Source organism: Streptomyces sp. NPDC093085 (assembly GCF_040683935.1).
Lineage (GTDB): Bacteria > Actinomycetota > Actinomycetes > Streptomycetales > Streptomycetaceae > Streptomyces.
The window spans coordinates 1-57671 of record NZ_JBFBFB010000016.1 but is presented as its reverse complement, the minus strand read 5'-3'; the positions used below and the strand labels follow the sequence as shown (position 1 = coordinate 57671).

Below are 57671 nucleotides of genomic sequence, written 5' to 3'. Positions count from 1 at the left end.
CTCCCACTCCAGCAGCCGCCGGTGCTCGGCCTCGGCGTCCGCCGGGTCGACGTACGAGAACATCTCGACCTTGTCGAACTGGTGGACCCGGAAGATGCCCCGGGTGTCCTTGCCGTACGTACCGGCCTCGCGGCGGAAGCACGGCGAGAAGCCCGCGTACCGCAGCGGCAGCTTGTCGGCCTCGATGATCTCGTCCATGTGGTACGCGGCGAGCGGCACCTCGGACGTGCCCACCAGGTAGTAGTCGTCCTTCTCCAGGTGGTACACGTTCTCGGCGGCCTGGCCGAGGAAGCCCGTGCCCTCCATGGCGCGGGGGCGGACCAGCGCCGGGGTGAGCATCGGGGTGAAGCCGGCCTCGGTGGCCTGCGCGATCGCCGCGTTGACCAGCGCCAGCTCCAGCAGCGCGCCGACCCCGGTCAGGTAGTAGAAGCGCGAGCCCGACACCTTGGCGCCGCGCTCGACGTCGATGGCGCCCAGCGCCTCGCCCAGCTCCAGGTGGTCCTTGGGGGCGAAGCCCTCCGCCTCGAAGTCGCGGATCGCGCCGTGCGTCTCCAGGACGGTGAAGTCCTCCTCGCCGCCCACCGGGACGTCGGGGTGGACCACATTGCCGAGCCGGAGGAGGAGCCGCTTGGCCTCCTCGTCCGCCTCGTGCTGCTCCGCGTCGGCGGCCTTCACGTCCGCCTTGAGCTGCTCCGCCTTCTGGAGCAGCTCGGCGCGCTCCTCGGGGGACGCCTTGGGGATCAGCTTGCCGAGCGACTTCTGCTCGGAGCGCAGCTCGTCGAAGCGCACGCCGGACGACCTGCGCCGCTCGTCGGCGGAGAGCAGGGCGTCGACCAGGTCGACGTCCTCTCCACGGGCGCGCTGGGAGGCGCGAACACGGTCGGGGTCCTCACGAAGCAGGCGAAGGTCAATCACCCCACCAGGCTACCGGTGCGCGCCGACAACACCCCACTCGTTTGCCGGGCCGCCCCGCCCCGTGCCCGTAATGCCGGATTTGTTAAAACTGTCGAGACTGTCGGGAAATCCCTTACGGGTCTTCTGTTGTTCGTCAATAAAAGGGATTGAATTCCTCAGAACGAGGCATTCGGTGGGGCCGCATTGACTCTTGTCGGCTCTCGCTCGCCTTGTGGGCGGAGGGACTTGGGAGCGGCGTGAGGGCCTGGTGGCGGGGGTCGGGCCGGGTGTTGTCCACAGAAAAGCGGCCGTCCCGAAAGTTATCCACAGGCTGTGCGGGAGTTCTGTGGATCCAGGAATGGGCTTCTCCGAAAGCCGGGCGGGGAGTGCGGAAAACGCCTCTTAAACCCACTTCACACACTCATTCGGGTGGGAATTGCTCGCTCTAACGAGTTGATCACGGGAATGAAGGTGACATCCGGGGGTGGCGGGCCTGTGGACGAAAGGAGGGCGACTGCGGAGATATATCGACAGCGCCCGGTCCCCGTTGTCGACTTGTCCCCAGGGCTCACCCCTCGCCTGTGGATAACTCGGCTACTTGTCCACAGGTGAGGCTGTGCACGTACGGATACGGCTGTCCACAGGGAGCGGGCCCGGCCCTCCCCGTATGTCTCAGGCCCGGCCGTCCTGGCTGCGGGCCAGCCAGTCCGCCGCCGCGATGAACGCGGCGTCCGACGTACCGGGGCGTGGCGGCCGTACATCCGCCGGCGACACCCCCGCACGCGGGTACGAGCCGAGGAACCGTACCTTCGGGGACATCCGCTTCAGCCCCATCAGGGCCTCCCCCACCCGGCGGTCCGCGATATGCCCCTCGGCGTCGACGGCGAAGCAGTAGTTGCCGATGCCCGCGCCGGTCGGCCGCGACTGGATCAGCATCAGGTTGACCCCGTGCACCGCGAACTCCTGGAGCAGCTCCAGCAGCGCCCCCGGGTGGTCCTCGCCCAGCCAGATGACCACCGAGGTCTTGTCCGCGCCCGTCGGCGCCGCCGGGCGCGCGGGCCGGCCCACCAGGACGAAGCGGGTCTCCGCGTTCTGCGCGTCGTGGATCTCGCCGACCAGCGGTTCGAGGCCGTACGTCGCCGCCGCGAACTCACCCGCGAAGGCCCCGTCGAACCGGCCCTCCTGCACCAGCCGCGCCCCGTCCGCGTTCGACGCGGCCGACTCCCACACCGCGTCCGGCAGGTGGGCCCGCAGCCAGTTGCGCACCTGCGGCTGGGCCACCGGGTGCCCGGTCACCGTCTTGACGTCGGAGAGCTTCGTCCCCGGCCGGACGAGCAGTGCGAAGGCGATCGGCAGCAGCACCTCGCGGTAGATCATCAGCGGCTCGCCGGTGGCCAGTTCGTCGAGGGTCGCGGTGACCCCGCCCTCCACCGAGTTCTCGATCGGTACGAGGGCCGCGGCGGCCTCTCCGCTCCGTACGGCGTCGAGCGCCGCCGGGACCGACACCATCGGGATCAGTTCCCGGGTGGCGGCTTCGGGGAGGGTACGGAGGGCCGCTTCCGTGAAGGTGCCCTCGGGGCCGAGATACGTATAGCGCGTGGCCGACATATGGTCACCCTAGTGGCCCGGTCGGCCCCCTGCGTCCGTCCCCGGACAATTCATCCCCCCGTACCCGGATATCCGGCCGCGCATGTGGGTAGGAGGGCACCTCAGGATTCCAGGAGGCGCTGCCCCACGTACTCGCCCTTCCGCGCGCCGCCCGGGACCGCGAAGAGACCGCTCGACTCGTGCCGGATGAAGGCCGACAGCGCGTCCCCCCGGTCGAGCTTGCGCTGCACCGGAACGAACCCCTTGAGCGGGTCGGCCTGCCAGCAGATGAAGAGCAGCCCGGCGTCCGGGGTGCCGTCGGAGTCGATGCCGTCGTGGAAGGAGAAGGGGCGGCGCAGCATGGCCGCCCCGCCGTTGGTATCCGGCCGGGTGATCCGGGCATGCGCGTTGACGGGGATCACCGGCTTGCCGTCGGGTCCCAGCTTGTCGAGGTCGGGCTCGGTGGTCTCCGTACCGCCGGAGAGGGGGGCTCCGTCGGACTTGCGGCGCCCGATGACCTGCTCCTGCCGGGCGACAGAGAGCCGCTCCCAGTCGTCCAGGAGCATCCGGATCCGCCGTACGACGGCGTAGGAGCCGTCGGCCATCCACTCCGGAGTACCGGCCGGCACCTTCGCCGGTACGAAGATCCGCTGATCGAAGTCGGGGTCGGCGGGCTTGGGGTTACGGGTGCCGTCGACCTGGCCCATGAGGTTGCGGGCGGTCATGGGCTGGTCGGTGGCGCCGGGGGAGCGGTTGAACCCGTTCATCTGCCAGCGCACCCGGGCCGCCGCTCCCGCCTCCTTCTGGAGCGTACGGAGGGCGTGGAAGGCGACCAGCGCGTCGTCGGCGCCGATCTGGATCCACAGGTCGCCCTCGCCGCGCGCGGCGTCGAGGCGGTCGGACGAGAAAGCGGGGAGCGGGTCGAGGGCGGCGGGGCGGTGCGCGGTGAGCTTCGTACGGTCGAAGAAGCTGTGGCCGAATCCGAAGGTCACGGTGAGCGAGGAAGGGCCGGCGTCCAGGGAGATCCCGGTGTCGTGGCCGCCGGTGGCCGGGGTTCCGGTACCGCCCTCCGCCCCGGTACGGGCGTTCACGGGCTCCCCGGCCATCAGCGCCTCCGCCGCGGCCGACCAGCGGCGCAGCAGCGCGGCTGCCTCGGTACGGCCCGCCCCGGGGACGAGGTCGAAGGCGACCAGATGGCCCCGGGCGTGCGCCGGGGTGGTGATACCGGGCTGGCGCGCCCCGTGGAAGGGGACGGCGTCGGTGCCGACGGTGGTGAGCGCGGTGACCGGGGCCGGGCGGCGTGCGGTGGTGTACGCGGCGGCTCCGGCGGCGCCGAGCGCGAGCCCGGCGGCCCCGGCGGCGCCCGCCGTGGAGAGCAGCCGCCTCCTGGTGACGGTGGCGGCCGCCGGTCCTTCCGGTTCCGCCGTGGTGACGGTGGCGGCGGGGCGGTCCGGCGGGGGCGGAGTGCCGGGGGCGGTCGGGTTCTGCCGGGTATCACTCACGGTGGGTCAGCCGATCTTCACGTTCTTGTCGACGGTGATCTGGTCGATGTCCGAGGTCCGCACGGTGACCTCCAGCTTCCAGTCGCCGGGCATGGGGAGCAGGACGGGGTCCGCGGTCCATTTTCCGTCGCCCGCGCGCTCCGGGACGACCGGCAGCGGGCCGATCTTCTTGGCGGTGAGGGTGAAGGCGAACTTCAGCTCGGCCACGTTCATGGCCCTGCCCTCGGAGTCGTCGACGTAGATGTCGGCGACATTGGGGCCGGGGCCCGCCGGGTCGAGGCTGAACCTGATGGTGCCCCGGCCGTCCTTGCCGCCGGTGTCGAAGGGCAGGGTGACCATGGCGGGACCGGCCGGCTCGGCGGTGGCCGCCGAGCCGGCCCGCTCGGCCTCCTGCTCGGCGGTACGGCCGGGCTCGGTGGAGGTCAGCACGGTCGTGACGGCGAGGAGTACGACGGCCACGCCCGCCTCGGCGAGAACGGAGCGGCGTAGTCCGGTCCGCTGCGGGTCACCGTCACGGATGAGTTTCTGGCGTGTGCTCGCCATTGCGGCTTCCTGGCGCTTGAGCTGGGTAGCTCTCTCCGCGTCACCGACGACGGTGGTCACCGCGGCGGACTCGGGCTCACTCCCGGTCCCCGGCTCCGCCGCGGCTTCGGCCTTCGCCGCCGCCTTCGCCGCCGCCTTCGGTGTTGCCGTTGCCGTTGCCGTTGCCGTTGCCGTTGCTGTTGCCGCTGTCTCTGTCTCTGTCTCTGTCTCTGCGTCAGCTCCCTTTTCCTCCTCCGCGCGGGCCACGGTCCGCTCCGCGAGCCGCCCGGTCCAGCGGCGGGAGAACCAGGCGAGGACGACCATGACGGCCACCAGCCCGACCTTGACCAGAAGGAGTCGCCCGTATGACGTTCCCCCGAGCGCCGACCACGTGCCCACCTGCCGCCACGACTGGTACAGCCCGGTCACGGTGACGAGGACGACGCTGCCGAAGGCGATGCGCGAGAAGCGCCGGATCGCCGCGGTCTCCATGAGGGGCGCCTTGTAGAGAGCGACGAGCAGCGCCGCCAGCCCGCCGAGCCATACGGCCACGCCCAGCAGGTGCAGGACGTCCACGGGCATGGCGATGCCGGGCTGGATCCCGGTCGAGGCGTGCTCGGCGAGCGCCCAGGTAGCGGCGATTCCGGCGGCGATGACGATGCCGCCTATCCCGAGTCCGAACGCGAGGTCGTTCTTGGCGGGCGTCTCGGGAGCCTCGGGAGGCGTGGATGCCGCGGGCTTCTCGCCGCCCTCGGTCTCCTCGGCCTGGTCCGTTCCCTCGGCACCCTCCGCCCGCTCCGTCTTCTCCGGCTGCTCGCGTTGGGCGTACGCGCCGAAGAGCACGGCGATGAAGAGAGCGGCGGCGCCGAGCAGCAGGAGGCGGGAGACCAGGGCCGCGCCGGTCTTGGTGGTCAGGACGTCCTGGAGCCCGGCGAGGTCGAACGCGTCGGTCAGCGGGCCCGCCGCGGTGTACGGGGTGCGCAGGAGCAGCATGGCGAGCGTGGCGGCGGTGAGGGTGAGCCAGCTCCGGACGATCAGCCGCTGGAGGGAGCGTACGGAGGCGCCGCGCTGCCAGCAGATGAGGATGAAGGCCGTGCCGCCCACGAGCAGGATGAACCCGGCGTACGAGAGGTAGCGGGTGATGTCGTAGAGGGCGCCCACGAGCCCGCCGCCGGCCTTCTGTTCGGGGACGGTGGCGGTGGTCGGGGAGGGCGCTCCGATGGAGAAGGTGAAGGCGCCGGAGATGGGGTGGCTGTCGGCGGAGACCACGCGCCAGGCGACGGTGTAGGTGCCGTCGGCCAGGCCGGGCTTGAGCCCGACGGCGTACTTCACGGTGGAGCCGGTGCTCAGGTTGTCGATCTTGCCGGCGTCGACGCGCTTGCTGTCCGGATCGAGTACGCGGATCGAGTCGTTCCCCAGGGCGACCTGTTCCGAGAAGGTGAGGGCGATGTTCGGAGGGGCGGTGGCGACCACCGACCCGTCCTCGGGGCTGCTCCCGGTGAGTGCTGCGTGCGCCGATGCCGTGCCGGAGAACACGGTGAGTACGGTGCCGAAGAGCACCGTGGTGACGAGAAGCAGCCGCACCAGGGATACGGCTCCGAAGCGCGGGGCGATGGCTGTCATAGGTCTCTCAGTCCCTCGGTCTGGGGTCCCGGCCGGCGGGGGCGCGTCCCCGGAGGTGGCGGGCGCGGCCCCGCCGGCCGGCGGCGGAGGAGCGTGCTCAGTGGTGGGCGGGGTTGTAGTTGGTCTCCTTCACGGGAAGCTCGGCCTTGATCGGGTCGGCCTTCTCGAAGTGCAGTTCGATGGAGATCTTCTGGCCCTGCTCGGGGCGGGACTTGAGGTTCATGAACATCAGATGGTTTCCGCCCCGGCCGAGGTCGAGTTCGCCGCCGGCCGGGATGTCGAGGGACTTCACCTCCCGCATCGTCTGCCGGTCGGTCCGGTGGATGGTGATGTCGTCGGAGATGTCACTGGTGACGGAGGTGAGCTTGTCGTCGGTGTCACCGCTGTTGGTGACGGTCAGGAAGCCCGCGCCGAGATCGTTGACGGGGCGGGGCATATAGCCGCCGCTGACGGTGAGTTCGGGGGCGTCGGGGGAGGAGGAACAGGCGGTCAGTGCGGTCAGTGTCAGAGCGAGGGTGATTCCGGCGGTGAGTACGGGGGAGATGGCGCGCCGGTTCACGGGGTCTCGCCCTTGACGATCTTGGGGAGGTCCTTGGCGTAATCGTCCGAGGTGGCGTCCTCGCCGTACAGCACGTATCCGGCATCCGTCTTCGGGGAGAAGGCGATGACCTGGGTGCCGTGCATGGAGACGGTGGTGCCGTCCTTCTCCTTCTTCGGGGCGTCGATACCGATACCGAGCTGCCGCGCGCCCGCCTGGATGGTCGGGAAGTCGCCGGTCAGCCCGGTGAAGGACGGGTCGCCCGCGCTGGGCAGCCACTTGGCCAGCTCGGCGGAGGTGTCCCGCTCGGGGTCGGTGGTGACGAAGACGACCTGGAGCTTCTCCCGGTCCGCCGCGCTGAGCGACTTCCTGGCGATGGCGATGTTGCTCATCGTCAGCGGGCAGGCGTCCGGGCAGTTGGTGTAGCCGAAGTAGATCAGCGTCGGCTTGCCCTTGGTCTCCTCGCGGAGGTCGTACTCCTTGCCGTGGGTGTCCTTGAGGACGAGGTCCGGCTTCTTGAAGGGCTGGTCGAGTACGGTCGCGGCCTTGGTCTTCGCCTGGGTCGAGACATCGGCGACCGGCTTCGCCGAGTCGTCGCCGCTGCCGCAGGCGGTGAGGGTGAGGGCGGCCACGGCCGCGAGGGCCGCCGTGGTGGTCACGGTCTTGAGGGTCTTCGGGGTGCGGTTGCGCATGGGGCTGGTTCCTGGTGGTGAGTGGGGTGGCGGCCCCGGACGGGCGGGACGGGACCGGGAAGTCCCAGCCTCGCCCGCCGTGGCCGCGTCGTGCGGGGTGCGAGGGGTACGGCGTGTCCGGCCGGCGCCGTACCCCGGGGCGGCGGCCGGTCAGCCGGTGGTACGGCGCCGGCCGGCCAGGACGCCGAAGGCCACCCCGGCGCCGCCGACGAGGATCCCGACGACGCCGAGGACGCGGGCGGTGGTGTCGCTGCCGCCGGCCGAGGCGGTCTCGGTGGCGGTGTCGTGGGCCGAGGACGTGGTGCTGGTCTTCGCGGCGTCGGCGCCGTCACCGCCACCGCCGTGTCCGTCCCCGGTGGCCGCGGTGAGCTTCAGCACGGGTGCGGGGGACTCGGGCTCCTCCTCGCCGTCCTTGGGCACCTCGATCCACCGGACGACCTCCTTGTCGTCGTACGTCTGGAGGGCCTTGAAGACGAGCTGGTCGGTGTCCTCGGGGAGCTGCCCGACGGAGAGCGGGAACTGCTGGAACTGACCGGGGCCGATCTTGCCGTCCTCGGCGGTCCAGGTGACCTTGGAGACGGCCTCGTTGACGGTGTTGCCGTGCATGGTCAGCGGCTTGGCCAGCTTCTCCTTCGTGACGTCGACCTTCCAGCCGGGCACGGGCTGCGGCATCACCGAGGCCAGCGGGTGGTCGGTGGGGAAGTTCACCTCGACCTTGACGGTGGAGGCGTTGTCCTTCTCGTTGGGCACCTTGAAGTTGATGACGGCGTAGCCGCCCTTGGCGGCCTCCCCCTGCGGCTGCACGCTGACATGCGCGGAAGCGGGCCCGGCCACCAGGAGGAGCGCGGAGGCGGCGACCCCGCCCACGACGGCGAGCCGGGCGGCGGCGGAGGCGCCGGAAGTGCCGGAGCCACGCCTGGGGCGCGAGGGAAGTGAGGGGAACGAGGGGAGCGAAGAGAAAGAGGGGAACACGGAGTACTCCAGGGAAGAAGGAAGAGGCGATCGGTCGATGGGCCTGCCGACGGCTCACCCGGCCAGGACCGGCCACGGCGCGTACCCGCGCCGCGTACCCGGGGATACGTACGTACGGGCTCCGTCCGGTACTACGGCGCCACGGCCACGGGGCCACAGGGCTGGGAGGTTCCGTACGTACGGGAGGTACGCGAGCGGGACGGCGCGCGGCGGCACTCCCCCGGCGGGTCCCGGTGCGGAGGTGTGTCCTCCGGTACGGCGGCGGGTCCCCGGCAGGGCGGCGGGTCCCCCGGCTACGGAGGAAGCCGCCGTGCCGGGCAGGTCCGCCGTGCCGGGAAGGCGCGCGGGGCCGGGGAGGCCCCTGGGCGGGTCCGGGGAGGCCGGTCAGGCCGCGAGAGCGCAGTCGGCCGGCGGGCCGCGCCTGATCACCGTGTGCTGGAGCGCTTCCCCGCCCGGCACCGGGGGGACGCCGTACGAGGCGGCGTACGCGGCGCGCGGCCCGGGCCCCGGCACGCCGGGGAGACCGGCGCACAGGGCCCGTACCAGCGCGAAGGCGGCGCGCAGGGCGCGCAGCGGCGCGCTCTCCGTGACCTCGCCGATGCCCTCCGCCGAGAGTCTGCCGAGCCGCAGCAGCGCCAGGTCGCCACGGCGCAGCAGCCAGCCGGCGGCGAGGGCGGCCAGCAGGTGCGCGAGCATCATCGGTACGGAGGGCAGCAGCCCTTCGCCCGTACCGGCGCCCGATGCGGAGAGCGCGTCGGTGGCGGCGGTGCCGACCGCCGCCATGTGGTGATGGGCGGCGCCTGCCACGGCGTCCGCCGAGCCCACGGCTCCCACGGCCCCCGAGGACCCCGGTGCGGAGACGCCCGCCTCGGCGAGTATCCGCTGTGCGTCGACCGGGCTCAGCGAGGCGGCGCCCGCCCCGCAGACGAAGCGCGCGGCCATCCGGATCAGCAGGTCCTCGTGGCCGGCCGGGACCGCGATCCGGTGCTGGCCGATCCCGAACACCGTGTGCAGCCCGAGCTGGCCGCCGGTCAGCGCGATGACGATGGAGGGGGTGGAACGGACGCGTCCGGCCAGCGGCGCGGCGGCCGCGAAGACCCCCAGGAACCCGACGAGCAGCGTCCACCAGGGGACCGGCGCGCAGGCCGCCATGGCGTGTCCCGTCGCCGACAGCACGACGCAGACCGCGGTGAAGACCGCGGCCCTCAGCAGCCGGGGCGCGGCTCCGGCTCGGATGCGGACGGGGCGACAGGACATGGCCGGGTCATCATCGCACTGCGGTACGGGGCTCCGTAGGGCAGGTCCGGAAGGTCAGCCTCTGTCCCGGCTCCGCCCTCTTCGCGCTCTATACACGGAGCGAGTCGCCCTCGCATCCGCCGAACGAGGGCCAACACGTCAAACGTGTGCTTACGGAGGGGCGGCCGGGGCAATACGTATCGGTATGTCGAGCCGCGGGAGCCGCAGATGCGGCCGTGGCCGGAAACGAGCGGCAGCCTGAACAGCCGCGGCCAGGAGGCTGACGCATGAGCATCTGGTGGTCCCTCCACTTGCGGCGCGACGCCGCGAGTGTTCCGCTCGCCCGGCGCCTGCTGCTCGACGCCATGCGCACCGAGGGCGTCGATCCGGACATTTCCTTCGATCTGTCGGTCGCCCTCACGGAGGCGTGCGCCAACGCCGTCGAGCATGGCGGGGCCGTACGCGGCCCGGGGGAGGCGCCCGGGGCGTACCGGGTGACCGCGTATCTCGACGGCGCGCGCTGCCGTATCGAAGTGGCCGATTCCGGCCCCGGGTTCCCGGCCCGGCGGCTGCTGCGGCGGCGGGCCACGGCGGCGGCCGCGACCGCCGCCGCGACCGCCGAGAGCGGGCGCGGGCTCCGCATGATCGAGCAGCTCGCGGACCATGTGCATGTCCGCAGCCGGCCGGGGCGGGGCGCCGTCGTCAGCTTCGACAAGATCCTGAAGCGGCGCGAGGACGCCCTGCTGAGCTTGGGCTGAGGCCGGAAGGGAAGCCGAGCCGGATCCGGAACCGGAACCGGAACCGGAGCGGTCAGGCCTGCTTGAGCGCCGCCATCCACGCCTCGACCTCGTCGGCCCGGCGCGGCAGCGCCGCCGAGAGGTTCCGGTTGCCGTCCGCGGTGACGAGGATGTCGTCCTCGATCCGGACACCGATCCCCCGGTACTCCTCCGGCACGGTCAGGTCGTCGGTCTGGAAGTAGAGCCCCGGCTCGACGGTCAGGCACATCCCCGGCTCCAGCGTCCCGTCCACGTACGCCTCCCGCCGCGCCGCGGCGCAGTCGTGGACGTCGAGGCCGAGCATGTGGCCGGTGCCGTGCAGGGTCCAGCGGCGCTGGAGCCCCAGTTCGAGAACGCGCTCGACCGGGCCCTCCAGCAGCCCCCACGCGACCAGCCGCTCGGCGAGCACACGCTGCGCCGCGTCGTGGAAGTCGCGGTACTTCGCGCCCGGGCGGACCGCGGCGATGCCGGCCTCCTGGGCGTCGTACACCGCGTCGTAGATCTTCCGCTGGAGCTCGCTGTAGCGCCCGTTGACCGGCAACGTACGGGTGACGTCGGCGGTGTACAGGGTGTGCGTCTCCACCCCGGCGTCGAGGAGCAGCAGGTCACCGGAGCGTACGTCGCCGTCGTTGCGCACCCAGTGCAGGGTGGTGGCGTGCGGGCCCGCCGCGCAGATCGAGCCGTAGCCGATGTCGTTGCCCTCGACACGGGCGCGCAGGAAGAAGGTGCCTTCGATGTAGCGCTCGCTGGTGGCCTCGGCCTTGTCGAGGACCCGCACGACGTCCTCGAAGCCCCGCACGGTCGAGTCGACGGCCTTCTGCAACTCGCCGATCTCGAAGTCGTCCTTCACGGCGCGCGCCTCGGAGAGGTACACGCGCAGCTCCTCGTCGCGCTCGGCCGTCACCTTGTCGGCCAGGGCCGCCTCGACACCGGCGTCGTGGCCCCGTACGGCGCGGACGGGGCCGGTGGCCTCCGCGAGCGCCTTGGGCAGCTCCCGCACGTCCGACGCGGGCAGGCCGAGGAGCTGTCGCGCCTCGTCGAGGGAGTGCCGGCGGCCGACCCACAGCTCGCCCTGGCCGTCCAGCCAGAACTCGCCGTTCTCGCGGTTGGAGCGCGGCAGCAGGTGGATGGTGGCCCGGTGCCCCTCGGCGGTGGGCTCCAGCACGAGCACGCCGTCCTGGGTCTGGTCACCGGTGAGGTACGTGTACTCCGTGGACGCCCGGAACGGGTACTCGGTGTCGTTGGAGCGGGTCTTCAGGTTCCCGGCGGGGACCACCAGGCGCTCGCCGGGGAAGCGCGCGGAGAGCGCGGCGCGGCGGGCGGCGGTCTCGGCGGCCTGGGGGATGGGGGCCAGACCGTGCAGGGCGGTGTCGGCCCAGCCGGTCTTCATGTTCTCGGTGAGTTCGTCGGACACGGCCGCGTACAGTCCGTTCTTCCGCTGCTTGATCGGTTCTTCCGCCGTCTCCGGGGTCTCCGGGGTCGCCGGTTCCGGTTCGGGGGTCTCCGGGGTCGCCGGGGTTTCCGGGATGCGCTCCTCGGCCACGTCATCTCCTTGTGCGAAAGACCGTTTTTTCCATCGTATGCGCGGAGGGAAGAGGGGCCGGAGGTCCGGCGGCCGGCGGCCCGGCGCCGTCCGTCGGCCGAGCCCGGCGCTCCCTGTCAGTCGAAGCGGGCGGCGAGCAGCACGATGTCCCCGTCCCCCGGTGTGCCCCCCGGTCCGTCACTCGGTCCGTCCTCCTCCGGGCAGAGGGTGCGCAGCACATGGTCCGCGATCCTGCCGGGGTCATGGCGCGCGGCGGCCGGGACGCTCGCGGCCGCCGTATGGAGGCGAGCGAAGGCGCGGTCCATAGGGGCGCCGGTACGGTGCAGCAGCCCATCTGTGTAGAACAGCAACGTTTCGCCCGGCGCGAGCCACAGATCCACGCTCGGCGCCTGCCAGCAGGAGAGCATTCCGAGCGGCGCCGAGACGGCCGTCTCGGCGAATTCGGTGCGCCGCGCCCCGACGATCAGCGGGGGCGCGTGGCCCGCCCCGGCGAGCACGATCTTGCGCGGGCCCGGCTCGGCGTACGCGAAGAGCGCGGTGGAGGTACGGGCCGGTTCGGTGATCCGGAGCAGCAGTTCCAGGTCGGAGAGGACGGCGACGGGGTCCTCGCCCTCCATCACGGCGTACGCGCGCAGGGCGGCGCGGAGCCGGGCCGCGGCGGCGAGCGCGCCGGGCCCCGAGCCGCTGACGGAGCCGACGGCGAGGCTCAGGGCGCCGTCGGGGAGCGGCAGGGCGTCGTACCAGCCGTCGCCGCCGCGCAGCTCCGCGTACGCGTCCGGGGCGCCGGTGTCCTCGGGCGGGCCGGGGTACGGGGCGCGGGCGGCGCGTGGGGCGGGGCGGTGGCGCGCGGCCAGCCGTACGCCGGGGAGCCGGGGGAGCCGGGCTGGCCGCAGCTCCTCGGCGAGGGCGGCGGCGCGGGCCCGGGTCCGCGCCTGCTCCAGCAGCCGGTCCAGATGGGCGGCGGCATGGCGGGCGTAGAGGCCGACGAGATGGCGCCGCCGCTCGGCGGGCTCCCCGGGCTCGTCGTAGAGCCAGACCGCCACCCCGAGTTGCCGCCGTCCCGGCCCGGCGGCCGCTTCCGTACGCAGGGGTACGGCGTAACTCGCCCCGCACCCCAGCCGGGCTGCGACCTCCCGGTGGCGCGGGTCGACGGCGGGGTCGCCGAAGAGATCGGGCTCCGCGACCCCGTCGCCGGAAGCGGAACTGGAGCCGGAAGTGGAACCCGTCCCCGTCCCCGCATCCGCACCCGCACCCGCACCCGTATCCGCATCCGTACCCGCATCCGTACCCGAAGCGCCGCCGAGCAGCAGCCGGCCGTACGCGCTCGCGTGGCGCGGCACCGTTTCGAGGTGGCCGATATCCGCACGGGAGAGGCCGAGTCCGACCGTGGTGGCGGGGCCGGGCCCGTCGGCCGGTTCCAGGATCACCACCCCGCGCGGCGCGCCGGTCAGGGCGGCTCCGGCGCGCAGGAGTTCATCGAGCGCGGCGTCCGGGGTACGGGTTCTCGACAGGCGTTCCACCAGCTCGTGGAGGGTGGTCAGATCCGAGACCCAGGCGGCCAGCCGGTCCTGGATCAGCGCGCCAGGGGGCGCCGGGATGACCTCACGCGGCGCGGGAGTCTGCGGGGGAGCGGTCACCGCTGAATCGATTCCAGCCACTTTCGGCGAGTTAGGGGCGGTCATCGCGGTCGCTTCCCAGTGGGTGCGTATCGCTCCATACCATCGCAAACCCCCATGTCATTCCGCGCGGCTGGCAATGCATCCACATGTACACGCACAGCAGATGCAATGTCCAGCATTGTCCTGGTGCACCGGTGGATTTCTGTGGGATCCTGAACTTGGCCGAAAAACGACCCCCGTGACCATGTTTTGCGGTCGACTGAGTGCGTTCAACAGGGGATCTGCCAGGGCTGGTTTCCATAACAACCCTGGTGGAGCGTCATAGAGCGTCATTCCGAACGCGAGCGTCATTCCGTATCTGATGGGTACGTAAACGGTGACGGACAGGGGCAGTTGGGACCGCCCCGGAACCTGGCGGGCGGCCATGGCGTCTTAACCGCCACAAGCCACACCCCATCCCCCGGAGTGGCGAGAAAAGCACAGCGGGACAGCGGGAAATCAAGCGCGACACCACGTCGCGGCACGCGACAGCGACAAGCGACAGCGGAACAGCAAGCGCCACGCGCACGCCACCCTCGCCACACACGTTCCACCCTGTTCCACCCGTTCCACAGACCCGGCGCGGCGACGACGGACCGACTGTCCACGCCTCGGGCAGCCCGGGCAGGGGGCGGCCGAGCGCTGGAAGTACGCACGGTGAAGTGATGCACGCACATGCACACGCAGGGTGTCAGTGTCATGTGGACCCTCGGCGTTCAACGGAAAGGAACGAGCGCTCATGCGCGAGATCCTCGGAAGGCGACGCAGGCTCCGGCTCCGGCGCAAGGGGAGCAAGAAGAGTCCTGCCCAGCTCGACGCGGCGCTCATCTGCGCCTCGGAATGGGGGTGGCCCGTGCTCCCCGGAGTCGGCCTCAAGTCGGCCGGCGGACGGGGGACCCGTGGCCGGGGCTGTGCCTGCCCGGACCCCGAATGCGTCGTACCCGGCGCTCACCCCTTCGACCCCGGGCTGCTCGCGGCCACCACGGACGAGCGCATGGTGCGCTGGTGGTGGGGGAACCGCCCGGCGGCCCCGATCGTGCTGGCCACCGGCGGCGCCGCGCCCTGCGCGGTGAGCCTGCCGGCCGTCGCGGCGGCGCGGGCGCTGGTGGAGCTGGACCGGATGGGCATGCGGCTCGGCCCGGTCGTGGCGACGCCCACGCGCTGGTCGCTGCTGGTGGCCCCGTACACCCTCGAACAACTCGGTGAGCTGCTGTACGCGAAGGACTGGGTGCCCAGCTCGCTCCGGTTCCACGGGGAGGGCGGCTACCTGGTGCTGCCGCCCTCGGAGGCGGCCGGCGGGCAGGTCCGCTGGGAGCGGGCGCCGCTGCCGGGCTCGGCGGCGCCGTGGCTGCCGGATGTGGAGGCGGTCGTGGACGCCCTGGTCGAGGCGAGCACGAGCGCGCCGGACGGCGGCAGCAGGCTCGCGTACTGAGCCTTCGCTGATGCGCGCGGGGCGGCGGCCCGGACCCTCACACGGTCCGGGCCGCCGCCCTGTGGCGTCACTCGTACGGCGTCACTCGTACGGGTGTGAGCCGGGCGTAGTTGTCCGGAAAGCGGCCCCGCGCGGGCTCCGGGCGGCCCGTACCGCCGTTATCTTCGGCCCACCATGAACTTCCGCATGCTCGGCCTCACGGCCGCCGTGATGGGGGCCGCGCTGCTGCCGCTGGTCGCCTCGGCGGGCCCGCTGGGCCCCTCCCCGGCCTCTCGGCCCGTCTCCGGTCCGCCGGGTGCCGCGAACTCCCCCGAGGCCGCCACGATGCCCGTACGGGCCGCTGTACGGGCATCCGTACGGGCCGCCGGGCCGACCGCCGAGGCTGTCCCCGAGCCGGCCGCACCCGAGCGGTGCGGGCCGGAGGTCGGCTCGCCGGAGGGGGTCGAGGCACAGACCTGTGTGGTGTCCGGTGAGGGCTCGGGCGACGCCTCCGGTGGCTCCGGGCCGGGCTCCGGCGCGGGCGGCGACACGTGGGGGCGTACTTACTATCGCAACGCCTCGGGTGCCGAACTGCTCCTCCTACTGAGCCTGATGGGCCCGCGGGGCCGGACCGTGCAGACCCATTGCGAGGTCCCGGAGGGCAGCCGGGAGGGCACCTGCGAAACGCCCCATGAGGCAACCCGGGGAAAGCGGTCCGACTATCTGGCGATCGCGGAGTTCGCGGCGCGGGGAGCGGACGGGGGCGCCCCGGGTGACGGGCCCCTGGTGCTGCGCTCGGGAAGCAACTCCCCCGGCCCTGAGGCTGGTTGAGCCTTCGGCCCGGTGGGACGGGCGGGGCGGGGAACGCGAAGGCCCGGTCGCTGGCGACGGGGGATGCACCAGCGACCGGGCTCCTTAGAACGGTAACAAGAGATCGGCCGTTAGCAAATTCGATCCGGCGTATTCAGACAGCGAATTACTTGCCGGTACGGCGGTGTGTGACTGGGATCACCGGACTCCTGTGAACTTCTGTGGACTTCCGTGGAACCCTTTGGGATTGCAACTCCTCAGGCACATGTCACCCCGTGGCGTGCTCTCCGCCTCACGTCTCCCTCCGGACGCGGCGGCCGATCCCGGGCGCCGGGGCCCGCGGTCGATCCCGGCGGTCGGACCCGGCCGCCGAGGCCGGCCGCCGAGGCCAGCCGTCGGGGTCGGCCGCCGAGGCCGGCCGTCGGGGCCCGGCTCAGCTCAGCTCAGTGTCACCTGGCGGTTGGTGAGCCCGCCGCGCGCCCGGCGCTCGTCGCCCGTCAGCGGCGCGTCGTCGGCGAGCGCCGCCGCCAGCCGCTCCGCGAACTCCGCGGCGGGCTTCTCGCACTCCTCCGCGCCCATCGCGCTGGGCAGGTCCCACACCGGGACGGTCAGGCCGTGCGCCCGGAAGGAGCCGACCAGCCGGGTCCCCTCGCCGAGGCTCGACACGCCGGCCGCGTGCAGCCGCGCGAGCGCGTCCAGCAGCTTCTCCTCGGGGTGCGGCATGACCCAGCGCAGGTGGTTCTTCTCCGGCGTCTCGCACCAGTACGCGGCGTCCGTGCCGGTGAGCCGGGCGGTCGGGATCGCGGCGGCGTTGGCGCGCTCCAGGGAGGCGGTCACCTCGGCCGAGCTGTGCTCGGCGTCCGGCACCCAGAACTCGAAGCCGGAGTGCACCACCGGGGTGAACGGCGCCGCCGGGTCCAGCAGGTCCTGGAGGCGCGGCCCGTCGGCGGGCACCCGGTGCGCGGCCACCGGCTGCCCCGGCTCGGCGGTGAGGGCGCGGCGCAGGGTGTCGGCGAGGTCGCGGCTGAGGTCGCCGGAGGAGGTGTCGTTCTGGAGGGCGAGCAGGACGGAGCCGTCGTCCCTGCGGAGCGCGGGCCAGGCCATCGGCAGCACCGTGGCGAGCGTCACGGAGGGCACGCCCTCGGGCAGCCCGTCCTTGAGGGCGAGCTCGACGGTGGCCGCAGGCACCAGCTCGCGCAGCGCGACCCAGTCGCCCTCCCCGGTCAGCCCCTCGAAGGGGCGCTGGACCAGCTCGGTGACGGCCTGCGCGGCGGCGCGGCCGTGACACGCCTTGTAGCGGCGCCCCGAGTCGCACGGGCAGGGCTCACGGGCCCCCACCACCGGGACGGGGCCGTCCTTGAGCTGAGCCTTCGCGGCCTTCGTCTGGGGGCGCTTCTTGGCCATGGTGGCTTTCTCCCGGGAACGGCGATGCGGTAGCGGTATCGGCGCGAGCCTAGCGCCCCGCTCGGACAACGCCCCGCTCCCGGACAACGCCCCGCTCCCGGACAACGCCCCGCTCCCCGACAACGCCCGGGCCGTACGGCGGCACGGCGTGCCTGCGGTGGTACGGGTCCCGGTGTGGCCGCTGCGGTACGGGTCCCGGTGTGCCTGCGGCGTAGGGCCCCAGTGTGGTCGCTGGCCGCCGCGGTACGGGTCCCCGCTCAGGGCCCCTCGTGTCCGTACCCGGCGGTCCGGATCACTCCGTATCGTCGCGTGAGTCCACGTAACCCGCTCGCGGTCTGCCCTGGCCCGGTCTGCCCGGGGCCGGTACGCCCGGCGCCGTTCTCCTCGGCCCCGTGCCGGGACCCTGGCCTGGTCCTGGTCCTGGTCCGTGGCCCGGTCCCGTACCGGGGGCGCCTGGCGCCGCTCTGGGGCCGCCGAGCCGGTGGAGGCCGGCGGGGCCGGCGAGACCGCTGAGGCCGTCGAGTCCGTTCAGCCCCTCCAGGCTGTCGACCCGCTCCAGACCGTCCAGGTCGTCGGGGGTGTCCAGGCCGTCGAGGGCGTCCAGGGCGTCCAGCCCCTGGGGGGCGCCGAGCCCGCCCGCGCCCGTCAGCTCGTCCAGTTCGCCGTCCAGGCCTTCCAGTCCGCCGAGTCCGCCCAGTTCGCCGCCGAGTTCGCCGAGGTCGTCCAGTTCGTCGAGGTCGGTCAGGCCGTCGAGCCCCGTCAGTGCCGGGCCCGTGACGCGGGTGGCGAAGTCCTCGCGGCGGTGTCCTTCGGTGACGATCACCCAGACGGTGACCTCGCCGGTCGCGCTGTCCCGTACGCCCCACTCCTGCGCCAGCGCGGCGATGATGTTGAGCCCCCGGCCGCCACGGGCCGTGACCGACGGGGTGGCCGGAATGGGGCGGGTCGGGCCGCCACCGTCCGTCACCTCGACCGTCAGCCGTCCGGCCTTGTCGACGCGCCACTCCGCGCGGATGTCGCCGTCGCCCCGGTCCGACGGCTTCAGCGGTCTGCCGTGCCGACAGGCGTTGCTGACGAGTTCGGAAAGGATCAGTACGGCATCGTCCACGACCGATTCCGACACCCCGCTGCGGCTCAGCTGTTCCCGCATCCGATGCCGCGCCTGGCCCACGCCCGCAGGGCCATGGGGCACGGCCATGCACGACGACGTGGGTACTTCCTGTGTCACCACAAACGCCACCCCCGAGACCTCCTCTGCCCCACGCCACCGTGTGAATGCCCCGGTGGCCTGAGCCGGAAACCGGCCGGGCGAGGGCCTTTGGCGCACTTGTCACACTCGAACACATGCCGAACGCGCCGGTGCACTCCCCGTGACCGAGCGTATACACCAGGTGTCCTCGGAGGGGTGGGGGTGCGGGTGTCTACGGGGTGTCTCGGACGGGCCGACCGAGCTGGGCGAGCACCTGGCGGGGACGGTTGGTGATGATCGCGTCGACTCCGAGGCGTACACAGAGGTCGACGTCCTCGGGTTCGTTCACCGTCCAGACGTGGACCCGATGGCCGGCCCGGTGCAGCTTGGCGATGTATCCGGGGTGGTTGCGGACGATACGCATCCCGGGGCCCGCGATCCGCGCGCCCGCGGGCAGCCGCCCGTCGCGGAGCCGGGGCGAGAGGAACTGCATCAGGTAGACGGTCGGGATCCGGGGCGCGGCGTCGGCGATCCGGTGCAGGGAGCGCGCCGAGAAGCTCATGATGCGCACGCCGGAGCCCTGGGGCCCGGATGCGCCGCCGGAGTCGCCGGCCTCACCGGAGCCGCCGGCCCCGCCGGGGACGCCTCCGGGGTTACCGGCTCCGCCGGGGTTGTCCAGGCCGAAGCGGCGGAGCAGGTGCAGCAGCCGGTCCTCCACCTGGCCAGCCCAGCGGGTGGGGTGTTTCGTCTCGATGGCGAGCTGGAGAGGGCGGCCCGCGTCGGCGACGAGCTCCAGGAGCCGCTCCAGCGTCAACACGGAGGTGAACTCGGGGTCCCGCCAGTCGGGGCTCTCCTCGCTGTCCTTCCAGGAGCCGAAGTCGAGGGCGGCGAGTTCGGCCAGCTCCAGGGCGGAGACGGCGCCGCGTCCGTTGGAGGTGCGGTTGACGCGTCGGTCATGGACACAGACCAGATGACCGTCGGCGGTGAGGCGTACGTCGCACTCCAGGGCGTCCGCACCGTCCTCGATGGCTTTCATATAGGCGGCCAGGGTGTGCTCGGGGGCGTCCTCCGAGGCTCCGCGGTGGGCGACGACCTGGATGGTGTGCTGACGTGGCAGTGGTGCTTGGGTCACCGCGTCATGGTGTCATCGTGAGGGGGCAGACGTGTGTTCGGATGGTCGTACGCGGTCGTGCGGGGGCGCCGTGTGACCCTGGACGGGGCCGTTGTGACCCTGTACGGGGTCGTTGTGACCCTGTGTGGGGCCATCCCGGGGATCACCTGCGGGACTGTCCGTAATGTCCGGAGTAAAGATGGACGGGCGGATGCACAGGTCCTGCTTACAGTGGTCTGACGTGCTGTGGGAAAAGCTGACCGCAGACACTTGCACAGCGGACTCTTGCCGAAGACCGAGTGGAACCGAGGAGAAAGAGCTGTGAGCACCGAGAACGAGGGCACCACGGGCCCCGCCGTCCCGTCCGTACCTCCCGTGCCGGATGCCGCTCCCGAGGGCACACCCGCGTCCGCGTCGCGAGAGACCGCCGGGGAGGCCACACCGGGGTCCGCGGGCTCGGAGCCACGACAGGCTCCCGCGACCCCCTCCGCTCCCCAGGACAGGACGCCCGGTCCGTACCCCGCCGACCGGCCGGCCGACGCCGTATCTTCCGGACAGCACTCTTCCGGACAGCACTCTGCCGACCGGCTGGCCGACGCCGTACCCTCCGGGCAGCACCCTGCCGGGCCGCCGCCCCACACGCCGCAGCACCCTCCGTACGCCCCGCCCGCCCCGCCTGTCCCGCCGGCCGCGCCGTCGGCTCCGGCCTCCGGGTATGCCGCACCGGAGTACCCGGCTCCGGGGTACTCCGCCGCCGCCCATCCGCAGGGCCCGGTCCCGGTCGGCGCCTCCGTGGGCGAGCCCACCGCGGCACGGGCCGCGGACGCCGACTGGCCGCCGCCCCCGCCCGTGCAGCCCGCGTACGGAGCAGGCGGTGACGCGCCCGTCTGGGGCGCGCCGATGCCCGGCAACGAGCCGAAGCCGCCGCGTCGGGGCGGGGGCGGACTGATCGCAGCCGTCCTCGTCGCTGCGCTCGTCGCGGGCGGGGTCGGCGGCGGGGTCGGCTACTGGGCGGCGGAGAACAACGACGGCGGCCTGGGGTCCACGACCGTCTCGGCGGAGGACGCCCCCAAGGAGGTCAAGCGCGACGCGGGTACGGTCGCCTCGGTGGCCGCCAAGTCGCTGCCGAGCGTCGTCACGATCGAGGCGAAGGGCGGCAACGGCGAGGGCGGTACGGGCACCGGCTTCATCTACGACAAGGAAGGCCACATCCTCACCAACAACCATGTGGTCGCCTCCGCGGCCGACGGTGGTGAGCTGACCGCGACGTTCTCCAACGGCAAGAAGTACGCGGCCGAGGTGGTCGGCCGGGCGCAGGGCTACGACGTCGCGGTGGTGAAGCTGAAGAACGCCCCCTCGGGGCTCGCCCCGCTGCCGCTCGCCAACTCGGAGGAGGTGGCGGTGGGCGACACGACGATCGCGATCGGCGCGCCCTTCGGCCTCTCCAACACGGTGACCACGGGCATCATCAGCGCCAAGAACCGCCCGGTCGCCTCCGGTGACGGCTCGGGCTCCGGCAACTCGTACATGAGCGCCCTCCAGACCGACGCGTCGATCAACCCCGGCAACTCGGGCGGCCCGCTGCTGGACGCGCGGGGCGCGGTCATCGGCATCAACTCGGCGATCCAGTCGGCGGGCAGCGGCGGCCTGGGCCAGTCCCAGGCGGGTTCGATCGGGCTCGGCTTCGCCATTCCGATCAACCAGGCGAAGAACGTCGCGGAGCAGCTCATCAAGACGGGCAAGCCGGTCTATCCGGTGATCGGCGCGACGGTCTCCATGAGCGAGTCGAGCGAGGGCGCGACGATCGCCACCGACACGGACGGCGGCACCCCCTCGGTCACCCCGAACGGCCCGGCGGCCACGGCGGGCCTGAAGGCGGGCGACGTCATCACGAAGTTCAACGGCACCCCGATCGACAGCGGCCCGACTCTGATCGGCCAGATCTGGACCCACAAGCCGGGCGACAAGGTGACGATCACCTACCTGCGTGACGGCAAGGAGTCCACGACGCAGGTGACGCTGGGCAAGCGCGAGGGCGAGAGCTGACGGAGGGCTGAGGAGCGGCCGTAAGCCGCGAAGAAGCGAACAAGAAGCAAGACGGAGCGGGGCCCCGACCGAACCCGGGCGCCCCGCTCCGCCGTCACCCGGTCACCCCGTCACCTCTCTTCGCCCCTCCGCCCCTCCGCCCCTCCGCCCCTCCGCCCTTCCGCCCTTCCGCCTCTTCGCCCCTCCGCCCTCCGCCCCTCCGCCCTCCGCCCCTCCGCCCTCCGCCCCGTCACCCCTTCGGCCCGGGGAGTGAGCGCACCGCCTGGACGAGGGGCTCGACGCGCGTGTCCTGGGCCGCCTCGGCGAGGGCCGCGCGCAGGGCGGTGTCGTAGACGGGACGGGCGGCCTCCAGCAGCTCCCTGCCGGTGTCGCTGACGTCGGTGTAGATCCCCCGGCGGTCGGTGGGGCACAAGTAACGGGAGAGCAGCCCGCGGTTCTCCAGCCGGGTGACCAGGCGGGTGGTGGCGCTCTGGCTGAGCACGACGGCGTCGGCGACCTGCTTCATCTGCAGGTGCCCGCCGTCCCCGTCGTGCTGCCGGCTGAGCACGTCGAGGAGCGAGTACTCGCGGGCGCTCAGACCGTGCTCGGCCTCCAGCACCCGTTCGAGATGGGCCTCGATCTTGCTGTGCAGCAGGGAGAGGGCGCACCAGCCCTGTGCCAGATCGGAAAGGGCCGGGTCTGGGTCGGTGGCGGTCACAGGAGCCTCCTTCGTCGGCGCGGGCCTCCCCCCGCCCTGTCAATGCTTGCACGAGACGGCACATGCGGACCACATCATCCCGCGCTTGCGCATAGCCCGCGTGTGCAACTATTGTGGACGAGGATAATCTCATGCTGCAATCAAAGTGACCGTAGTGCGGCACTCGGCATCCACGGGAAGGCCCCTCTCCATGCCTCTAGCGCTCCTGGCCCTGGCCATCGGGGCCTTCGGGATCGGCACCACCGAGTTCGTGATCATGGGTGTGCTGCCCCAGGTCGCCGACAGCTTCGACGTCAGCATCCCGACCGCCGGCTGGCTGGTGTCCGGCTACGCCCTCGGCGTCGTCGTCGGCGCCCCGCTGCTCACCGTGCTCGGCACCAAGGTGTCCCGCAGGAAGATGCTCATGTTCCTCATGGGCCTGTTCGTCGTGGGCAACGCCCTCTCGGCCGTGGCGCCCGGCTTCGGCGTGATGCTGATCGGCCGGATCGTCGCCTCACTCGCCCATGGCGCGTTCTTCGGTATCGGCTCGGTGGTCGCCGCCGACCTGGTGGCGCCGGAGAAGAAGGCATCCGCCATCTCCCTGATGTTCATGGGCCTGACCGTGGCCAACATCGTCGGTGTCCCCGGCGGTACGTACGTCGGGCAGGCGGCCGGCTGGCGCGTCACCTTCACCGTCGTCGCCGCGCTGGGAGTCATCGGCCTCCTCGGCGTCGCCCGGCTCGTTCCGGAGCAGGGCAGACCCGGGGCCGCCGACATCCGCGCGGAGTTCGCCGCCTTCAAGAACGCGCAGGTCTGGCTCGCCATGGCGATGACCGTCCTCGGGTACGGCGGTGTCTTCGCGGCGATCACCTACATCACCCCGATGATGACCCGGGTGGCCGGCTACTCCGAGACCTCCGTGACCTGGCTGCTCGTCCTGTTCGGCATCGGCATGTTCCTCGGCAACCTGCTCGGCGGCAGGTTCGCCGACCGCGCCCTGATGCCCATGCTCCTCACCACCCTGGCGGCCCTGGCCGCGGTACTGCTCCTGTTCACCGTGACCGCCCACCACCAGGCCCTCGCCGCGATCACCCTCACCCTGATCGGCGCCCTGGGCTTCGCCACGGTGCCCCCGTTGCAGAAGCGAGTCCTGGACCAGGCCGCGGCAGCCCCCACCCTGGCCTCCGCCGCCAACATAGGCGCCTTCAACCTGGGCAACGCCCTGGCCGCCTGGCTGGGCGGCGCAGCCATCTCGGCCAACCTCGGCTACACCGCCCCGAACTGGGTAGGCGCCCTCCTCACCACCACCGCCCTCCTCCTGGCCCTCCTCGCCACGGCCCTCCCCCACCACCCCACCCCTCCCCCGTCCCCCACCCCGACAACCGACCCCCACAACCGACGCCCCTCCCGAACCCTCGACCCGGCGTCAAAATAGGCACGTAGGACGGGGAGTCTTCTGCATCATTGGTCTCTCTGCCCGGCGAAAACGCCGTAACGACGACAGTGAGGTGGGGGATGCCCGGTGGGCAGCTATTTGCGTGTCGGTGAGGTGCTGAGATCTTCACGGGCCAGAGAACCGTCCGTCGAGACAGTGGACGGCTATCCGAACATCCACCACCGCACGGCTTCACGGATCCTCGCTCCGATACAGCTGAGCAAGGGGATCAACCCCATCGCCGAGGTCAAGGTCGCGAACGTTGCACGGCGACCGGCGGTCCTCATCCGTTCGAGCCCGTGGAAGGCCGGCTCCGTCGAGACGCCCTGGCACGATGAATTCGACCTGGACAACGGACGAGTCGTCTACTTCGGAGATCACCGCGTCGATCACACCGTTCCCGTGGGTGAGACACAGGGCAACAAGGTGCTGCGGAGGGCTTGGGCGAGCCATTGCGCCCTGTCCGTGCAGGAGCGGACCTTGGCGGCACCGCTACTCGTCTTCGCGACGGTGACACGCAACAAGACTCCCAAGGGGTACGTAAAGTTCTGCGGCTTGGCGGTCATCGGGAACGTCGAGGAGATGGAGCAGACCGACAGGGGACGGCCATTCCCCAACTTCCGCTACGAATTGGCTCTTCTCGATCTGAGCGCAGAAGACGACCGACTGAACTGGGCCTGGATCGAAGCCCGCGGCAATCAGAGTCTGTCGACGGACGAGGCACTGGAACGCGCTCCGCGCTCCTGGCAGCGGTGGGTGGAAGGTGGCTCTGGCGTCCTGCCACAGGTACGTCAACGTCCACTTCAGCTCGGGGAGCCCCGAGCAAGCCCTCGATCCGCCGACGCCCCCGCGGATGAGGGCATGCTGTTCCCCACTCCTCCTCAGCCGCGGAGCCGACCCGTACCCATCGTCGTCGGCGACGACCGGCAGCCTGAACTCACGGCGGCCCGGCTCATGGCGAAGCTGAGGAACCTCAGGGCGCATCAGCAGAACGGACGCACGAGCCCCCACAAACCCCTGACCCTGATGTGGGCCATCGCGAGGAACGCCCGAGGCGAGCCCCGGCTCTCACCCTGGCCGACGTTCCGTGACGAGGTGGGCGGCCTGCTGGTCGAGTTCGGCCACTCCCGCTCCACCCCGACGCCGGAGTACCCGTTCTGGCATCTGCGGACCAGCGGTCTGTGGGACGTTGATGGCCTCTCCGCCGAGCAGGCAAGCAAAATCAGTGCCTCGCTGCTCAACAGATCTGAGCCGCAAGCAGGCCTCACACGGCAGGCCGACCGTCTGTTGAGCGATCCCTTCGTACGGTCTCAGGCAATCGCCGTCCTGCGAGAAACCTACTTCGACGATCCCGCTCAACACAGGCTGATGGAGCAACTCGGCCTGTCCGGCTACGAGAACGCGAGCGGCACCGAGGCCCCGGCAGAAGAGCAGGGGCAACAAGGCCCTGCCGCTCGTCGTGCCACGCACACGTTCCGCGTGGTGCGCGACGTCGGGCTGGCCAACAAGGTCAAAGATCTGCACGCGGACCACTGTCAGGTCTGTGGCAAGCAACTGGCGACAAGATTCGGTACCTACAGCGAGGCGGCCCACATCCGCGGCCTCGGACAGCCGCACAACGGGCCCGATGAACTCGCCAACCTTCTTGTGCTGTGCCCCAACCATCACGTGCAGTTCGACACTCTGGCGATCTACGTCGATCCGAAAGGGATCATCCGCTCCACCACGGGCGACCGTCGTGGAGGAGAACTACGACGCCACCCCGATCATCGCATCAGCGAAGCCCACCTGCGATACCACCGGGCGCTGTGCGGACGAGACATACGCCCCGAGCCGGACGATCGAACAAGAAGCCGACCAACGGAACGCCCGAGCCCCGACCGGGAGGCGTAGACAGGCCTGCGGCCCCCTTCTGGCCAGCCACGAGCGCCCGCCCGCGCCAGCCGGTAGGCTGTAGCCGCTCCGTCGCAGGTGGGCGGGGCGTGGGTGGGTTGCCCGAGCGGCCTAAGGGAACGGTCTTGAAAACCGTCGTGGCGCGAGTCACCGTGGGTTCAAATCCCACACCCACCGCAGCAGGCCAGCGTTAAGGCTGGTCAGAGGGCGTGATCTCGAATCGGGATTACGCCCTCTGTCTTTATCCTGTCTCATCCCGACTTGGGGATGTATCGCCTCTGAGCAGTGCACGTGGGCCATGCGCGGGCCAGGATCAGGCTCCGTCCGTCTCTTCCGACCCCTGGATCAGATGGTTGGCGTGGGAGCGGTAGAGCGCTGCGATCCTGTGGCCGGCGCGGTACGCGACTTCCACGGGGGTGGGACTGCTTGGCCGCCGGCTGAGTTCCGCTCGAAGACTCAGGGGCGGGCGCGTATGGCCTCTTCCACTTTTGCGATCTGGGCGGCGATCAGGACATCGTCCGGCTCGGGGATGAAGCGGTCCGCCTGACCGGGCTTTGTGAATTCGCCCAGCATCACGTCCGTTCTGAACCGTGTCACGACGTTTCCGGTGCGTACCACAGTGGTCAGGTGGTAGATCTTCCCCTTGTTCACTGTTGCGGTCCTCACCTGCCCAGTTGTCAGGAAGCGGATTGCCTCATCGCCGAGTTCCGGCGTGTTCAACTTCTCGGTTTTGTTGGACGACTGCCCGTACTCGTTCTCGGTCTCGAATTTCTCGCAGGTGGCCAGGGAATTACGGAGTGTCGACATTCGTGCCTGTGCCGCGTCCGCGGGGTAGGAGGAAAGCAGTGTCGCGCGCGTGTCGATGCTGGTTGAAGCAGGGTAGAGGATCGAATGGGCGGCAGCCGTCTCCCCGAACCCCTTGTTTTCGGAGTTCCACAGGACCTTGCACACCGCAGGCTTGACCGTGGTGGGGTCCTCCCACTTGCCGCCGGCTCCTTCGACCGTCTCGGTGAGCGTGATATCGAAGCCTGTCGCCTCTTCCTCCGTCAGCAAGGCAGCCTTCAACTCCGTTGCTGTGAGCGGATGCCCCTGTGCCGGTGTGGTGGAGGATTTCGGGCTGTCGGCCGATGCGGGCTCGCTGGCCCCGGATCCGGAACAGGCGGCGGACAGAGATAGGAGCGTCAGCGAGGCAGCAGCGGCACACAGAGATCTCAGACGAACAGAGCGCATGGATATCCCCCCAGGGAAACAGGCATGGACAGCTTTTGAGGATCACGTGGCTGGAAACCTTAGCCTCCAAGATCATGGATTGAGGCGAGCGGGTTCAGCCATGTAGGGAACTCGGCGGTGGCGTGTCCGGGCTCGGGCTGTTCCGCGCACCCGGCATCCGCTCCTGCCCGGCGATGCGTTGCCGGGGGCACGGCGCCTTGCTGGAGGTCTGCTGATGTCCGTACGAGGTCGCGAGGCTCGGTGTTCCGGCCGGGGGGTGGTCGGGGCGTCCAAGGTTGGTGGGATGGGCGCCATGGACTTTGGCTGAGCCTTACCACCGCAGTAGGTCGGCGTATGCGCAGGTCGGAAGGGGTGCTCCGCTGGGTGGGGCACCCCTTCCGGGGGTGGGGAGTTAGGGGGTCAGGTCAGGGAGCGCTGGTACTTTTCTGTGACCTTGCCGTCTACTACGTAGAAGCGTGCGTTCGGCGGGAAGAGGCCTGTTGTGGCGGTGCAGTAGTACGTCAGGCGGTGGTTGGTCGTCGCGGGCCAGTCGGTGTAGCGCTCCTGGGACACCACGCAGGAGTCCGGGGAGACGGTCGACCAGAGTTGGTTCGCGGTCATGCCTATGCTGACCGCGTTGTATTGGTTCAGGGTTGTCGACGGGGTCTTCGGCTTGAACAGGAACTCCTGTCGCTTGTCGATCAGTTCACCGTTCGCGTTGAACGCGAAGCCGCCGTACGGGGCGTAGTCGTTCGACTCGGTGAAGCAGAGGAGGGAGACCCCGCCCTCGCACCAGCCCTCGCGGGAGCCGGGCTTGGTCAGGCCTACGCCGAGGAACTCCTCGACCTCGGCCTTCGAGGTGCCGAACTGGACCGCGGTGTACTTCTCCGGGGTGAAGCTGAACTCCTCGGCATTCTCGGCCGCCTGCGCGGCGCTCGTCGTGCCGAGCGTCGCCGCGGCCGCTGCCGCCAGCGCGATCACGGAACGCCATGCCTTTGTCATGTGGGCCATTGCCATGTGGGGCGTCCTTCTTTCTTTTCTTTCTTCTTTGTCTTCTGTGGACGCGACCATGGTCATCGGTGGTGCTCTTCGGGGGCTCTCGGGCGGCTCTGCGCGCGGGGTGGGGCGGGGTGGGGGCTGTGTGGGGCCGGTGTGGGGCAGTTCGGTGCGGGGGTCAGTTCGGTGCGGTGGTCAGGGGGATGGGGCGGAGAGGGGTGGGGGAGAGGACGCGGGAGGCGGGGGTGGCGGCCTGGGAGAGTTTCTCGGCGGCCGAGGGGGCGGCCGAGGCGGCCAGGCGGGCGGGGGGTGCGTGGAGGGGGGTGGCCATGTCGTCGTGGTGGGTGGGGATGAGCAGGGGCGGGTTGCCCACCGCGGTCAGCAGCCGCTCGACATAGCGGTGCACCGCCCCGTGCGAACTCATCGGTACGAGGGCGACATCCGGCCGGATCCCGGACAGTTCGCGTTCCACGAAGTTGCTCGCGCCCATCAGCAGGATGGACGGGCCGCCCTCGACGGAGACCTGGTAGGCGAGGGTGTCGCCCTCGACGAGGTCGGCGAGGACGGTGGGCCGCTCCGGCACCGAGAATCTCCGGCCCGGCGCGAAGCAGCCGTGGTCGGCCAGTTGGCTGTGCAGGCTGCGGAAGACCTCCACGGTGTAGCCGTCGAACTGAAGGTATTCGCCGCCCTTGACCTGGATGACGTCGTCGAGGCGGGAGCGCGGTGTTCCCATGGCCGCGAGCAGATGGCGCACCGTCTCGTCGCAGATGGTGCGGATCCGGTCACCGCGCCAGCCGGGACGGGCCATGAGCTGCGGTACGTCGGCCACGTGGTCGAAGTGGCCGTGGCTGAGCAGGACGAGTTCGGGGGCGTCGGGGAGTTGCTCTCCGGCCACGCGCTCCACCAGCTCCTGGTCGGTCCGCAGGGGGAGGCCCGGGTCGAGCCGGCCCGTCGCGTCCAGGCACGGGATGCGGCTCAGATACGGGTCGAAGAGGATGGTGCGGCCCCCGTCGATGGTGATCTCCCACCCCGCTACGCCGAGCCAGCGCAGCCGTACGGGGGTGGTGTACGGGCCGCCCCGCCCGGCGATCGGTCTCGCGGCGAGGCTCCCCGGTACGACCGCGGCGCCCGATGCCGCCAGGACTCCTCTGAGGACCGTTCGTCGCCCGGTCAATGTTCCACCCGCTCACTCGTGCCGTGACTACCTTGAGCGAGGGGAGACTACGGTAGGCGACCGGATGCGGGGTGCTTTTGAGTCACGGGGAGGGGGGAGGGTGGAGGGAGGAGGGGGGACGTTGGGGGGAGGGTGAGAGGGGAGGGGGCTGCGGGGCGGCGGCGTTGGGGGACTTGGGGTCTGGGCCTCGGTTCTGGGGTCTGGGGACTCTGGGGTTTGTATGTGGTGCTCGGTGTCCGGTTTCTTGTGGTTGCTGGTTGCCCTTCGGCGGCCGCCCCGTCGCCTGGTCAGTGCATCTCGTGGTTGCTTATCTGGAACAACTGTTCGTCCTGGCGCAGGATGGCCTCCATCACCGTCACCATCCGGGTGCCCGGGTTGATGCCGATCTGTTCCCGCAGGATCTTCTTCGCCTGGTGGTAGACGCGGATCGCGTCGGCCTGGCGTCCCTCTGCGTAATAGGCCCGCATGAGGCTGGCGTAGAGGTCCTCGCGGAAGGGGTCGTGGCCGACGAGTTCGGAGAGCCGGCTGATCGCCTCGGTGTAGTGGCCGAGCCCGATGTCGATCAGCGCGCGTAGTTCGAAGGCGGCCTTCCGCTCCTGTTCCAGTGCCTCCGCCCGCCGGCGGAGCCGGCTGGAGGTGACGTCGGGGAAGGCCGGTCCCGTCCACCGGGTCAGTGCGGTGTTGAGCAGGTCGGACGCGTCCCGGTGGAGCCCCAGCGCGTACTTGTCCCTGGCCTGCCGTACGGCGTCCCGGAAGACGAACAGGTCGACGGCTTCGGGAGGTACGCGCAGTTCGTAGCCGTGATCGTACGAGCCGAGGGTGGAGCGGGAGAGCCCTGCCTGTTCCAGGACCCTGCGGATCATCCAGGCCGAGGTCTGCAACTGGCCCGCGACGGTGAGCGGTGGCTCGCCGTCCCAGGAGTCCTCGCTGATCGTCTCCTTGGAGACGACATGTCCGGCGCGCAGGGCCAGTGAGGTGAAGAAGCGTCTCTGTCTCTGCCCGGGCACCGGTATCACGTCGGTGCCCCTCACCAGGGCCGGCGGGCCGAGAAGCCGGACCGTCACATTGTTCCAGGTGCTCATGGTGGAACCCCCCTTGTCCTCGTCGAACCCTGCCCCGGCCGCGGGAACGGGCGGCCCCGGGCATGGTTCTGATGGCAACTGATGGTGCACGGTGGCGCCTGTCACTTCATGCCGGAAGCCCAGGAGAGGGTGCGGACCCGTCGGGGAACTCCGAAGGGGGCACCGGTGGCTCTGCTTTCGGGCAAGGGGGAATGCCGCCGCGGAAAGGTGACCGTGAGTCGCTGCGTGCGGACCGTCGTGGAGGGCCGGTGGGCGTGACGCGCCCGCCGGTTCTCCTCGGACGTCCTCGCCGCGTCAACTCCCCCGTAACGCGGATCAGTCCGGGCTCTGTGCGTTGGTCAGGTCTCTCCTCCTCTCTGCTCGTCAGGGGCTTGGAAGGGTGGCGGTGGAAGCGTGGAGGTCGGAAGTCTGTGGGGGGGCGGGAGGGCGGAGGGTGGTGGGTGGAGGGTGGCAGTGGGAGGGGCGGACGTGGGGGGCGCGGACGTGGGCGTGGGCGGGCGTGGGCGGGCGGACGTGGGCGGGGGCGGGATTGCCGGGGCGTTCCCGGGGCTCGGGAAGCTCAGGAACTTCCCAGGTTTTGCAGGAACTTCGCGGCCACGGGGCCGGCGTCCTTGCCGCCCGAGCCGCCGTCCTCCAGCAGGACCGACCAGGCGAGTTCGCGGTTCTGCTGGTAGCCGATCATCCAGGCGTGGGTACGCGGCGGGGTCTCGGTGCCGAACTCGGCGGTGCCCGTCTTGGCGTGCGGCTCGCCGGGGAGGTCCTTGAGGGCCCGGCCGGCGCCGTCGGTGACGGTCGCGCGCATCATCTCGCGCAGTGAATCCCAGACCTTCGGGTCGAGCTTCGCGGTCGCCTCGTACCGCTTCTTCACCGCGTCCGGCACCAGCACCGGCTGCTTGAAGGAGCCGGACTTCACGGAGGCCGCCAGCGAGGCCATCACCAGGGGGGACGCCTCCACCCTGGCCTGTCCGATGGTCGAGGCGGCCTTGTCGTTGTCGTCGGTGGCGACCGGGACACTGCCGTCGTATGTCACCGCGCCCACGTCCCACTCACCGCCGATGCCGAAGGCCGCCGCGGTGTCCCGCAGGGTCGAGTTCTCCAGCTTGCCGCGGGAGTTGACGAAGAAGGTGTTGCAGGAGTGGGCGAAGTTGTCCCGGAAGGTGGATCCCGGCGGGAGGACGAACTGGTCCTGGTTCTCGAAGCTCTGGCCGTTCACCTCGGCGAACTTCGGGCACTGCGCGGGGTCCGACGGGGACATCCCCTGCTTCAGCAGGGCCGCCGCGGTCACCACCTTGAAGGTCGAGCCGGGCGGGTAGCGGCCCTCCAGGGCGCGGTTCATGCCCGAGGGTCTGTTCGCGGCGGCCAGGACATGTCCGGTGGAGGGGTCGACGGCGACGATCGCCGCGTTCTTCTCGATGCCCTCCAGCGCCTCGGCGGCGGCCTGCTGGATCACCGGGTCGATGGTCGTCTTCACCGGCTTTCCCTGGTCGGGGCCGGTGCCGGTGAGCTTCTTCACCACCTCACCGGAGTTCCGGTCCACGATCACGACGGACTTCGCGGCGCCGGTGCCCCCGGTGAGCCGCTTGTCGTAGCGCGCCTGGAGGCCCGACGTGCCCTTTCCGGTCTTCTCGTCCACCGTGCCCACGAGGGAGGCCGACTGGAGTTCGTCGCCGTTCGCGTCGAGGATCGCCGCCCGTTCCCGGGATTCGAGGGCGAGCGTCTGGCCCGGAACCATCGACGGGTGAATCATCTCGGTGCGGAATTCGACCTTCCACTTTCCCGACCCCTCAAGGACCTTCGCCTTCGACTTCCAGGAGTAGTCGCCCGCGCCCGGGAGGGCCATCGTCACGGTAAAGGGAATTTCTACTTCCCCTTCCGTCTTCCGGCTTCCCTCGCCGGCCTTGATCTCGGTCGTGGTGGGCTTCAGATTCGTCATCACGGACGTGATCAGCGACTCGGCGTTGTCCGGGGTGTCCGTGAGCCCGCCGGCCCGCTTCGCGTCCTTGGCCCGCCAGGCCGTGAAGAACTCCTCCAGCTCCTCGGTCGCCGCCACCACCTGGGGGTCCTCGGCTTCCGGCCGGTCGGACAGGCTGGTGTAACCCCAGTACCCCCCTCCCGCGGCCACCGCCAGGACGGCGCATGCCGCCGCGACGGTCCGGCCTCGGGAGCGGCGGCGGCCGGGACGCTGAGGCCCGCCAGGGCCGGTGGAGTATGTCATGGGCACCAGGCTATGAGGGTGTTCCCTTGCGTCACTCGACCAACGCGAGATTCAGGACATGTTCCCGCCGCGATGAAAAAAACTGGCGGATAAGCGGAACGAATCACCCCGATCATAGGGTAAAGCGCGGGCAAAGTACGGAAAGTGCGACTATGCCACGGGAAGCGCCCGGTGTCGGGCTCTCGGGATCGTGACCATGCGTGAACATATTGGTCTGGACCAATGAAGGCGGTCTTTCCCGGTCGCCCTGTTCTTCCGAATTATCTGGCTCGATTCCGCCGTTTCGGCGGTTCCGGAAATGGCGTGGAAAGCGCGTTCGGTGCGGTGGTTTCTCTCCGTCCGCTCTCCGTCCGCTCCCCCGATATCCCCGGGAGAGGGCGCGAAGAGCGCACGCGGTCACTGTGACCGGGAAACGTCCCTCGCCGCCGTCCGAGTCGTCCGAGTCGTCCGAGTCGTCCGAGTCGTCCGAGCCGGCCGAGTCGTCCGACCGGCCGGGTCGTCCGAGCCATCCCGAGTCATCCGAGTCAGGAGACATCCATGTCCCGTGTATCGACCGGTCCCAGCACCGGACCCACCGCCGCGCACGCGCTGCTCTCCCGGCTGCGCGACCACGGTGTGGAGAAGGTCTTCGGCGTGGTCGGCCGCGAAGCCGCTTCGATCCTCTTCGACGAGGTCGACGGGGTCGAGTTCGTCCTCACCCGGCACGAGTTCACCGCCGGTGTCGCCGCCGACGTGCTCGCCCGTATCACCGGCCGCCCGCAGGCCTGCTGGGCCACCCTCGGCCCCGGCATGACCAACCTCGCCACCGGGATCGCCACCTCGGTCCTCGACCGCTCCCCGGTCATCGCGCTCGCCGCGCAGTCCGAGTCGCACGACATCTTCCCCAACGACACCCACCAGTGCCTGGACTCGGTGGCGGTCATCGCGCCGATGTCCAAGTACGCGGTGGAGCTCCAGCGCCCCCACGAGATCACCGACCTCGTCGACTCCGCCGTGAGCGCGGCCATGACGGAGCCGGTCGGCCCCTCCTTCATCTCCCTCCCGGTCGACCTGCTCGGCTCCTCCGAAGGCATCGACGCCTCGGCGCCGAACCCTCCGGCCCAGACGCCGGCGAAGCCGATCGGGGCCGTCGCCGAGGGGTGGCGGAGCGCCGCGGACCAGGCCGCCGAGCTGCTGGCCGGGGCCCGGCACCCGGTTCTGGTGGTCGGCGCCGCCACGATCCGCTCGGGTGCGGTGCCGGCCGTCCGCGCGCTGGCCGAGCGGCTGAACATCCCGGTCATCACGACGTACATCGCCAAGGGCGTACTGCCGCACGGCCACGAGCTCAACTACGGCGCCGTCACCGGCTACATGGACGGCATCCTCAACTTCCCCGCGCTCGACACCCTGTTCGCCCCGGTGGACCTGGTGCTCACCCTCGGCTACGACTACGCCGAGGACCTGCGTCCTTCCATGTGGCAGAAGGGCGCGGAGAAGCGGACCGTCCGTGTCTCGCCGACCCCGAACCCGATCCCGCGGGTGTACCGGCCCACCGTCGACGTCGTCACCGACGTACTCGCCTTCGTCGAGCACCTCGACACGGCGACGGCCTCGCTCGCGGCGAAGGAGCGGCACGACATCGCCCCGCTGCGCGCGCGGATCGCGGAGTTCCTCGCCGACCCGGAGAGCTACGACGACGGGATGCGGGTCCACCAGGTCATCGACTCGATGAACACCGTCATGGCGGAGACCGCGGGGCCCGGGGAGGGCACGATCGTCTCCGACATCGGCTTCTTCCGGCACTACGGTGTGCTGTTCGCCCGCGCCGACCAGCCCTTCGGCTTCCTCACCTCGGCCGGCTGCTCCAGCTTCGGCTACGGCATCCCGGCCGCGATGGGGGCCCAGCTCGCCCGGCCCGGCCAGCCGACCTTCCTCATCGCGGGCGACGGCGGCTTCCACTCCAACAGCGCCGACCTGGAGACCATCGCCCGGCTGGGCCTGCCGATCGTCACCGTCGTCGTCAACAACGACACCAACGGGCTGATCGAGCTGTACCAGAACATCGGCCACCACCGCAGCCACGACCCCGCGGTGAAGTTCACCGGCGTCGACTTCGTCGCCCTCGCCGAGGCCAACGGGGTCGACGCGACCCGGGCGACCGACCGGCAGGAGCTGCTGGCGGCGCTGCGCAAGGGGGCGGAGCTCGGCCGGCCCTTCCTGATCGAGGTGCCCGTCCAGTACGACTTCCAGCCGGGCGGCTTCGGCGCCCTGAGCATCTGATCATGGAGAACGCCGACTTCCCGACCGGCTTCTCGACCGGCTTCCCGGCCGCCTTCGGGTTCCTGGCCTCCGTCCGTACGCACGGCGGTACGGACGGAGGTGCGGACAGTACGGGTGGTACGGGCGGTACGGACAGGGGCGCGGGCTCCGGTCCGGCCTTCGCCGCGCGCGGTGACCGTACCGGTGTCGAGGCCGCCCTGCGGGGACAGCACCTGGCCGCCACCCTCGTCCATGCCCCCGGGGCCGCCCCCGACGGCGCGTGGGCGCGGGACGGGGAGACCGTGGTGCTCCTCGCCGGCGAGTTCTACAACCGCGCCGAGCTCCGCTCCGTACTGCCCCCGGCGGCGGCCGAGAGCGACGCCGAGCTGCTGCTGCGGCTGCTCGAACGCTCGGGGCCGCATGCCTTCCGGCTGGTCAACGGGCGTTTCGCGGCGGTGGTCAGGACCGGGGCCCGGGTACTGCTCGCCACCGACCACGCGGGATCGGTGCCGCTGTACGTACGGATGGCACCCGGCGAGGTCAGGGCGGCCACCGAGGCCAAGACGCTCGCCGGCGAACCGGCCCCCCGGGGCTTCCCGCTCGCGGGCGCCCGGCGGGTGCCGGGCCTCGCCGGGGTGCACCAGGTCCCGGCGGGCGCGGTGCTGGACATCGGGGTGGAGTCCGGTACGGCGGAGGTCCACCGCACCTGGACGCCGCCGCTGGCCCGGCGGATCCTGCCGGAGGACGAGGCGGTGGCGGCCGTCCGCACCGCCCTGGAGCGGGCCGTCGCGGCCCGGGTGACACCGGGCGCGACGCCGCTGGTGGTGCTGTCGGGCGGCATCGACTCCTCCGCCGTCGCGGCCTGCGCGTACCGGGCCTCCGGCGGGCTGGACTCGGTCTCCATGGGCACGGATGTCTCCGACGAGTTCCCCCAGGCCCGGGTGGTCGCCGGCCATCTGGGCAGCGGGCACCGGGAGATCACCGTGGCCTCCGCCGACCTGCTGGCCCAACTGCCGTACGCCATCTGGGCGTCGGAGTCGGTGGACCCGGACATCGTCGAGTACCTGCTGCCGCTCGTGGCGCTCTACCGCGCGCTCGGCGGGCCGCCGCGCCGGATTCTCACCGGGTACGGCGCGGACATCCCGCTCGCTGGCATGCACCGCGAGGACCGGCTGCCGGCGCTGGACTCCGCCGTCGCCCATGACATGGCGACGTACGACGGCCTCAACGAGATGACCCCGGTGCTCTCCACGCTCGCCGGGCACTGGACGACCCACCCCTACTGGGACCGGGACGTGCTCGACCTGCTGGTCGCGCTGGAGGCCGGGCTCAAGCGCCGGTACGGCAGGGACAAGTGGGTGCTCCGCGCCGCGCTGGCCGACGCGCTGCCCGAGGAGACCGTGCTCCGGCCCAAGCTCGGCGTCCACGAGGGCTCCGGCACCACTTCGTCCTTCTCCCGGCTCCTCACCGGCCACGGAATCGCCGAGCACGCGGTCGGCAGGGCCAAGCGGCAGGTGGTACGCGAGGTGTTCGCCCTCACCGTGGCGGGCGGCCGGGATCCGGCGGGGGTGGACGTCACGGAGGTGGTGCGCTCGGTGGCCGACCGGTTCGCCCGGGGCGCCGCGTGACCGCGCACGCGGCGTACGCCGCGCACACCCGACGGGGCCGTCTCGGCCATGCCGGTCGCGTTGGCCGCGTCGGCCGCGTTGGTCACGCCGGCCGCGCCGACCGTGCCGGCCGGGCCGCCCGCGCGGCTTGTGCCGCCCGACCCGGCCGTACCGGCCGTGTTGTCCGTACCGGCCCTGCCGCCTGCGGCGACCGTGCCGGCCGCGTCGGCCACGCCGCCCACACGGCCCGCACCGCCCATACGGTCCGTACCGCCCCTACGGCCCGCGTCGCCCACGACGCCCCTACCGCCCACACGGCCCGCGCCGCCCGTGCCGATCTCCAGGAGGGGAGCTGAGACCGTGGAGCGTATCGACTCGCACGTTTCGCCCCGTTATGCACAGATTCCCACGTTCATGCGGCTGCCCCACGACCGGGATCCCAGCGGCTACGACGTCGTGGTCATCGGGGCCCCGTACGACGGTGGCACCAGTTACCGGCCCGGCGCGCGGTTCGGGCCGCGTTCCATCCGGAATGAGTCGGGGCTGATCCACGGGGTCGGTATCGACCGGGGTCCCGGCGCCTTCGACCTGATCAACTGCGTCGACGCCGGGGACATCGATCTCACCCCGTTCGACATGAACATCGCGATCGAGACGGCCCAGCGCCATCTGGCCGGGCTGCTCAAGGCCAACGCCGCCTTTCTGATGCTCGGCGGCGACCACTCGCTGACCGTGGCGGCCCTGCGGGCCGTCGCCGAGCAGCACGGGCCGGTCGCCGTGGTGCACCTGGACGCGCACTCGGACACCAACCCGGCTTTCTACGGGGGCCGTTACCACCACGGCACGCCCTTCCGGCACGGGATCGACGAGAAGCTGGTCGACCCCGCCGCCATGGTCCAGATCGGGATCCGGGGCCACAACCCGAAGCCCGACTCGCTCGACTACGCGCGCGGCCACGGCGTCCGGGTGGTCACCGCCGACGAGTTCGGGGAGCTGGGCGTCGGCGGTACGGCCGACCTCGTCAGGGAGCGGGTCGGGGGGCGCCCTGTGTACGTGTCCGTCGACATCGACGTGGTCGACCCGGCCTTCGCCCCCGGTACCGGCACACCCGCCCCGGGCGGGCTCAGCTCGCGCGAGCTCCTCGCTCTGCTGCGCTGTGTCGGTGACCTCAAGCCGGTCGGCTTCGACGTGATGGAGGTGTCGCCCCTCTACGACCACGGCGGGATCACCTCGGTCCTGGCCACCGAGATCGGAGCCGAACTGCTCTACCAGTACGCCCGCGCCCACCACCCTCAGATGTGAAGGAGACCTCACGCCATGGCTTCACCGATAGTTGACTGCACCCCGTACCGCGAGGAGCTGCTCGCACTCGCCGCCGAACTGCCGGACGTGCCCCGCACGGACCTGCACGGCTTCCTCCAGCGGGCGAAGGAACTCTCCGAGCGGCTGCCGGAGCCGCTGGCCGCCGCCCTCGACACCTTCGACGCCGAGAGCAACGAGGACGGCTATCTGCTGCTGCGCGGGCTCCCCGTCGACGAGGACGAACTGCCCGAGACCCCCACGTCCACGCCGGCCCCGGTGGAGCGCCGGCGGCTGGTGATGGAGGCGATGCTGGCGCTGGCCGGGCGGCGGCTCGGCCTCCACACGGGATACCAGGAGCTGCGCTCGGGCACCGTCTACCACGACGTCTACCCCTCGCCGGGCGCGCACTACCTCTCCTCGGAGACCTCCGAGACCCTGCTGGAGTTCCACACGGAGATGGCGTACCACGTCCGCCAGCCGAACTACGTCATGCTCGCCTGCTCCCGCGCGGACCACGAGCGCCGGGCGGAGACGCTGGTCGGGTCGGTCCGCAAGGCGCTGCCGCTGCTCGACGAGCGGACCCGGGCGCGGCTCTTCGACCGGAAGCTGCCCTGCTGCGTGGACGTGGCCTTCCGGGGCGGGGTCGAGGACCCGGGCGCCATCGCCGACATCAAGCCGCTGTACGGGGACGCGGAGGACCCGTACCTGGGGTACGACCGGGAACTGCTGGTGCCCGAGGAGCCGGCCGACAAGGAGGCTGTCGCCGCGCTCTCCCGGGCGCTGGACGATGTGACGGAGAGCGTCAAGCTCACCCCGGGCGATGTGCTCATCATCGACAACTTCCGCACCACGCACGCCCGTACGCCGTTCAGCCCGCGCTGGGACGGCAAGGACCGGTGGCTGCACCGGGTGTACATCCGTACCGACCGCAACGGCCAGCTCTCGGGCGGGGAGCGGGCGGGGGACGTGGTGACGTTCTCGCCTCGGCGGTAATCGCCACGGCTGACGCCGCGCCCTGGTCCCACGGCCGTCGTTCTCCGACCGTCCCGGTCGGGGGACGGCGGCCGTCATGCATGAATATGCTGGAGGACTGGAAAAGATGCGGCAGGGGAATTCCTCGTGACAGGAGACGCTGACATGTCCGACACCGCACCGCAGGCCCCGGGGGATCCGCAGGGCTTCGTCGTGCACACGGCACCGGTGGGCATGGCCGACGACGGCCGCGACGACTTCACCGTGCTCGCCTCCACGGTCCCGGCGGTGGTGAGCGCCGTCTACACCCGCTCCCGGTTCGCCGGGCCGAGCGTACGGCTCTGCCGGGAGGCGAGCGCCGACGGGCGGGCCCGTGGCGTGGTGGTCGTGGCCCGTAACGCCAATGTCGCCACCGGGCGGGAGGGCGAGGAGAACGCGCGCGAGATCCGGGGGTCCGTCGCCCGTACCCTCGGCGTGCCCGAGGACGAACTCCTCATCGCCTCCACCGGGGTGATCGGCCGCCAGTACCCGATGGGGAAGATCAGGGACCACCTCAAGACGCTCGCGCCGCCCTTCCCCGAGGGCGGTTTCGACCGGGCGGCCCGCGCCATCATGACCACCGACACCCGGCCGAAGGAGGTCCGGGTGAGCGTGGGCGCCGCGACCCTCGTGGGCATCGCCAAGGGGGTCGGCATGCTGGAGCCGGACATGGCGACCCTGCTGACGTTCTTCGCCACCGACGCCGGGCTCGACCCCGCCGAGCAGGACCGGATCTTCCGCCGGGTCATGGACCGTACCTTCAACGCGGTGAGCATCGACACCGACACCTCCACCAGCGACACGGCGGCGCTCTTCGCCAACGGGCTCGCCGGGGAGGTGGATCCGGAGGAGTTCGAGCGGGCCCTGCACACCGTCGCGCTGGCCCTGGTCAAGAACATCGCCGGGGACGGCGAGGGGGCGAGCAAGGTCATCGAGGTACGGGTCACCGGCGCCCGCGACGACGCCCAGGCCAAGCGGGTCGGCAAGACCGTCGTGAACTCCCCGCTGGTGAAGACCGCGGTGCACGGCAGCGACCCCAACTGGGGGCGGGTCGTCATGGCGATCGGCAAGTGCTCCGACGACACCGACATCGACCAGGAGAAGGTCGCCGTCCGCTTCGGCGAGGTCGAGGTCTACCCGCCGGGCCCCGGCGACGACCACGACGAGGACGCCCTGCGCGAGGCCGTCGCCGGGCACCTGCGCGGCGACGAGGTCGTCATCGGCATCGACCTGGGCATCGCCGAGGGGGCCTTCACGGTGTACGGCTGCGACCTGACCGAGGGGTATGTGCGGCTCAACTCGGAGTACACGACCTGACACCTGCCGGCCACGCTCGGCCGGTCCGTACACCGGTGTACCGCCCGGTGTGCGGACCGGCCGTACCGTCCCGTGTACGGACCGGCTATACCGACCGCCCCCCGGCTATGCGTGCGCCCCGCCCCCGCCCCCGTTCGGTGCTTCGGGACCGCACGATGTGGGGGAAGGCGACGCTACGAGGGGTGGAGGGACATGGAGACCACGCGGTCGACGACCACGGACGAGGACTTCGACGGCGCCGTGCGCGGGGTGGTCCGCGCCACCGGGGGCGAGGGCGGCGGGGGCGGTACGCTCCGGCTCGTCCGTACGGACGACTTCGACTCGCTCGACCCCGGTAACACCTACTACGCCTACACCTGGAACTTCCTCAGGCTCGTCGGCCGCACCCTGGTCACCTTCGACACCGCCCCGGGCCGGGCGGGGCAGCGGCTCGTGCCCGATCTGGCGGAGTCGCTGGGCGAGTCCTCCGAGGGCGGCCGGGTGTGGACGTACCGGCTGCGCGAGGGGCTGCGGTACGAGGACGGCTCGCCCGTCACCTCCGGGGACGTCAAGTACGCGATCGCCCGCAGCAATTACGGTACGGACGTGCTGGGCGCGGGGCCGACCTACTTCCGGCACCTCCTCGGCACGGAGTACGGCGGGCCGTGGCGGGAGCCGGACACCGACGGGCCGGTCACGCTGGAGACGCCCGACGACCGCACCCTGGTCTTCCGGCTCCGCGAGCCCTTCGCCGGCCTCGATCTGCTGGCCACGATGCCGAGTACGACTCCGGTGCCGCGCCGGCTCGACACCGGGGCGCGGTACCGGCTGAGGCCGGTGGCGACCGGGCCTTACCGGGTCGCCTCGTACACCCGTGGCGAACTGGCCGTCCTGGAGCCCAACCCGCACTGGGACCAGGACACCGACCCGGTACGGGTCCGGCGGGCCGGGCGGATCGAGGTCCATCTGGGCAAGGAGCCGCACGAGGTGGACCGGCTGCTGCTCTCCGGCGAGGCCCATATCGACCTGGCCGGCTTCGGGGTGCAGCCCTCGACGCAGGAGCGGATCCTCGCCGATCCGGCGCTCCGGGCGAACGCCGACAACCCGCTGACCGGGTTCACCTGGATCTACTGCCTCTCCAGCCGGATCCCGCCGTTCGACAACGTGCACTGCCGGCGCGCCGTGCAGTTCGCCACCGACAAGGCGGCCATGCAGGAGGCGTACGGCGGCCCCGTCGGCGGTGACATCGCCACCACCATCCTGCCGCCGACGCTCGACGGACACCGGGCCTTCGACCGCTACCCGGTCGGCCCGCACGGCACCGGGGACCTGGCGGCGGCCCGCGCCGAGCTGAAGGCGGCCGGGATGCCGGACGGCTTCCGTACGAAGATCGCCGCCCGCAAGGACCGGCTCAAGGAGTACCGGGCCGCCGAGGCGCTCTCGGCCGGCCTCGCCCGGGTCGGTATCGAGGCGGAGGTCCTGGACTTTCCCTCCGGGGACTACTTCGACCGGTACGGCGGGAGCCCCGCGTATCTGCGGGAGCACGGGATCGGGATCATCATGTTCGGCTGGGGCGCCGACTTCCCGGACGGCTACGGCTTCCTCCAGCAGATCACCGACGGGCGGGCGATCAAGGAGCGCGGCAACCAGAACATGGGCGAGCTGGACGACCCCGAGATCAACGCCCTCCTCGACGAGGGCGCCGCCTGTGCCGACCCGGCGCGGCGCGCGGAGATCTGGCACCGTATCGACCGGCTCACCATGGACCACGCGGTGATCGTGCCGTACCTCTACCCGCGCTCCCTGCTCTACCGCCACCCGGACGCCCGGAACGTCTATGTCACCGGTTCGTTCGGGATGTACGACTACGTGGCGCTCGGCGCGGAGTGACCTGCCGGACCGGCCGCCCGCTCTCGTCGTCCCGGCCCGGGGCGGCGAGAGCGGGCGTTCAGGCCCGGGGCGGCGCGAGCGGGCGTTCAGGCTCCGGCCCGTCCCGCCGCGGTGGGCGGCCGGGCCGGCCAGGGGTCGCGCGGCGGCGGCGGCCCGACGGTCCGGCAGGACGCCGCGGCGACCCGGAACTCCGCCTCGTAGCGGGCGAGACCGCGCAGGAAACGCCGGGTGGAGGTGGTCAGTTCGGTGCCCCGGGGGCTGCGCAGCAGCAGCGGGGCGCCGAGGGAGCGCTCCAGGCGGTGGATGCGCCGGGTGAGCGCCGACTGGCTGATGCTGAGCACGGCCGCCGCCCGGTTGATACTGCCGTGCGCGGCGACCGCCCGCAGCAGACGGAGATCGGCCAGGTCCAGCTTGCGGGCCTCGGCGGGCGCCGGTGCGGGACCCGGGTCCGGGGCGCCGCCGGTGAGCCGCCCGCTCCGCTCCTCGTACCAGCGGGCCCACCACTCCTCGTCCAGCAGGTCCTGGTGGTGCTCGGCGAAGCGCCGTAACTGCCGGTCGGCGATGAGCCCGGCCAGCCGGCGGGCCACCGTCCCGGGCATGACCGTGGGGTCGACGAGCAGCCGTGTGGTGCGGTACGGGCGCTCCGCGAGCGAGCGGCGTACCAGCGAGGGGTCGAGAACGGCCGGCTGGGCGGGGGAGCCGAGACCTATCGCGTCCCCGCGCCGCAGCACGCCCCGGGCGACCGAGGCGTCGGTGACCCGGAGCCGGGCGGGCGCGGGCAGGCCCGCCGACTGGAAGACCCGGGCCACCAGGATCTCGCAGGCCGGCCCGGTCTCCGACACCCAGGTCTCGTCCCGCAGTTCGGCCAGCGAGACCGTCTCCCGGACCGCGAGCGGATGGTCGCGCGGGAGGATCACCCAGAGCGGGTCGTCGAGGACGTCGTGGGCGCGGAGCGTCCGGTCCCAGGAGGGGGGCTGGGGGTCCAGGCCCCAGGTGTAGACCGCGTCCACGTGGTAGCCGGTCAGTTGTCCCGCGACCCGGTGCGGCGCCTCGTACCGGACCGAGAGCAGCAGGCCCAGCAGGGCCGCCGCGTCCTCCACGACCTCCTCCAGCAGCGGTTCGCCGGACGCGATGGAGAGGACTTCCGGGGCGTCGACGGCCTCGGTGCCGTGCCCGAGGAGGTGGACCCGGGCGGCGAGGTCGATCTGGTGGAAGAACCGGCGCCCGGCGACGAGCAGCCGCTGCCCGGCCGAGGTCAGCCGGGCGGTGTGGTGGCTGCGCAGGGTGAGCGGGACCCCCACGGCCCGGTCGAGACGGTCCAGTTGGCGCTGGACGGCGGCGTGCCGGGTGCCGGTCCTGCGGGCGACCTCACCGAGATCGCCCGACTGTCCCACCGCGTCCAGCAGGGAGAGGTCGTCGCGGCCGAAAGGGGAGAGCGATTCCGGCCGCTCGGCCACCGGGGTCGGTTCCGGCGCGAGAGACAATGTCGGTTTCCTTTTCCGTGAAGATCGGTACCGCTGAATTGTCCGCAGTTGCTCCGGGCGCTTCCGGTGCGTCGATTGCGTTCTGTTTCGGTCGCATTCGTTGCTCCGGTCGCTTCCGGCGCTCTTCATCCGGTTCGGAATCGATCGTAGGCAGGGCCGCTCTCCGGGCTCTCCCCGTGCGCACTCCCCGGTGCCGGGGGCTGGCCCTCGGGCGTGGGCCGGCCCCCGGGCGCGGGCCGGCCCCAGGGCGCGAGCCGGCCCTCCCGGGGCTCAGGCCTGGTCGGTGGGGCGTATGAAGATCTCGCCGACCATGACATGCGGCGGGGCGGTCACCGCGTACCGCACCGCCTCGGCGATGTCCGTGCTCCGCAGTTGGCGGATCTTGGCGACGCGCTCCTCGATGGCGGCCTTCGAGGGGGCGTGGGTGATGTGCTCGCGCAGCTCGGTCTCGACCGTGCCCGGCTCGACGACCACCACGCGCACCCCCCGCTCGGTGACCTCCTGGCGCAGCGACTCGCTGAACGCGTTCACGGCGAACTTGGTGGCGTTGTAGACGGCGGCCCCGCGCACCGCGACCCGCCCCGCGACCGAGGAGATCTGCACCACGGTGCCCTGGCCGCGCAGGAGATGCGGGAGCGCCGCGTGGGTCAGGTGGAGCACGCCCGTCAGGTTGGTGCCGATCATCCGGCTCCAGTCGGTGGTGTCGGCGTCCTCCACGGGGCCGAGCAGCATCAGCCCGGCGTTGTTGACCAGGATGTCGAGGCCGCCGAGCGTCTCGACGGTGCTCGCGACGGCGCTCCGTACGGCCTCCTCGTCGGTGACGTCCAGGGCGATGACGTGCACCCGGGCGCCGGCGGCGGTCAGTTCGTCGCCGAGCGCCCGCAGCCGGTCGGCCCGGCGGGCCGCGATCGCCACGGCGGCGCCCTCGGCGGCCAGCATGCGCGCCGTCGCCTCGCCGATTCCCGAACTCGCGCCCGTGACGAGCGCGACCTTTCCCTCCAGCTTTCCCTCCGGCGCGGATGACATGAATTCTCCCCACTCGATACGGCGGTCACCGTGCTGTTTTCGGGAAAGCTAGCAGTCGGCGCATTGTCCGGTGAATTCCTTTCGGCGCCCCTGGTTATGCCCGTTCCCGCCGGGTTATGCGGGCCGTCCCCGCGCCCCGTCCGGGCCCGGCCGGAGTGCGGCAGATTGGCTCTCCGCAGAGCGTGATCCGGGTACGGCGACGGGCGGTGGACGATGAACGATGCGACGTCTCAGGAGCGGCGGACGGCACCGGCGTATCCGATGACCCGGGTCTCACCGGTGGATCCACCGCCGGGGCTCGCGGAGTTGCGCGAGGGCGGGGCGGCGAGCCGGGTGACGCTGTGGGACGGGTCGCAGGTGTGGCTGGTGACCTCGCACGCCGGGGTCCGGGCCGTCCTGGGCGACCGCCGTTTCACCGCGGTCACCAGCGCGCCCGGCTTCCCGATGCTGACCCGCACCTCCCCGCTGGTGCGCGCCAACCCCCAGTCGGCGTCCTTCATCCGTATGGACGACCCGGACCACGCGCGGCTCCGGTCGATGCTCACCCGGGACTTCCTGGCCCGCCGCGCCGAGGAGCTGCGGCCGGCGGTACGGGGGGTGCTGGACGAGCTGCTGGGGAAGCTGGTGGCCGGGGAGCGGCCGGCCGACCTGGTCGCCGGGGTGACCATCCCGGTGCCGTCCCGGGTCATCACGCTGCTGTTCGGGGCCGGCGACGACCGCAGGGAGTTCATCGAGAGCCGCAGCGCCGTCCTCATCGACCGGGGCTACACCCCCGGCCAGGTCGCGGTGGCCCGGGACGAACTCGACGGCTATCTGCGCGAGCTGGTCGAGGAGCGGCTGGCGGATCCCGGCACCGACCTGATCAGCAGGCTCGTGCTCGACCGGGTGCGGCCGGGTGAGCTGACCGTCGAGGAACTGGTCCCGATGTGCCGGCTGCTGCTGGTCGCCGGTCACGGCACCACCACCAGCCAGGCCAGTCTCAGTCTGCTGAGCCTGCTCACCGACCCCGGTCTGGCCACCGCGCTCACCGAGGACCCGGGGCTGCTGCCGCAGGCGGTCGAGGAGCTGCTGCGCTTCCACTCCATCGTGCAGAACGGCCTGGCCCGGGCCGCCGTCGAGGACGTGCTCCTCGGGGATGTGCTCATCCGGGCGGGCGAGGGCGTGGTGCTCTCGCTCTCGGCGGGCAACCGCGACGCGGGGGTCTTCGCCGACCCGGACCGGCTGGACCCGCACCGCGACGCCCGCCGGCATCTCGCCTTCGGCCACGGCATGCACCAGTGCCTCGGCCAGTGGCTCGCCCGGGTCGAGCTGGAGGAGATCCTCGCCGCCGTGCTGCGCTGGCTGCCCGGCGCCCGGCTCGCCGTCCCCTTCGAGGAGCTGGACTTCCGCCACGAGGTGTCCAGTTACGGCCTCGGGGCGCTCCCGGTGATCTGGTGAGCGCGGCGCCCCGGTTCACCGTCGTGGTCGATCCGGCCGCCTGCTGCGCCATGGGCCGCTGCGCGGCGACGGCCCCGGAGATCTTCGCCCAGGACCCCGGGACGGGCACCGTGACGCTGCTCGACGCCACGCCCCCGCCCGCCGCGCACGAGGCGGCCCGGCTCTGCGCGGAGCTCTGCCCGTGCGGGGCCATCACGGTCGACGAGGACGAGAAGCAGGAGCGATGATGACCGAAGCCGCCGGCCCCGCCGGTTCCGTACCGTCCGCCGCGTCGCCGTCCGCCGCGTCGCCGTCCGCCGCGCAGCCGTCCGCTGCGTCGCCGTCGGCCGCGTCGCCGTCCGCCGCGCAGCCGTCCGCCGCGTCGCCGTCCGCCACGCAGCCGTCCGCCGCGTCGCACGCCGCCGCGCTCGCGGCCCTGGCCGCCGACGACTCGCCCCGTGGCGAGGCGGCCCGGTGGGCCGTGGGCCTGCTCACCGGGGCCGGGCCCGCCCCGGACGCCGATGCCGCGCCGGGGTTCGCCGCGCGGCTGGCCGGGTGGCGGGAGCGGGGGCCGTTCACGGTCGTCGCGTACCAGGCCGTCGCCCACAAGGTGTGGATCACGCTGGACGGGCCCGGGGGGCGCCGGACCCTGTCGCTGACCCTCGGCTCCGACGGGGCGGTCCGTACGCTCACCCTCGCTCCCGAGACGGTGACGCCCGAAGTGCCCACCTGGGAGCGGCTGGAGGAGGCGCTGCGCACCCCGGGCGTCGAACACTCCGTCCTCGCCGTACGGCTGACCCCCGGCGGATACGACGTCCTGCACTCCTCGGCCGCCGGCCTCCCGATGCCGGCCGGCTCCACCAACAAGCTGTACGTGCTGCGCGCCCTCGTCCACGCGATCGAGGAAGGCGAGCTGACCTGGGACGACGAGGTGACCGTACGGCCGTCCCTGCGCAGTCTGCCCACCGGGGAGATGCACGAACTCCCCGACGGCACCCGGGCGTCGCTGTACGAGACGGCGTACAAAATGATCGTCCTGAGCGACAACACCGCCGCCGACCTCGTCCTCGACCGGCTGGGCCGCGCCGCGGTGGAGCGGGCGGTGGCCGGATCCGGGCACCACGACCCCGCTCTGCTGCGGCCGTTCCCCAGCAGCCGGGAGATCTTCGAACTCGGCTGGGGCGACCCGGAGCTGAGGAAGCGCTGGGCCGCCGGGGACGAGCACGCGCGGCGGGCGCTGCTCGACGGGATCGGCGGGAGGCTGACCGTACGCCTCTCCGATCTCGGTGAGGCGGCCCACCGGTGGGGTGTCGACTGGTTCCTGAACGCGCACGACGTGGTGCACGTCCTGCGCCGGACGGCGGCCGACAGCGACCGGGACGCCACCGGCGCGGTCGAGAAGATCATGACCGCCTATCCCGGGCTGGCCGTCGACCACGACCGCTGGCGGCGGGTCTACTTCAAGGCCGGTTCCGCGCCGGGCGTGATGATGTTCTGCTGGCTGCTGACGGACCACGCCGGTGACACCTATGTCCTGGTGCTGCGTCAACGCGCCGACGAGCAGCGGGCCGTGGGCGACGGCCTGTTCCTGCGCGGGCTCGGCGCCCGGGTCATCGCGTCCGGGCTGCTGGCCCGGTGAGCGTCCGGGACCGGTTCCTCGCCGCCTTCGTCGCCCTGCTGTGGGGGCTGAACTTCCTCGCCGTGCGCATCGGGCTCGACCACTATCCGCCGCTCTTCCTCTCCGCGCTGCGCTTCCTGGTGCTCGCCGTGCCGGTGGTGCTCTTCGTCCCCCGGCCGAAGGCGCCGGTGCGCTGGCTCGTGCTGTACGGCATGGGGTTCGGGGTGCTCCAGTTCGGGCTGCTGTTCATCGCCATCGACCGGGGCATGCCGTCCGGGCTGGCGTCGGTGGTGGTGCAGGCGGCGGCGCCGTTCACCATGGTGCTGGGCGCCGCGCTCTTCGGCGAGCGGGTCTCGCGGTGGCAGGTGGCCGGGATCGCCCTGGCGGTGCTCGGCATGACCGTGATCGCCCTCGACCGCTCCCGTACCGCCGCCCTGCTGCCGCTGCTGCTGACCGTGCTGGCGGCGTTCGGCTGGGCCCTGGGCAATATCGCGGGACGCCAGGCCCGCCCCGACCATCCGCTGCGCTTCGCCCTGTGGATGGCGGTGGTGCCGCCGGTGCCGCTGCTGGTCCTGTCGGCCGTCATGGAGGGCCCCGGCACGGGGTGGCGGGCGCTCGGGGCCTCCTTCGGGGGCGACGGCTGGCCCGCGCTGGTGGCGCTGGCGTACACGGCGCTCGCCGGTTCCGTGGTCGGCTCCGGTATCTGGACGGGGCTGCTGAAGCGGAACGAGGCGGCCACGGTGGCGCCGTTCTCGATGCTGGTACCGGTCGTCGGTGTCGCGGTCGCCTGGCTCTTCCTGGGCGAACGCCTCACCGGCTGGGCGGCGGTGGGCAGTGCGGCGGTCGTCGGCGGGGTGCTGCTCGGTTCGGCGAGGGTACGGGTACGGCGTGCGGCCCCCGCGGACCGGACGCCACCGGCACGCGGGGGCCGCACCGGGCCCTCCGCTCAGCCCTCGCCCGGGCCGGCCTCCCGTGTCCAGGACACCAACCGCTCATAGGGTTCGAAGCCCATCGCCTCGTTCACGGCGATCATCGGCCGGTTGGTCTCGTCGTTCGCCGTCTCCACCCGCCGTACCCGGGGCCACCGGTCCAGCGCGTACCGCAGGTTGGCGAGCTTGAGCAGCAGCCCCAGGCGGTGGCCCCGGTGGGCGCGGTGGACCACGGTCATGCCCTGGAGCAGGTACTCGGGGTTGCCGGCGGTCTTGGAGACGCTGGTGTAGCCGGCCAGTTCGCCGGTCGCGTCGTGCACCACCCCGGTGTGGTGGGCCCGCCGCCCCCGGCCCACCCGCATCGTCTCGAACCGCCGGGCGTAGCTGGAGCGGATCTCCTGCTGGGCGGCGTCCACGGGGGCGTCGCCCAGGGAGAGTTCGAGGGCGGAGACCCGCAGCGCGTAGGTGTCGGGGGTGATGGTGCCCCAGGTGACGAGGGAGTAGCCGGCCGGCACCACGGGGACGCCCTCCGCCAGCGGGTTGTACCGGGCGAGGTCGAGCCACTGGTGCAGCCCCGCCGGGACATCCGCGCGCGCGGCGCCCATGGCGGTGGCGAAGGCGGCAGGACCCGGGTCCGGCGGCGGTCCGTCGGGCACCCCGTCGGTGAGCGTCGCGGTGAGGGCGGACCTGCCGTGTTTACCGGCCACTTCGAGCGCGTGGCGGAAGAGCGCGCCGCCGATGCCGCGCCGGCGCGCTCCGCTCCGTACGAGCAGTTGGTCGGCGTGGGCCACCGGCGCCCCCTCGGGGAGCACCAGGCGCAGCGCGCCCGCCACCCGGCCGCCGGTCACCGCCACCCAGTCGTCGAGGACGGCGCCGGGCGGGGCGTGGCGCAGCGAGCCGAGCAGGTCGGTCCGGCACGGCGGCGCCGCGTGCGGACGGTCGCCGGCCGTCTCGTCCAGCAGGTCCAGCCACTGGCCCGCGATGTCGTCGTCGTCCGCGGTGAGCGGGACGAACTCCAGGTCGGTCATGCGAGTTCCTTACGCGTCGGAGCCGGAGCCGGAGCCGGGGGCGGGGGCGGGAGCGGGGCCGGGATCGGAGCCGGAGGCGGGATCGTGGTCGGGGTCGGCGGCCAGGCCCATCGCCTGGACGTCGTAGAGCCCGAAGGCCGGGTGGACATAGACATTGGTGACCCAGGGGTTGCGGAAGTGCAGGGTCTTGTCGTGGACGAGGGGCAGCAGTACGGCGTGGTCCATCACCCGCCGCTCCACCTCCCGCCAGCGGCGCGCCCGCCCCTCCGGGTCCGTGGTGTGCAGGGTCTCGTCGATCAGGCCGTTGACCACCGGGTCGTCGAGTTCGGGCAGGTTCCAGTTGCCGCCGTTGCGTTTGATCTGGCGGCCGTCGACCAGCGGCGCGAGAAAGCCGTACTCCGTGGGGAAGTCGGCGCCCCAGTCGGTGACGATCAGCCCGAGCCCGTGTTCCCGTACCGTGCCCGGATGCCCGGCGCCCCGGCTGAAGTACGTCGCCACGTCGAGTTCCTTGACGGTCAGCCGGATGCCGACCCGGGCCACCGAGGCCGCCAGCGCGTCGGCCACCAGCCGGAACTTGCCGCGCTGGGTGCCGATCACCGCGTCGAAACCGTCCGGGAGCCCCGCCGCCCTCAGCTCGGCCCGCGCCGCTTCGAGGTCGCCGGTGCGCTCCGGGCCGCTCGGGTAGGGGTCCAGCTCCTGGTGGGCCGGGAGCCCCGGCGGGAAGAGCGCCGTGGTCAGGTCGCCGCCGGTGACGGGGCCGCCGCGGGCCTCCTGGAGGAGCAGCCGGTCGGCGGCGTAGTGCACCGCCCGGCGCGCGTGGATGTCGCCGAACGGCGGGATGTGCGGCTGTACGGCGACGAAGTGCAGGAAGCTGGTCCGCGGGTTGTCGGTGCCCGAGCGCAGCGCCTCGTCCGCCGCGAGCCGGGCCTGGGCCGCGTGCTGGAGCCCCCGCCCCTCCAGGTTGATGTCGAACTCCCCGGCGATCAGCCGCGCGTCGAGGTCGTCGGCGTCCAGCCCGATGGTCACCTCCACCCGGTCCGGCAGCGCGGGGCGGACCGGGTCGGTGGCCGGGTCCCAGTACGGGTTGCGCTCCAGGTGGAGGCGGACGCCCGGGGTGTGCAGGGCCACCCGGTAGGGGCCGCTGGAGCGCGGGGCCCCGCCGTAGCCCGCGCCGGTGTCGGCGTGCCGGGGCACCGGCGCCGCGCAGGGCTGGGCCATCAGATGGTCGAAGTCGGAGAAGGGCCGGGTCAGATGGAAGACGACGGTGTGCTCGTCCGGGGTGCGCACGGAGGCCAGGGGCTCGTCGGTCCGGTACGGGCCGGGGTACGGCCGGGCCGGATCGTCCAGCAGCGGTACGAGATAGGTGGGCCCCCCGGGGAGCACGTCCTGCGCGAACACCCGCTGTACGGCGTGGCGGATCCCGGCCGAGGTGATCGGCGTACCGTCGTCGTACCGCAGGCCGGGCCGGAGCCGGTAGGTCCAGGTGCGCCCGCCGTCGCTCACCCGGCCGGGGCCCTCGGCGAGGTCGGGGACCGGGACGAGACCGGCCGGTCCCGGGTCGGCCGGATAGGCCATGAGGGTGCGGTTGAGCATCCGCTGGAGCAGCCACACCCAGACGTAGTAGGTGCGCGCCGGGTCGAGCGAGTCCACGTCGGCGGTGGAGACCAGGCGCAGGGTCCCGCCGCGCCGGGCGGAGTGGTTGACCAGCGCGCCCACACCGGCGCCCCAGCCGGGCCCGCCGGACGCGGGGCCGACGGGCGTCGGGCCGCCGGACGCCGGGCCGCCCGGTGCCTGGCCGTCGGGCGTCGGCCCGCCGGGCGCCTGGGCGGGGCCTCGTACCGTACCGGAGCGTCGTGCCGTACGGGAACGTCGTGCCGGGGCGGTCATCGCCGGCCCCCTTCGAGTCGGAGGAGGAAGGAGTGTTCCCGGGCGGCGAGGCACCCCCGGGCGAGTTTCGCCTCGACGCTGCCGATCCCGGCGTGCAGGACACCGACGCCCTGTTCGGCCGCCGCCTCCAGGACGCGGTAGTAGAGGACGTCGTAGTAGAGCGGCAGCTTCCCCTGGGCCTCGTAGTCGAAGCCCGCGCGGTGGCCGAACCACTCCTCCCGGCCCCGGGAGCGGGAGCGCAGCACCATCCCGAAGCCGATCGGGACGCCGTCCTTGCGGGCGACGGAGACCATCACGTCGTCCCCCATGACCTCGCCGATCCAGCCGATCAGGCCGGCCGAGTGCTCGGGGCTGGCCGGGTTGCCGTACTTGCGCAGCAGGTTGCAGTCGAGTTCGCCGAGGCGGGGCACCAGCTCCGGGGTGAGCGGCTCCACCCGTACGTCGATCTTCGCCTCGTCCAGCGCCCGGCGCTCCAGGCGGACCCGGCGGCGCCGGTGCTTGCTCATCTCGGCGAGGAACTGCTCCCGCCCGCCGGCCGGAATGGGCAGCCAGGCATAGTGCGCCGACGGGTGGGAGACATAGCCGCGCCCCCGCAGCAGGGCGATGAGGCCGGTGTCGCGCTCGTCCACGTGCGGGAAGCACACGGAGGCCGCGCCCCGTTCGGCGGCGAGCCCCTCGGCGTGCGCCACCAGGGCCGCCACATCCGAGGGCAGGGCGTCCGGCCCGGCCAGCGGCCGGGTCCGGCCCAGGTGGCGTCCGCCGCACACCAGGGAGGGCAGCAGCGACGCCGGGTCCCCGTGGGCGGTGTCGGCGAGCCGGGCCAGCGCCTCCGGCTCCTCGTCCCGTACGCCCTGGGCGAGCATCGCGTCGGGACGGGCGAGCAGCCAGGGCACCGCGTCATGGGCCCAGGCGGTCACCAGGGCGGCGACCGGGGCGCCCGCCCGGCGGCGTACCAGGAAGTCCATGGTGGTGCCGGAGTTGCGTTCCTGGACACCCAGCCAGCGGGGCGTCTGGAAGAAGTCCTCGGGTCCGGTCAGCTCCGACCAGCCTGCCTCCTCCAGCGCCGCCGCGCCGGGGACCGCCACCACCTCGCCGTGGCCGCTCACGAGCGCCCGTCCCGCCCGGCCCCCTCGGCTTCGCCGCCCGATGCGTCCGGCTCGTCCTCCACGGCTCCGTCCTCCACGGCTCCGTCCTCCTCGACCACGAAGTCGAGGAAACCGGCCGCCCGGTCGGCGAGCTCCCGGGCCGCCAGCCGGTCGGGACCGCTGCAATAGGTGAAGCCCACGCACGCGGAGTTGTCCATCCGCTGGAGCAGCTTGTCGCCCTTCTCCGCGTGCAGCAGCACCTGGACGCCCGGCACGGCGGAAGCGGCCTCGATGCCGTCGATCCGCTTCAGGGTGCCGCGCCGCTCCGGGTAGATCATGCGGACGGCCGCGCCGCCCCGGTGGACGACGGGCTCGATGGGCGGGGTCTCGCCGATGGCCAGCAGCCACGCGTCGAGGATGGGGCTGCGCCCGGTGACATCGGTGACCAGCATGGTCATACAGCTCGACGGGGTGCGCGGGTTGGCCTCGATGACCCGCCACCCGGTCTTGGTGCGGCGCACCTCGGTGTGGCAGGGGCCGTGCCGGTAGCCGATCGCCGCCAGGGTCGCGCGGACCACGGAGTACAGCGCGTCGCGCTCCTCGTCCGGGAGCGGTACGGGGAAGGTGTGCCCGCACTCGATATAGGCGGGGTCGCCGAACAGGTCCTTGGAGGTGACGCCGAAGACATGGGTGCGGCCGTCCACCGTCATCGTCTCGACGCTGACCTCCTCGCCCTCGACGTATGTCTCCAGCAGCACGTCACCGGAGCGCGGCTGGCCCCGCAGGCTCTGCCGCACCTGCGACAGCTCCTGGAACGCCTCGGTCAGCTCGGCCAGGGTGTCGACGCGCCGGACGCCGTAACTGATGGCCTCGGCGGGCGGTTTGGCGATCATCGGGAAGCCCAGCTCGCGGGCGGCCTCCGCCAACTCGTCGGCCCGGCTCACCCGCCGGTGGGGGATGTTGTACGGCACGTCCCCGAGCGCCACCCGCAGCCGGTCCTTGACGTTCGCGGTCTCCACGGCGGCCGGGTCGGGCCCGGGCAGCCCGAGCCGCCGCGCCGCCTGCGCTGCGAGCACGGTGTGGTAGTCGGAGAACGAGGTCAACCCGTCCACCAGCGGCCGGCCGCCCGGTCCCGTCACAGTCGCCAGGACCGCCTCCACGTCGGTGGTGTCCACGTCGATCACCCGGTCGACGGCGGCGGCGAGCGGATGGGTGTCCCAGTCGTGGCCGTGGGTGTACCAGGAGCGGTCACCGGTCAGCAGCCAGATCTCCAGCCCGTGCTCGCGCGCCTGGCGCAGCCCCAGGACGAAGGGGTGGTTCTGCATGTGCTCGACGATCGCGATGCGTCTGCCCGCGAACATGGCATAGTCGGCCAGGGGTGTGGTCATCGAACCGCCTCCGTCGCTCCGCACTCCGTGTGCACCACGGGACCCGGGTACCGCACCAGTGGAGCGCGCCGACCGGGCGCGGGGCACGGATCGCGCGGCGGTGTGCATAGGAGACGGGCGAGGCGCATAGGGGCGGGGCGCACAGAGAGGCGCCCGGACCGCCGCCTGGTTCTTCCGGTTCGTCTAGCCCTTGTCCAGCTCTGATGCGGCGGCGGCGTTCCGCGCTTCGGCGGCGAGGGCGCGGACGCGGTGCGGTGGGAGCGCGGCGGGATACGGTACGGGTGCGGGAGTGCCCCGGCAGGCGCGGCACTCCCCGTCGACCAGGGCCTCCGGTCGTCCCGGTGCGCGGCAGTTGGCGCACTCCACCAGGGGGCCTGCTGTCGGGCCCGGGGTGGCCGCTACGTCAACGGGTTCGGGCGGCAGCTTGGCGGTGAGCCGGGTGCGTACGAGCCCGGCGGGATGGTGTACGGGTACGGGCAGCCCGTGGGTGAGGGCGTGCAGCACATCCTCCTCCCCGGCCCCGCGTACGAACCACTCGGCGGCCAGGGGCTCCAGGGCCGCGCAGTCGGCGGCGGAGAGCGACAGCGCGGGGCAACGGCGCCCGAGGGCGGCGAGCAGGAGATACCCCCGGGACCGGGGTGGCCGCGTACCGGCCGCCAGGGCGGGGGAGGGAGCCGGGGCCGGGGCCGGGGCGGCGCTGGTCATCGGCGGTGCGGCCGGGGCGGCGGCCACGATTGCAACCGGTGCGCACCAACCGGCAGTTGAGGGGTCCAGGAAGTCCGGGCGCTCCGTCTCGCCCCCCGTCTCCCAGGCGTCACCCTCACGTGCCGTACGGGAGAACCACGTACGAGTGACCCACCGCCCACCGCTCGCACCGGCGAGGAATTCGCGTCGCCGCAGCAGATGCCCGGCCCGTTCAAGGAAGTTCAGGGCGGTGCGTAAGGCGCACTGCCCGTACTCCATCACCTTGGCCAGGGCTTTCACGCAGATGTCGGCCCCGTCGGGCAGCCGGTCGATGAACCCGGCGATGGCGGCTTCCCGCCCGGGCAGGAGGGCGAAGTCGTCTGCGGAGGGGGCCGGTTGACCGGAAACCGAACGCTTCCCGTACCCCGGATTGGCCATCGGATGGGAAGCGCCGTGCGCACACGCCGACGCAACACTAAACTGCGAAACAGCCACAAAGATCACTCGCTTTGATCGAGCTGGTGAGGTCTCCGTCAGGTGTTGGCGCACCCGGCGGGGACCGTTTTACGTTTCAGGGGCAAGGTAGACGCTCCTCACCCTGCGTCGCAACCCGATCGCGAAAAGTCAACACCCGGGCCAGGGCGGACGGTAGGGAGGGTGGGTGGGAAACAGGAAACCAACCAGTCCTCAGAAGCAGAGCTCGACCCCCGAAGCTCAAGCCCCGGGCCACCCCGCCGCCCCTGTTCCCCAGCTCAGCACCGCGCGAACCCTCGCCCCGCCCCCCGAAGCTCAAGCCCCGGGCCGCCTGCGGTTACGCGTTCATGCGCTGGACGATCAGGCGGGAGTCGCCACGTTCGCGATCGCGTCGAGCGCCTTGGCCCAGGGGTACGGTTCCTTCTCGCCCGGCTGATTGGGCATGAACCCGCCCTCGCCGTAGAGCACTGTCACCCCCATTTCCCGCAGCTCGGCAATGCTCTTGTGCAGCCGCCGGTGCTGGGCATAGGCGGCGTTCACGCACGGCATCGTCACGATGGGGATGCCCTTGCCGATTCCCTCGGCAACCACGCCGACGACGAACTTCGACGTCAATCCGAGCGCCCACTCATTCAGGGTGTTGAAGGTGGCCGGCGCCAGCAGGATGACGTCCGCCTTGGGCCAGACGTCCGGCTCGCCCGGCAGTTTGTACTCGGACCGTACGGGGCTGCCGGTCAGCCGCTCCAGCTCAGCTCTTCGCGGCTCCAGCCAGCGCGCGGCCGTCGGCGTCAACCCGAGACACACATTCCACCCGCGGGACTGCACCTCGCCGATGACCCCGACAATGTCGAAAGCGGGTGGGGCTGCGCTGGCGAACAGGTAGAGAGTCGATGTCATCGGCCCAGTCGACCACATGCAACCGCCCCAAGCCGAGCTCGATTCAGGGGCGCCGCGCGTACCGTTCTGAGTGACTAGGTCAGAACGGAGCCCAGTATGCCCGAGCCCGCCGACGTCCACATCGGAGCCCGCATCGCGTCCCGGCGAAAACTGGCCGGATACACGCAGCGGCAACTCGCAGAGCATTCCCACCTTTCCCTCGGCGCCATCCGCAAGGTCGAACGCGGGGAGCGTCAGCCCACACCGAGCCTCCTGACCGGGGTCGCGCGCGTCCTCCACGTCACCGTCGAGGACCTCACCGGCCAGCCCTACCGGGACCTCCCGCAGGACGAACAGGTCCACGCCCCCATCACCGAAGTACGGGCGGCGCTGCGGCACTGGGACCTGCCCGGCGACTGGTTCGACACGCCGCGCTCCCTGCCCGAGCTACGGGTCGACCTCAAGGCCGCGACCGAACACCGCGTCCACGGCCGGCTCACCCGGCTCGGTGAAGCCCTGCCCCCGCTGCTCGAAGAACTGACCGCATCCGTACACCTCCGCGCGGGCAAGGAGCAGCGGCAGGCCGCCCGGCTGCTGTCCCTGGCCTACGACCTGGCGCACACCCTCACGTACCGGCTCGGGTATCCGGACCTGCGCGGGCAGGTGGAGGACCGTCTGCGATGGGCGGCCGGGCTCACTGCGGACCCTGTGCTTGTCGCGCTCGCCGAGTACAAGCGGGTCGAGACGTTCAAGTCGGCGCACGAGTACGGTGCCGGGCTGCGCGTTCTGCAAGCCGCCCGGGAGCAGTTGGCCGACGAGGGCCGCGGGCTGGGCGCGGAGTGTCTGACGGTCCTCGGCGGGATGCGGCTGCGGGAAGTCACCCTCGCGTCCAGGCGCCGCGACACAGCGGCCACGAACCACCACCTCGAAGAGGCCCGAACCCTCCTGCGGCGGCTACCGCGCGCCTCGGACCAGCGACATCACAGTGTCGTGTTCGGCATGGGCAACCTCGCCATCCACGAGATCCAGGCCCGGCTGGAGCTACAGCAGGTGTCGGAGGCCGACAAGGTCATCGCCAAGAACAAGATGCTTCCCGGGACTGTTCCGCCCACCCGGATGAGTGCGTACCACATCAACGTCGCTCGGGCCCACATCGCGGCCGACCGGCGTGAAGCGGCGTTGGCGAACCTTCAGCAGGCGCGGCAGGTTGCCCCGCAGGTGACGCGCTACAAGCCGATGGCGCGGGATGCGGCGCTGCTGCTGACGATGAAGTACCGGCGGACGACCGAGGAGTTGCGGTCGCTGAGTAGCTGGTTCGGGCTGGAATAGCGAGACTGACGCACCGACAGAAGTACCCCAGCTTGGGGTACTTCCGCTGTTGCATGCTCGGGACGATGTGACGAGGAACTTACTCACCGTCACATGGAGCCGATCATGACGCAGCATCATCCGCTGACCATCACCCCCGTCGAGCGCTGGCTGGCGAGATCGATTCCCGATCCGGAGTCGGCGTTCCGGGACTGGCGGGACGGGCGTCCCGCCGTGCTCGCCCTGGGCGCGATGTTCGACGCGGTGAAACTCCCGCAGCGCCTTGTCCACGCGGCGGCCAGCACCCCCGAGCGGTCCGCCGTAACCGCTGTGCTGGCCCCGCTGGGCGGTCCGGTGATCTGGTCGCCGCCCGGCTGGTACCTGGCCCTCGTCCCCGCCGGAACGGCGGCGGTCTGGGACCCCCGGTACGCCGCCGCGCTCGGTCCGGACACCTACCTCACCGTGCCCCGCCCCGACCGTAGGGGCCCCGCCGGAATCCACTGGGCCGTCCCGCCCGCCCACGCCCGTACCCTCTGCTCCCCGGCCGCCGTCGCCCGGCTCCTGGCCGACGGCCACCAGCGCCAGGGTGGTATCCGGTGACGGGGCCCGGTACGACGCCGGCCATGCCGGGGACCGGTATTGAGGACGCCCTCGCGAAGGCCGCCGCCCTGGGGACCGCACGGGCGGGCGAGGCTGAACTGGCCCACGCCGCCACACTCCTGCGTACCCATATCGCGGCCCTGCTGCCCGCCGCCGAGGCGCACGTCGACGGGCTCTGGCCGGGCGGGCCCGAGTGGTACCCCCGGCGTTCACGCCTGGACAGCATCCGGCACAACCTCGCCGAACAGGCCCCGGCCCTGACACCGCTCTCCGCCCAGGTACGCCTGGCCCTCCTCCACCGGGACTGCGCCTATCTCCTGGAGCACTACG

45 protein-coding genes, 1 tRNA gene and 1 pseudogene (1 of these 47 running past the window's edge) are annotated in these 57671 nt (G+C 71.9%); 20 read left to right on the top strand and 27 right to left on the bottom strand.

What is annotated here, in order from left to right:
- From serS to AB0O07_RS31410, 8 genes are all read right to left on the bottom strand, one after another.
- Positions 1-915 carry the 5' portion of a serine--tRNA ligase gene (gene serS, locus AB0O07_RS31445; RefSeq protein WP_365639757.1) on the bottom strand. Its footprint begins 363 nt before the window's first position, so the window shows 915 of its 1278 coding nt (coding positions 1-915); the start codon lies at positions 913-915; the stop codon falls past the left edge of the window.
- A 651-nt stretch (positions 916-1566) separates the two neighbouring features.
- Positions 1567-2502, bottom strand: coding sequence for a prephenate dehydratase (pheA, locus tag AB0O07_RS31440; RefSeq protein ID WP_365639755.1), 936 nt, complete (start codon positions 2500-2502; stop codon positions 1567-1569).
- A 101-nt stretch (positions 2503-2603) separates the two neighbouring features.
- Entirely contained in the window at positions 2604-3983 is a 1380-nt protein-coding gene (gene efeB / locus AB0O07_RS31435) for an iron uptake transporter deferrochelatase/peroxidase subunit (RefSeq protein WP_365639754.1), read from the bottom strand.
- A gap of 6 nt (positions 3984-3989) precedes the next feature.
- On the bottom strand, positions 3990-6128 hold the full coding sequence (locus AB0O07_RS31430; protein WP_365639752.1) for a copper resistance protein CopC: 2139 nt from the start codon (positions 6126-6128) through the stop codon (positions 3990-3992).
- Positions 6129-6225: 97 nt separating this feature from the next.
- On the bottom strand, positions 6226-6687 hold the full coding sequence (locus AB0O07_RS31425; RefSeq protein ID WP_365639750.1) for a copper chaperone PCu(A)C: 462 nt from the start codon (positions 6685-6687) through the stop codon (positions 6226-6228).
- Positions 6684-7358, bottom strand: a complete 675-nt coding sequence (locus AB0O07_RS31420) for an SCO family protein (protein ID WP_365639748.1) — start codon at positions 7356-7358, stop codon at positions 6684-6686. The genes AB0O07_RS31425 and AB0O07_RS31420 overlap by 4 nt, the downstream gene beginning before the upstream one ends.
- Before the next feature lie 150 nt (positions 7359-7508).
- Entirely contained in the window at positions 7509-8225 is a 717-nt protein-coding gene (locus AB0O07_RS31415; RefSeq protein WP_365639939.1) for a YcnI family protein, read from the bottom strand.
- Positions 8226-8714: 489 nt separating this feature from the next.
- Positions 8715-9587: a hypothetical protein gene (locus AB0O07_RS31410; RefSeq protein ID WP_365639746.1), complete on the bottom strand. Its 873-nt coding sequence runs from the start codon at positions 9585-9587 to the stop codon at positions 8715-8717.
- Positions 9588-9853: 266 nt separating this feature from the next.
- Here AB0O07_RS31410 and AB0O07_RS31405 point away from each other — a divergent pair, with 266 nt between their 5' ends.
- Complete coding sequence (locus AB0O07_RS31405) at positions 9854-10324, top strand: ATP-binding protein (protein ID WP_365639744.1); 471 nt, start codon at positions 9854-9856, stop codon at positions 10322-10324.
- A 52-nt stretch (positions 10325-10376) separates the two neighbouring features.
- Here AB0O07_RS31405 and AB0O07_RS31400 read toward each other — a convergent pair whose 3' ends face one another.
- Together AB0O07_RS31400 and AB0O07_RS31395 are read right to left on the bottom strand one after the other, a co-directional pair.
- A complete protein-coding gene (locus AB0O07_RS31400) occupies positions 10377-11885 on the bottom strand; it encodes an aminopeptidase P family protein (RefSeq protein WP_365639742.1) in 1509 nt (502 codons plus the stop codon).
- A gap of 116 nt (positions 11886-12001) precedes the next feature.
- Positions 12002-13567, bottom strand: coding sequence for a PP2C family protein-serine/threonine phosphatase (locus AB0O07_RS31395; protein ID WP_365639739.1), 1566 nt, complete (start codon positions 13565-13567; stop codon positions 12002-12004).
- A gap of 715 nt (positions 13568-14282) precedes the next feature.
- Here AB0O07_RS31395 and AB0O07_RS31390 point away from each other — a divergent pair.
- Entirely contained in the window at positions 14283-14975 is a 693-nt protein-coding gene (locus tag AB0O07_RS31390; protein WP_365639737.1) for a bifunctional DNA primase/polymerase, read from the top strand.
- Positions 14976-15149: 174 nt separating this feature from the next.
- A complete protein-coding gene (locus AB0O07_RS31385; protein ID WP_365639734.1) occupies positions 15150-15785 on the top strand; it encodes a hypothetical protein in 636 nt (211 codons plus the stop codon).
- Positions 15786-16202: 417 nt separating this feature from the next.
- Here AB0O07_RS31385 and AB0O07_RS31380 read toward each other — a convergent pair whose 3' ends face one another.
- From AB0O07_RS31380 to AB0O07_RS31370, 3 genes and pseudogenes are all read right to left on the bottom strand, one after another.
- Positions 16203-17168 carry a DUF5926 family protein gene (locus tag AB0O07_RS31380; RefSeq protein WP_365639731.1) on the bottom strand — a complete coding sequence of 322 codons (966 nt, stop codon included), beginning with the start codon at positions 17166-17168 and terminating at the stop codon, positions 16203-16205.
- Between the two features lie 742 nt (positions 17169-17910).
- Positions 17911-18495: pseudogene (locus AB0O07_RS31375) on the bottom strand (ATP-binding protein); the annotation flags it as partial.
- 94 nt (positions 18496-18589) lie between these two features.
- Positions 18590-19489: a glycerophosphodiester phosphodiesterase gene (locus AB0O07_RS31370; RefSeq protein WP_365639729.1), complete on the bottom strand. Its 900-nt coding sequence runs from the start codon at positions 19487-19489 to the stop codon at positions 18590-18592.
- 300 nt (positions 19490-19789) lie between these two features.
- Between AB0O07_RS31370 and AB0O07_RS31365 the strand changes: the two genes are divergently transcribed.
- Positions 19790-21514: a trypsin-like peptidase domain-containing protein gene (locus AB0O07_RS31365; protein WP_365639726.1), complete on the top strand. Its 1725-nt coding sequence runs from the start codon at positions 19790-19792 to the stop codon at positions 21512-21514.
- Positions 21515-21743: 229 nt separating this feature from the next.
- Here the strand turns inward: AB0O07_RS31365 and AB0O07_RS31360 are convergent, their stop codons facing one another.
- Positions 21744-22211, bottom strand: a complete 468-nt coding sequence (locus AB0O07_RS31360; protein ID WP_365639724.1) for a MarR family transcriptional regulator — start codon at positions 22209-22211, stop codon at positions 21744-21746.
- A gap of 190 nt (positions 22212-22401) precedes the next feature.
- On the opposite strand from AB0O07_RS31360, the gene AB0O07_RS31355 reads away from it, so the two are divergent.
- From AB0O07_RS31355 to AB0O07_RS31345, 3 genes are all read left to right on the top strand, one after another.
- Positions 22402-23625, top strand: a complete 1224-nt coding sequence (locus tag AB0O07_RS31355) for an MFS transporter (RefSeq protein ID WP_365639722.1) — start codon at positions 22402-22404, stop codon at positions 23623-23625.
- 87 nt (positions 23626-23712) lie between these two features.
- Entirely contained in the window at positions 23713-25518 is a 1806-nt protein-coding gene (locus tag AB0O07_RS31350) for an HNH endonuclease (RefSeq protein WP_365639721.1), read from the top strand.
- A gap of 92 nt (positions 25519-25610) precedes the next feature.
- A tRNA-Ser gene (locus AB0O07_RS31345) sits at positions 25611-25695 on the top strand.
- Positions 25696-25974: 279 nt separating this feature from the next.
- Here the strand turns inward: AB0O07_RS31345 and AB0O07_RS31340 are convergent.
- The 5 genes from AB0O07_RS31340 to AB0O07_RS31320 all read right to left on the bottom strand — a co-directional run bounded on the left by AB0O07_RS31340 (position 25975) and on the right by AB0O07_RS31320 (position 32194).
- Positions 25975-26748, bottom strand: coding sequence for a hypothetical protein (locus tag AB0O07_RS31340; RefSeq protein ID WP_365639719.1), 774 nt, complete (start codon positions 26746-26748; stop codon positions 25975-25977).
- A gap of 399 nt (positions 26749-27147) precedes the next feature.
- On the bottom strand, positions 27148-27744 hold the full coding sequence (locus tag AB0O07_RS31335; RefSeq protein ID WP_365639717.1) for a BLIP family protein: 597 nt from the start codon (positions 27742-27744) through the stop codon (positions 27148-27150).
- Between the two features lie 157 nt (positions 27745-27901).
- On the bottom strand, positions 27902-28897 hold the full coding sequence (locus tag AB0O07_RS31330; RefSeq protein WP_365639715.1) for an MBL fold metallo-hydrolase: 996 nt from the start codon (positions 28895-28897) through the stop codon (positions 27902-27904).
- Positions 28898-29184: 287 nt separating this feature from the next.
- Positions 29185-29979, bottom strand: a complete 795-nt coding sequence (locus AB0O07_RS31325) for a BTAD domain-containing putative transcriptional regulator (RefSeq protein ID WP_365639714.1) — start codon at positions 29977-29979, stop codon at positions 29185-29187.
- 559 nt (positions 29980-30538) lie between these two features.
- Positions 30539-32194, bottom strand: a complete 1656-nt coding sequence (locus tag AB0O07_RS31320) for a penicillin-binding transpeptidase domain-containing protein (protein ID WP_365639711.1) — start codon at positions 32192-32194, stop codon at positions 30539-30541.
- A 537-nt stretch (positions 32195-32731) separates the two neighbouring features.
- On the opposite strand from AB0O07_RS31320, the gene AB0O07_RS31315 reads away from it, so the two are divergent.
- From AB0O07_RS31315 to AB0O07_RS31290, 6 genes are all read left to right on the top strand, one after another.
- Complete coding sequence (locus AB0O07_RS31315) at positions 32732-34453, top strand: thiamine pyrophosphate-binding protein (protein WP_365639709.1); 1722 nt, start codon at positions 32732-32734, stop codon at positions 34451-34453.
- Positions 34454-34455: 2 nt separating this feature from the next.
- Positions 34456-36060 carry an asparagine synthase-related protein gene (locus tag AB0O07_RS31310; protein WP_365639707.1) on the top strand — a complete coding sequence of 535 codons (1605 nt, stop codon included), beginning with the start codon at positions 34456-34458 and terminating at the stop codon, positions 36058-36060.
- 339 nt (positions 36061-36399) lie between these two features.
- Positions 36400-37341 carry an agmatinase gene (gene speB / locus AB0O07_RS31305; protein WP_365639704.1) on the top strand — a complete coding sequence of 314 codons (942 nt, stop codon included), beginning with the start codon at positions 36400-36402 and terminating at the stop codon, positions 37339-37341.
- Positions 37342-37356: 15 nt separating this feature from the next.
- Positions 37357-38334 carry a clavaminate synthase Cs1 gene (cs1, locus tag AB0O07_RS31300; protein ID WP_365639702.1) on the top strand — a complete coding sequence of 326 codons (978 nt, stop codon included), beginning with the start codon at positions 37357-37359 and terminating at the stop codon, positions 38332-38334.
- 144 nt (positions 38335-38478) lie between these two features.
- Complete coding sequence (gene argJ, locus AB0O07_RS31295; RefSeq protein WP_365639700.1) at positions 38479-39669, top strand: bifunctional glutamate N-acetyltransferase/amino-acid acetyltransferase ArgJ; 1191 nt, start codon at positions 38479-38481, stop codon at positions 39667-39669.
- Between the two features lie 192 nt (positions 39670-39861).
- Positions 39862-41538, top strand: coding sequence for an ABC transporter substrate-binding protein (locus tag AB0O07_RS31290; RefSeq protein ID WP_365639698.1), 1677 nt, complete (start codon positions 39862-39864; stop codon positions 41536-41538).
- A gap of 86 nt (positions 41539-41624) precedes the next feature.
- Here the strand turns inward: AB0O07_RS31290 and AB0O07_RS31285 are convergent, their stop codons facing one another.
- Positions 41625-43022, bottom strand: a complete 1398-nt coding sequence (locus tag AB0O07_RS31285; RefSeq protein WP_365639696.1) for a LysR family transcriptional regulator — start codon at positions 43020-43022, stop codon at positions 41625-41627.
- Positions 43023-43292: 270 nt separating this feature from the next.
- Positions 43293-44048, bottom strand: a complete 756-nt coding sequence (locus AB0O07_RS31280; protein ID WP_365639694.1) for an SDR family NAD(P)-dependent oxidoreductase — start codon at positions 44046-44048, stop codon at positions 43293-43295.
- A gap of 213 nt (positions 44049-44261) precedes the next feature.
- Between AB0O07_RS31280 and AB0O07_RS31275 the strand changes: the two genes are divergently transcribed.
- From AB0O07_RS31275 to AB0O07_RS31260, 4 genes are read left to right on the top strand one after another with little or no spacing between them, the layout of a single operon-like run.
- The gene (locus AB0O07_RS31275; protein WP_365639692.1) at positions 44262-45485 is read left to right on the top strand and encodes a cytochrome P450; all 1224 of its coding nucleotides are present in this window, start codon (positions 44262-44264) and stop codon (positions 45483-45485) included.
- Positions 45482-45712 (top strand): ferredoxin, encoded by a 231-nt coding sequence (locus AB0O07_RS31270; protein ID WP_365639691.1) that lies wholly within the window; start codon positions 45482-45484, stop codon positions 45710-45712. Before AB0O07_RS31275 ends, AB0O07_RS31270 begins: the two co-directional genes overlap by 4 nt.
- Complete coding sequence (locus AB0O07_RS31265; protein WP_365639689.1) at positions 45712-47103, top strand: serine hydrolase; 1392 nt, start codon at positions 45712-45714, stop codon at positions 47101-47103. Before AB0O07_RS31270 ends, AB0O07_RS31265 begins: the two co-directional genes overlap by 1 nt.
- On the top strand, positions 47100-48080 hold the full coding sequence (locus AB0O07_RS31260) for an EamA family transporter (protein ID WP_365639687.1): 981 nt from the start codon (positions 47100-47102) through the stop codon (positions 48078-48080). Before AB0O07_RS31265 ends, AB0O07_RS31260 begins: the two co-directional genes overlap by 4 nt.
- Here AB0O07_RS31260 and AB0O07_RS31255 read toward each other — a convergent pair.
- The 6 genes from AB0O07_RS31255 to AB0O07_RS31230 all read right to left on the bottom strand — a co-directional run bounded on the left by AB0O07_RS31255 (position 48029) and on the right by AB0O07_RS31230 (position 55454).
- A complete protein-coding gene (locus AB0O07_RS31255; RefSeq protein ID WP_365639685.1) occupies positions 48029-49039 on the bottom strand; it encodes a GNAT family N-acetyltransferase in 1011 nt (336 codons plus the stop codon). The genes AB0O07_RS31260 and AB0O07_RS31255 overlap by 52 nt on opposite strands.
- A gap of 9 nt (positions 49040-49048) precedes the next feature.
- Positions 49049-50926, bottom strand: a complete 1878-nt coding sequence (locus AB0O07_RS31250; RefSeq protein ID WP_365639682.1) for an ABC transporter substrate-binding protein — start codon at positions 50924-50926, stop codon at positions 49049-49051.
- Entirely contained in the window at positions 50923-52032 is a 1110-nt protein-coding gene (locus AB0O07_RS31245; protein WP_365639680.1) for a GNAT family N-acetyltransferase, read from the bottom strand. Before AB0O07_RS31245 ends, AB0O07_RS31250 begins: the two co-directional genes overlap by 4 nt.
- Positions 52029-53399, bottom strand: a complete 1371-nt coding sequence (locus AB0O07_RS31240) for an ATP-grasp domain-containing protein (RefSeq protein ID WP_365639677.1) — start codon at positions 53397-53399, stop codon at positions 52029-52031. Before AB0O07_RS31240 ends, AB0O07_RS31245 begins: the two co-directional genes overlap by 4 nt.
- A gap of 183 nt (positions 53400-53582) precedes the next feature.
- A complete protein-coding gene (locus AB0O07_RS31235; protein WP_365639675.1) occupies positions 53583-54521 on the bottom strand; it encodes a hypothetical protein in 939 nt (312 codons plus the stop codon).
- Positions 54522-54917: 396 nt separating this feature from the next.
- Positions 54918-55454 (bottom strand): flavoprotein, encoded by a 537-nt coding sequence (locus AB0O07_RS31230; protein ID WP_365639672.1) that lies wholly within the window; start codon positions 55452-55454, stop codon positions 54918-54920.
- A 96-nt stretch (positions 55455-55550) separates the two neighbouring features.
- Here AB0O07_RS31230 and AB0O07_RS31225 point away from each other — a divergent pair, with 96 nt between their 5' ends.
- From AB0O07_RS31225 to AB0O07_RS31215, 3 genes are all read left to right on the top strand, one after another.
- The gene (locus tag AB0O07_RS31225; RefSeq protein WP_365639670.1) at positions 55551-56762 is read left to right on the top strand and encodes a helix-turn-helix transcriptional regulator; all 1212 of its coding nucleotides are present in this window, start codon (positions 55551-55553) and stop codon (positions 56760-56762) included.
- Between the two features lie 105 nt (positions 56763-56867).
- On the top strand, positions 56868-57341 hold the full coding sequence (locus tag AB0O07_RS31220; protein ID WP_365639667.1) for a hypothetical protein: 474 nt from the start codon (positions 56868-56870) through the stop codon (positions 57339-57341).
- Positions 57342-57364: 23 nt separating this feature from the next.
- The coding region (locus AB0O07_RS31215) for a DUF6415 family natural product biosynthesis protein (RefSeq protein ID WP_365639664.1) at positions 57365-57671 on the top strand (307 nt) is incomplete at its 3' end.

Excerpts from the sequence above, each read along its gene's own strand:
- pheA (WP_365639755.1), bottom strand. The coding sequence starts at position 2,502 with ATGTCGGCCACGCGCTATACGTATCTCGGCCCCGAGGGCACCTTCACG.
- AB0O07_RS31275 (WP_365639692.1), top strand. The coding sequence starts at position 44,262 with ATGAACGATGCGACGTCTCAGGAGCGGCGGACGGCACCGGCGTATCCG.
- AB0O07_RS31235 (WP_365639675.1), bottom strand. The coding sequence starts at position 54,521 with ATGGCCAATCCGGGGTACGGGAAGCGTTCGGTTTCCGGTCAACCGGCC.
- AB0O07_RS31395 (WP_365639739.1), bottom strand. The coding sequence starts at position 13,567 with ATGACCGCCCCTAACTCGCCGAAAGTGGCTGGAATCGATTCAGCGGTG.
- AB0O07_RS31390 (WP_365639737.1), top strand. The coding sequence starts at position 14,283 with ATGCGCGAGATCCTCGGAAGGCGACGCAGGCTCCGGCTCCGGCGCAAG.
- AB0O07_RS31310 (WP_365639707.1), top strand. The coding sequence starts at position 34,456 with ATGGAGAACGCCGACTTCCCGACCGGCTTCTCGACCGGCTTCCCGGCC.
- AB0O07_RS31220 (WP_365639667.1), top strand. The coding sequence starts at position 56,868 with ATGACGCAGCATCATCCGCTGACCATCACCCCCGTCGAGCGCTGGCTG.
- AB0O07_RS31315 (WP_365639709.1), top strand. The coding sequence starts at position 32,732 with ATGTCCCGTGTATCGACCGGTCCCAGCACCGGACCCACCGCCGCGCAC.
- AB0O07_RS31280 (WP_365639694.1), bottom strand. The coding sequence starts at position 44,048 with ATGTCATCCGCGCCGGAGGGAAAGCTGGAGGGAAAGGTCGCGCTCGTC.
- AB0O07_RS31290 (WP_365639698.1), top strand. The coding sequence starts at position 39,862 with ATGGAGACCACGCGGTCGACGACCACGGACGAGGACTTCGACGGCGCC.
- AB0O07_RS31240 (WP_365639677.1), bottom strand. The coding sequence starts at position 53,399 with ATGACCACACCCCTGGCCGACTATGCCATGTTCGCGGGCAGACGCATC.
- AB0O07_RS31420 (WP_365639748.1), bottom strand. The coding sequence starts at position 7,358 with ATGCGCAACCGCACCCCGAAGACCCTCAAGACCGTGACCACCACGGCG.
- AB0O07_RS31380 (WP_365639731.1), bottom strand. The coding sequence starts at position 17,168 with ATGGCCAAGAAGCGCCCCCAGACGAAGGCCGCGAAGGCTCAGCTCAAG.
- AB0O07_RS31340 (WP_365639719.1), bottom strand. The coding sequence starts at position 26,748 with ATGCGCTCTGTTCGTCTGAGATCTCTGTGTGCCGCTGCTGCCTCGCTG.
- AB0O07_RS31410 (WP_365639746.1), bottom strand. The coding sequence starts at position 9,587 with ATGTCCTGTCGCCCCGTCCGCATCCGAGCCGGAGCCGCGCCCCGGCTG.
- AB0O07_RS31230 (WP_365639672.1), bottom strand. The coding sequence starts at position 55,454 with ATGACATCGACTCTCTACCTGTTCGCCAGCGCAGCCCCACCCGCTTTC.
- AB0O07_RS31430 (WP_365639752.1), bottom strand. The coding sequence starts at position 6,128 with ATGACAGCCATCGCCCCGCGCTTCGGAGCCGTATCCCTGGTGCGGCTG.
- AB0O07_RS31255 (WP_365639685.1), bottom strand. The coding sequence starts at position 49,039 with ATGACCGACCTGGAGTTCGTCCCGCTCACCGCGGACGACGACGACATC.
- AB0O07_RS31405 (WP_365639744.1), top strand. The coding sequence starts at position 9,854 with ATGAGCATCTGGTGGTCCCTCCACTTGCGGCGCGACGCCGCGAGTGTT.
- AB0O07_RS31355 (WP_365639722.1), top strand. The coding sequence starts at position 22,402 with ATGCCTCTAGCGCTCCTGGCCCTGGCCATCGGGGCCTTCGGGATCGGC.
- AB0O07_RS31225 (WP_365639670.1), top strand. The coding sequence starts at position 55,551 with ATGCCCGAGCCCGCCGACGTCCACATCGGAGCCCGCATCGCGTCCCGG.
- argJ (WP_365639700.1), top strand. The coding sequence starts at position 38,479 with ATGTCCGACACCGCACCGCAGGCCCCGGGGGATCCGCAGGGCTTCGTC.
- AB0O07_RS31325 (WP_365639714.1), bottom strand. The coding sequence starts at position 29,979 with ATGAGCACCTGGAACAATGTGACGGTCCGGCTTCTCGGCCCGCCGGCC.
- AB0O07_RS31335 (WP_365639717.1), bottom strand. The coding sequence starts at position 27,744 with ATGGCAATGGCCCACATGACAAAGGCATGGCGTTCCGTGATCGCGCTG.
- AB0O07_RS31250 (WP_365639682.1), bottom strand. The coding sequence starts at position 50,926 with ATGACCGCCCCGGCACGACGTTCCCGTACGGCACGACGCTCCGGTACG.
- AB0O07_RS31320 (WP_365639711.1), bottom strand. The coding sequence starts at position 32,194 with ATGACATACTCCACCGGCCCTGGCGGGCCTCAGCGTCCCGGCCGCCGC.
- AB0O07_RS31265 (WP_365639689.1), top strand. The coding sequence starts at position 45,712 with ATGACCGAAGCCGCCGGCCCCGCCGGTTCCGTACCGTCCGCCGCGTCG.
- cs1 (WP_365639702.1), top strand. The coding sequence starts at position 37,357 with ATGGCTTCACCGATAGTTGACTGCACCCCGTACCGCGAGGAGCTGCTC.
- AB0O07_RS31385 (WP_365639734.1), top strand. The coding sequence starts at position 15,150 with ATGAACTTCCGCATGCTCGGCCTCACGGCCGCCGTGATGGGGGCCGCG.